The sequence below is a fragment of the Amycolatopsis sp. GA6-003 genome, from assembly GCF_046267895.1.
Taxonomy (GTDB): Bacteria; Actinomycetota; Actinomycetes; order Mycobacteriales; family Pseudonocardiaceae; genus Amycolatopsis.
This window is the reverse complement of the sequence record NZ_CP176499.1, coordinates 6,250,405-6,305,411: the sequence shown is the minus strand read 5'-3', so window position 1 is coordinate 6,305,411 and position 55,007 is coordinate 6,250,405. Positions and strand designations below refer to the sequence as shown.

Genomic DNA, 55,007 nt, shown 5'->3' with positions numbered 1-55,007 from the left:
CTTGATCAACGAAGCCCTCCGGCAGACCGTGGGTTGGAGGCGGCTCCCCGCACCCGTTACGGAAGATTACCTACTGTTGTTCACGGTTTCGAAACCAGACACGACCAGGTGACGTGACTGGTCCACCGGAGCGGCCGGGAACAGCCGTCGACCCAGTTGCTGGTCACCCACTTGAGTGACTTCTTCGGGTGGGCGCCGCCGAGTTGCGTAACCGATCCAGAAGGAGCGGATGTTCATCGGGCGCACCCCCTTCGGCTGGTTCGTCGCGGTCCGGAGGGCGGTTGCCGCCGCGCCGGGCGGACCGGCGCTGACGCTCTCCGTCTCGGATGGATCCGTCACCTCGGGCAGGACGCCGTCGGGCCGTGCCGGGAAAAGCGTTTGGCGTCAATCCGTCCCGCCCGCTATTCCTGGACTGGACAAGGAAAGGCCGATGACGGACGAACGCAAGACTTTCGAGATCAAGGTTGGCGTCTACGCGACCGAGGACCAGTCGCGGGAACTGATCGAGCAGATCAAACTGTTGCTGTGTCCCGAACCCGAGCACCGTTCGCCGTGCCCGGTTCCGTGGGCGATCGGGCTGCTGTCCGAGGACGAGTTCCCGGCCGACCTCAGCTATGCGGAACTCAAGGAGCAGTATCTGATCGAACGGGGCGGACAGTAGGCCTCGGCCTGCGCGGGACGGACTCGACGTCCAGCACCCGGGTCAGGCGTCAGTCTGGGCAATAGGCGGAAGCGGCTGGCTCGGCATCCGGAAAGCGCGTCTAAATAGACGATCTTCATCAGCGCCTCCGGACTGGCTCCGACGTAGAGATTGAGTGCCGGTTGTGCGTCTTCGGCGGTGAAGGTGCCCTGCCATGACGGAGAACAGCCGGAACTGAAGGCCCGCCGCACTCGGATCCGGCGTCGAGACGGTGAGGGTCAGTCCGTTTCGTGCGCCGACTCCGCCTGGATCGCGGGGGCAGCGGACCGAATTCGGTCGCCTGCCGTGCGCCGTTTCAAGGCGCGACCGGGCGCGGCGAACTGGAGATCGCCCATCGGCGGCTGGCGTACGGGATTCCGCCATCCCCGCCCGCCAGCGGGCCGTCACGGCCCCCTCGACCGTCCGGACCGCTGGCTGCGTCTTGTCGTTCATCCTCAGCTCCCGCGGGCTTCAAGTCAAGTGTATTATGTCAGTTGTATTGGAATCAGCGAAAGGGCTGGCGTGCCGAAGAAGGTCGACCACCGCGAGCGGCGGGAAGCGATCGCGCGCGCGTTGTGGCGGGTGGTGTCGGAGCAAGGCTGGAACCACGCGACCATGCGAGAGGTGGCCCGCGAGGCGGAGGCGTCTCTCGGTCAGGTGCAGCACTACTTCTCGACCCGGACCGCGATGCTGACCTTCGCGATGGAGTTCGCCGCGGAGCAGACCTCGAAAAGGGTTGCCGAGGGCCTGGCAGACGTCGCGCACCCGAAAGAGGTGCTGCGCGTGACGCTCACCGAGATGCTGCCGCTGCATCCCGATGCGCGCGCCACCAGCCGGATGAGCGCCGCGTACGTCCTCGAAGCACTGCACGACTCCGAGCTGCACGCGAAGCTGCGCGACGACCTACGCGAAAAACGAGCACTGGTAGAACACCTGATCCGGCAGGCCATCGCCGACGGACACATCGCCGCGGACCGCGACCCGGCCGTCGAGACGAATCTCGTCCTCGCGCTGACCGGGTTGACGCCGCTGCTCGAACTGGACGTGATCGAGTCCCGTGCCGCGCTCGTCGCTATTGACCAGCACCTGGATCGCCTTTTCGGTTAGCCCGCCGCCGTCAGGCAGTGCTGCACGAGCGGTCCGAAGCGGCCGACCAGCTCGTCGACCGGCGCGGACGCGATCGGCTCGATCCGCACGACATACCTCGCCACGGCGAGGCCCAAGAGCTGCACGTTGACCATGCCCGCCCGGAACGCGGCGTCCGGGGTGTCGAGCAGATTGGCCAATCGCCCGGTGATTTCGCGGTCGATGTACTCGCGGAGCAGAGCGTCGGCCTGGTCGTCGGCCCGGGTGAGCATTGCGAGCGGGGTTCGGCCTGAGGCGTCCAGGTTCTCCAGGAGCGTTCGGACGATGCGCTCGCCGAGGCCGTCGAGCCCGCCGGCGAAGACCTCGTCGAGGGCAGGCGGCACCTGCGCGGACATCTCGATCGCCGCGGCGAAGAGGCCCTGCTTGTTGCCGAAAAAGTAGAACACCATCGCGGAGTCGACGCCCGCCTCGCTCGCGACCGCGCGCACGGTGGTGCCGCCGTAGCCGCGCTCCCGGAACAGCGCGCGCGCCGCGTCCAGGATCCGCTGTTTGCTCTCCGCCCCGGTTCGCCAGCGTCCGGGACGGGCGGGGGAACTGTGCTCTGCCATGACGCCGGTGAGTCTAACCGAGCTTTCTTCATCGTTGGTGGAGTTTCCTGCCGACCCGCGCTAGCCTGAACTTCATCAGTGATGAAGAAATGGGGACGCGATGAAAGTCATCGTGATCGGCGCAGGTCTGGGCGGGTTGACCCTCGCGCAAGGACTGCGCCGAGTGGGGATCGAAGTCGCCGTGTACGAACGAGACGGCGCGCTGGGGCGGGCGCAAGGAGTCAGCCTGCATGTCGACGACCGAGGCGTTGCCGCGTTGCAAGGGTGCCTGCCTTCGGCGCACGTCGCGATGATCGACGCCACGATGGGCCGGCTCCGCGATAAGACGCTCAAACTGTCCGAAGTGGATGGTTCGCTCGCCGTCGTGGACGCTCAACCCACCGACGGTGCAGCAGGTCGAGCGAGACCTGGACGGCAGACACATCGCCCGTTGTTGCGGTCGATTTTGTTGACTGGCTTGGAGGATGCGGTCCGCTTCGAGGCGGAGTTCACGCGCTTCGAGCGGCTACCCGACGGCACAGTTCAGGCGTGGTTTGCCGATGGCAGCAACGATACGGCTGACGTCTTGGTCGGCGCGGATGGGATCGGTTCGGCGGTCCGTCGGCAATACCTGCCACAAGCGCAGGTGCTCGATTCGGGACGGCGCATGCTGATGGGCGCGACGCCGTCGCGGGCAGCGGCCGGATTGCCCGAGCTGATCGGCGACAATCCCGCCGTCGTGCGGATCCAGGACACGACGATGGTGCTGGGCGCACTGCGATTCACTTCACCGCCGACCCTTGCCCGGCAACGGTTTCTGCCCGCGCTCCCGCGTGCCGCGGTGGCGACGATCGAGGATTACCTGATGTGGGCTTTGTCTGGCCCCGTCGACGATCTTCCGCCCTCCTTGCAACGGATCGTCGACGAGGCGTGGCCCGAAATGACGTCCACTCTGCGCGTTGGGATGATCCCGCCGATACCGCCATGGCCAGCCACCGCGGTAACCGTCCTAGGCGATGCCATCCACCTCGCCCCCGGCTTCGGCGGCAACCTCGCTATGCAGGACGCCCACCGGCTCTGCTCGGCACTGATCGAGGCGAACCGCGGGCAGCTCTCTCTGCTCGACGCGATCGGCTCGTACGAAGACATCATGCGCGCCGCCGCACCCGTTCCGGCAAAGGCGGGCAGATGAGACTCGCGCTGCTGACCGAGAAGTCGTTGTCCCTGTTCGCCGCGGTGGGCGGATGGCGAACCGTCGCCGAAGGGGTCGCGTCGCGGGCGGTTCCTGATCGCCTACCTGGTGTCCGGCCAGGTGGTCACCGCCGAACTGATCGCGGTCGGTGCCGTCGTGGTGTTCGCCGGGATCCGCGCGTTCACCGACCGAAAGTACTGGCAGGCAGCGATCGGCCTGGTGATCACAGGACTGTCCGCGTTGCTGGCCGGGAGCACCGGTCATGCGGTCGACTACTACCTGCCTTCGGTGCTCATGCAGGTGATCGGAGGCGCGGTGTTCCTGCTGTCGATCCTGGTGCGGTTGCCGGTGATTGGAGTGGTGCTGGGAACGGCGAGAGGGGAACGATTCGGCTGGCGACGGGACCCCTTGCAGCGGCGGCGTTATCAGCTGTGCACGGGGATTTTCTTGGCGAAGTTCATTATGGTCACAGCGGTTTTGGTGCCGCTGTATTCACACGGGATGGTGACTCCGCTGGCGATCGCGACACTGCTGAGCGGAGCACCAGCGGCGGGGGTGTGCGGGTATCTGTGCTGGCGGTTTTTACGGGCACCGGGCGCGTTGGTTCGCTAAGCAGCTGGTGCGGCGATGCGGTTACAGCTTGCTCAGCTTGTGGTCAGCCGGCACCGTCTTGACTCCGTAGGGAGTGCCGAAATCAGCCGTTACAGCTGTTTTCGTAGTCGCGATCACTTTGCCCATGCCGAACGCGGTACTCACTACCCGGTCGCCGACCGAGTACGGATTCGGGGGCGGTGCGGGAGCCGCTGCGACCGGGCGTCGGATCGGAACGATCTGGTCGAGGAACCGGGAGGGGTTTCTGGGGTATCCCTTTTCATTGGCCAGGGCGTGCGAAAGTTCCAGCCGCTCTCTGGCCCGGGTAACGGCGACATAGAACAGGCGGCGTTCTTCGTCGATTTCCTCCGACGAAGTCGCATAAGCGATCGGGAGGTAGCCTTCAGCGAGGCCAGGGAGCAGGACGGCATCCCACTCCAAACCCTTCGCCTTGTGCATGGTTGCCAGTGTGACCCCGCCGCGGCGGGGTGCGTGCTCCGCGGCCGCCCGTCGTTCCAGTTCGCGAAGGAGGATGCCGACGGTTTCCCTCACGTCGTCCGGTACCCGTTCGACAAGCCGCAGCAGCGCCCCCAGCGACTCCCATCGATCACGCGCGGCGCCCTGTCCGGCGGGCGGAACTGCGGGGTCGAAGCCGAGATTCTCGAGAACCGCTCGCAGCCCGTCCAGACCGGTCACGGCAGGCGACCGGTCGGCGAGATCGCCCAGTGCTGTCATTGCCTGGCGGATTTCCTGCCGTTCGAAGAACTTCTCGTCGTCGAAAACCTCGGTAATGACGCCCGCGTCCTGCAATGCGGCTCGATAGAACAAGATCTGCGACCTTGTCCGGACCAGGATGGCGATCTCGGACGCGGCCACGCCTTCGGCGACAAGTTCGTTGACCCGTTCGGCCAACGCCGCGGCTTCGGTTGCTTCGGTGTCGAAGGTCCGGCGAATCGGTTCGGGACCGTCGGGTCGCTGTCCCTTGAGCACCACGCCCGCCGACGCTGGTCCCATGATCCGGTTGGCGTAGGCGACGATCTGAGGTGTCGACCGGTAGTCCCGGTCCAGCGAGATGCTGACCGCGCCGGGGAAACGATCGGTGAACCCGACGAGCAACGACGGGTCTGCCCCTTTGAACGAGAAAATGGTCTGATGGGGATCGCCCACGACGGTGACGTTGCGGCCGGGCCCCAACCAGGCGGACAGCAGACGCTCCTGAGCGGGGTCCGTGTCCTGGTATTCGTCGACTACGAAACACCGGTACCTCTCTCGGAACTGGGCGGCCACCTCGTCGTCACGTTCGAGCAGGAGCGCGCACTGTTCGATGAGGTCGCCGAAGTCCAACACGGCTTGAGACCGCTTCGCCTGCTCGTACCGCTTGAACGCGGCAGCCAGCACCGAAGCAGGCAGATTTCGCTTTCGCCCGCTCTCGTTTGCCGCCCGCGCATACTGGTCGGGCGTGAGCCGGCTCCGCCTCGCCCAGTCGATCTCCTCCCCGAAGTCACGGACATCCGTGGTCGCGACGGACCGCACCTCAGCTTCCAACGCCTTGCGGAGAAATGCTCCCTGGCCACCCCGGACCTCGCGAATCATCCGCAGCTCATCGCCGGGAAGGCCGGTCCTCGCCCAAAAATGCCGCAACTGGCCCATCGCCGCACTGTGGAACGTCCGAGCCTGTACGGACACTCCCAACGACCGGATGCGGTCCCGCAGTTCGCCCGCCGCCTGATTGGAATGGGTCACCGCAAGGATCTCGGAGGACTTGACCTGCCCGGTCCCGGCCAGATAAGCGATCCTGCGAGTAATGGTCCGGGTCTTGCCGGTGCCTGCCCCGGCCAGGATGCGCACCGGACCTGGCGGTGCCAGCACGGCCGCACGTTGCTCGGGATCGAGCCCGTCGAGCACCTGCTCCCGCCGCGCACGATCGCCAGCCATCTGAACCCTCCCCGGTTCCGGCCCGTGAACTTACTCGAATCAGGACCCTACGACCTGACCGGGCGGCTGCGGATCATGCCCACCGCCATCAGCGATGCGAGCAAAAACAGGGATCGCGCATGGGCTCGATGGCAGCTGAACTCTGGCCACTCCGGTGACCTGGGAAGATGTGCCCCCGGCAGGATTCGAACCTGCGACACCGGCTTTAGGAGAGCCGTGCTCTATCCCCTGAGCTACGAGGGCAGTCGCGTGCTGCAGGCTACATCCTAGCGGGGGCCGCGGATGGCGACGTCAGGTACGCCAGTGCCAGGGCTGTCGCTTCCTCCGACCAGCTCTTCCACGAGCGGTCGTCGGGCCAGAATCGGCAGGTCGCGGCGCGGTGGACGCAGGCGCCGATGATCGTTCTGGCGGCCATCTTCACGCTGTCGGCATCGGGCGGAGAAGGAGCCACCGCGGCCAGCAGGGCGTCTTGGATCGCGGACAGGGCGGCCAGTCCTCGGTCTCGGCCGTCGGAGCGTTGGGCGTCCAGGAGTTCCGGGAAGATTCGGTCGTGGTCGGCGAAGGTCTGCGCCAGGGCTTCCACGAACGCAGTAAAGGCGGAGCGGAGGTCTGGCGACGCGGCGCGGAGGGCGGCGAGGACGTTCGTTTCCAGCTGGGTCAGCAGCCGGTCCTTGACGGCGTGCAGCAGCTGTTCCTTGCCGTCGAAGCGGCGGTAGATCGTGCCGACTGACATTCCAGCTTGCGAAGCCACCGCGGCGACCGTGAAGGATTCCAGGCCCTGTTCGGCCAGGACGTGTTCGGCGGCGGTCAGGACTTTCTGCAGCGAAGCGCGGCTGCGCGCTTGTTGCGGCGGGCGGAAGCCCTCGCTGGTCTGGCTCACCTGCGGCACGTTACCCGTGGCGTTCAGCAGATGCGAATGATAATTTCTATTCGCATCTAGAGGAGGGGCCCATGGTCAGCATCGAGGTGCGCGACGCCTGCGTCGACTTTCCGATCTTCGACGCCAAGACCCGGTCGTTGAAGAAGCGCGTGCTCGGGAAGGTCGGCGGGCGGATCGCGAGTGGCGCGAGGGTGCCGGTGGTCGAGGCGTTGCGGGACGTGTCCTTCCGGCTCGAGGAGGGCGCTCGGGTTGGGTTGGTGGGGCATAACGGGGCCGGGAAGTCCACGTTGTTGCGGGTGCTGTCCGGGATTTACGAGCCGACGCGGGGTATCCGGCGGGTCGAGGGGCGGGTCGCGCCGGTGTTCGATCTTGGGGTTGGGCTGGACCCGGAGGTGTCGGGGCGGGAGAACATCCTGGTACAGGGGCTGTTTCTCGGGATGAGCCGGCGACAGATGGCCAAGCGGGTCGACGACATCGCGGAGTTCACCGAGCTTGGCGACTATCTGCAGCTGCCGTTGCGCACCTACTCGGCCGGGATGCGGGTGCGGCTCGCGCTCGGGGTGGTGACCACGATCGACCCCGAGATTCTGCTGCTCGACGAAGGGCTTGGCGCGGTCGACGCGGCGTTTCTCGCCAAGGCGCGCGAGCGGCTCAAAGATCTGGTGCGGCGGTCGGGGATTCTGGTGTTCGCCAATCATTCCGACGAACTGCTCGCGGAGTTTTGCGACACCGCGTTGTGGATGGACGAAGGGCGGGTTCGGCAGCACGGGGCGTTGTCCGAAATCCTTACTGCCTACAAGCCTGCGGCTTAGGGCGGGAGCAGAGACCCGGTGCTCGACCTCGTGTGGCGGCAACGTCTTTTCTCGATCAGCCGACGCCTGCCCGCTATTTCGCCGGGTCGGCGACCAGTACTGCGGTCCTCGCTGCCGCGGTGCTGGTCACTCGAAGCAATGCCGGTGCGCCGTCGCGAACTCGCGAAGGCTTCGCGGTCGCTGGCCGGTGATGTCCTCGACCGTGGACGTCACCGTTTCCGCGCCGCCGTCCAGGTATGCGTTGCACACCTCTACCAGCGCTTTGGCGTGGAACGAGGACATTCCGGCTTCGGCCAGCGCGGAAAGTGCTTGCTCGTTCGACATTCCGCGGTATGCGATCGGACGGCCGAGCACTTCGGACAGCACTGCCGCGGCTTCGTCGTACGTCAGCGCTTCAGGGCCGGTGAGTGCGTACGCCTTGCCTGCGTGCCCGTCTTCGGTCAACGCGCGAAACGCTACGCGGGCAATGTCTTCGGCGTCCACGAACGCGATCGGGCCGCGGATCAGCGGGCTGGCGAAGAAATTCCCGGACCGGATGGTTCCGGCCCAATTGCCCGAGAAGGCTTGGAGGTAGAAGTTCGCGCGAAGGAAAGTCCACGACAGCGGCGAAGTTTCCAGCATTCGCTCGACCGGACGGTGCAGTCGAGCGATCGGCGTCAATTCCTCGTCCGCCCGCCACAGCGATTGTTTCACCACGTGCGAGACCCCGGCCGACACGGCTGCTTCGACCACATTGGACTCGTTGCCGGTCTGCCCGGGGCTCATCGCACCCAGCAGGAACACCTTCGACACTCCGGCCAGCGCCGGTTGCACGGTCGCCGGATCGGACATTTCGACGGTGACCGCGTCGAGGCCGGCGGCGGCGGCTTTTCTTGCCTTCTCCGGGGAATGGTAGGCGGCACGAAAGGGTACGCCGGCCGCGCGCAACTGGTTGACCAGCGCCGATCCCACGTTGCCGCTCGCACCCGTCACCAGGATCATGCGCTCCGCCTTCGCGCGTCGATGCCACCAGACGAGCGAGTGTAGTGGATCAGCGGATTCTCGAAGCCGGTTACGCGCCCGCCGCTTGAGCCCGGCGCTGCGCGAGTTCCTGAACCGCCGACGGCAGGGTGGTTTCGAAGTCGATCAGCTTCGCCCAGGTCGGCGTGACGACGATGCGGACCATGCCGTCGACGTACAGCGAGCGGATTTCGGCCTCCCATTCGACGCGCTGCTCGGGCGTCATCTCGTAGGAACCGTTCATTTCGAGGTACTCGTCCGGGATTCCGTCGACGTAGTCGAGTTCGACGCGGCCGCGCAGGAGCAGGATCTTCGGCGGGTGCGATTCGGTGTCGATGGTCAGCGCGACCATCGGGTTCGCCCGCAGCGCCGGCAGTTTCGGCGCGTTCTTGGTGGTGCACAGAACGATCTCGGTGCCGTTCCAGGTGAACGCGATCGGGACGCTGCGCGGCGTGCCGTCCTTCGCGACGTAAGCGAGCCGGGCGATGTCGCGGGCGAGCAGCTCGCGGCTGTACGCGCGGTTCAGGACCTCGGCGACTTCCTGCGCTTCCATGACTGTCTCCTTCTCGGCTAGGTGCTGCGGGGACGGAGCCGGGACGGTGTTCTCGACATCACCCAGATAGTGGCGTGGGTCACACATAGCAGGAGCGCGAGGTTAACTCTGTGTGAGCCCCCTTCTCAGCGTGTACACAGCGAGTGTGCAGAACAGTGGGCAATCATGACGCCCCGGCACCGGAAGGCCCGATGACCGTCCCTCACGACAGACGTGCCGCGGCGGCCCGAGGCGTCGCGGCTCGGGCCGCGGCTCGGCGACGGCGGATCACCGGCCGAGTCGCGTTGGCTCTCGCGGCCGCGTTGACGCTCTCGCTGACCGGTTACGGCTGGGCCGCCTACACCGGCGTCGTGTCCGGACTGCAGGTGTCCGACGTGCTCGACGGGCAGTCGACGTCCAGCGGCGGCGACACCAACATCCTCATCATGGGCCTCGACTCGCGGCTCGACGAGAACGGCAATCCGCTGCCGAAGGACATCTACAACTCGCTGCACGCGGGCGACCAGCAGGACGGCGGGTACAACGCCAACGTGCTGATGCTGCTGCACGTCCCGGGCGACGGCAGCAAGGCGACGTCGATTTCGATTCCGCGCGACGATTACGTTCCGCTGGCGGGCTGTCCGGACAACGTGTGCAAGGGCAAGATCAAACAGGCCTACGGGCTGGCGTTCGACGAAAAAGCCAAACAGCTCGTCGCCCAGAATGTCACCGACAAATCGCAGCGGGAGCAGCAGGCGCGGGACGCGGGCCGCCGGGCGGAAATCGACACCGTGCGGAAATTCCTCGGCGACGTTCCGGTCGACCATTTCGTGGAGGTCACCCTGGTGGCGTTCTTCGAGATCGCCCAGGTCGTGCAGCCGATCACGGTGTGCCTCAACGAGGACACTCAGGACAGCTACTCGGGCGCGAACTTCCATGCCGGCCAGCAGGAGATCAGCGCCGAACAGGCCGTGGAATTCGTCCGGCAGCGCCGCGACAACGTGCATCCCGCGCTCAATTTCACCGATCTCGACCGCGAACGCAGGCAGCAGGCGTTCATTGCTTCGCTGGCCTATCAGCTCAAACAGGGCGGCACGTTCACGGATCCGGCGAAACTCCACGGGATCATGGACGTCGCGAAGCAGAACACCGCGGTCGACAAATCGCTGGACCTGCTCGCGCTCGCGCACCAGGCGTCCAGCCTGACCGGCGGGAACGTCAGTTTCGTGACCCTCCCGGTCGACCATTTCGGCAAGAGCCCGTCCGGCGAGGACGTCAACTTCGTCAATACCGGGCAAATCCAGTCCCTGGTCGCACAGCTGCTCAGCGGCGCCCCGGTGCCGACCCCGGCCGCCTATGTGACCCCGATGACCTCCGGCAGCGCTCCCGCTCCCCCGCCCGCGTTGAACGGAGGCGGAATCCCTTGTGTGAAATAACTTCGGCGAAGAAGACGCCGCGTGCCTCAATGTCCTATCAGGACGATTAGGGCATAATCGGCCCGGCGCGTTCTTTCCCCGCGCCGGAAATCGGCGGACGGCAGGTGCGCGAGTGGCTACGGCACGGAACAGACGAAACCGGGTCCCGGTCGCGATCGTCGGCTGGCTCTCCCGGCCGCTGGCGTCGTTCCATCTCGTGCTCGCGCTGTGCGGCCTGCTGACGCTGCTCGGCGTGATCATGGTGCTGTCGGCGTCTTCGGCGCAGCCGGGCGGCGTGTACAGCACGTTCCAGAAGCACGTCGTCTTCGTCCTCATCGGGCTGGTCGCGCTGTGGGCCGGGCTGCGGATTCCGTTGCGGCGGATCAGGTCTCTCTCGCCGATGCTGATGCTCGCCACGCTGGGGCTGCTCGCGCTGGTGCTCACCCCGCTCGGCGCGAAGGTGAACGGCGCGCAGCGGTGGTTCGCGCTCGGTCCGCTGACGTTGCAACCGGTCGAGGTCGCGAAGGTCGCGCTGACCTTGTGGGGCGCGCACATTCTCGTGGTCAAGGCCCGGCTGCTGCACCACTGGCGGCACCTGCTGGTACCGCTGGTGCCGGTCGCGCTGCTGATGTTCGCCCTGGTGATGGCACAGCCGAACCTCAGCGGGACGATTTCGCTCGGCATCGTGCTGCTGGCGCTGCTGTGGTTCTCCGGCGCGCCGGGACGGCTTTTCGGCGCGCTGCTGGCCGGCGGCGTGGCCGGATTCGTGGTGCTCGCGCTGGTCGCGGACTACCGGCTCGCGCGCGTGCTCTCGTTCCTCTCCCCCGACGCGGACACCTCCGGCGCCGGCTACCAAGCGGTGCAGGCGCAGTACGCGCTCGCCGAGGGCGGGTTGTTCGGGGTCGGGCTCGGGCAGGGCGCGTCGAAGTGGAAGTACCTGCCGAACGTGCAGAACGACTTCATCTTCGCGCTGATCGGCGAGGAACTCGGCTTCCTCGGCTGCGCGGTCGTGCTGCTGCTGTTCGCCGGGCTCGCGCTGGTCGGCCTCCGGATCGCGACGCGCAACCTCGATCCGTGGATTCGCATCGTCTCCGCGACGATCACCGTGCTGCTGGTGGCGCAGGCGGCGGTCAACATCGGGTACGTGGTGAACGCGCTGCCGGTCACCGGGGTGACGCTGCCGCTGGTGTCGTACGGCGGGACGTCGCTGATCGTGACGATGTTCCTGTTCGGCGTGCTCGCCAGCTGCGCCCGGCACGAACCCGCGGCGGTAGCGGACCTGAATCATCTCGGACCGGGCAAGATCGGGCGGATTCTGCGGTTGCCGGTGCCGGAGCCGTATCGGCCGGTGCGGACGCCGGGCAGGCCGGCTCGCCCGCGGCGGCCGGAGCCGGTGCCCAAGCGTCGGCGGGCACCGCAACTGGCAACCGGCCAACGGGCGAAGCGCTAGCGTTTCGGCCAATGCCACGGCGGTTGGTCCAGCCGACCCTGTCCAGCCACCACCGTCGCGCCGAAGTCCTTTTCCAGCTCCAGTACCGAGGCGTCCTCGAGAAACCGGACCAGCAGCTGTGAATGCGAAACCACCAGCAGTTGCGTCTTCTTCGCCGCGGCGGTGATCAACGCGGCCAGCGCCGGCAGCAGGTCCGGGTGCAGGCTGGTTTCCGGTTCGTTCAGCACCAGCAGCTCCGGCGGGCGCGGGCTGAGCAGCGCCGCGGCCCAGAGCAGGTACCGCAGGGTGCCGTCGGAAAGTTCGGCGGCGCTCAGCGGGCGCAGCAGTCCGTGCTGGTGGAAGCGGAGGTCGAAGCGGCCGTCGGTGGTGACTATTTCGACGGACGAGCCGGGGAAGGCGTCGTCGATCGCGGTGGCCAGTGCGTCGGCGTCGGTGGATTCCTGGATGGTGCGCAGGGCGGCGGCCAGGTCGCCGCCGTCGTGGTCCAAGGCCCAGGTGCGGGTGCCGATCCGGCTTTGCCGGGCGGGTGCGCCGGCGTCGGTGCGGAAGTGGTCGTAGAACCGCCACGCGCGGACTCGGTCGCGCACGATCAGCAGTTCCGGGCACAGGCGCGGGTCGGCGAATTCGCTCAGCATGCTGTCGGTCAGGGCGATCGAATGGCCGCTCTCGACCCAGGACCCGGACTCGTCGCGGATGCGCACCCGCGTGCCGGACCGGTCGGCCAGCAGCGCGGACGGGCGCAGCACCGGTCCGTGCCAGACGCATTCCCGTTTGTATTCCGGGTCCAGGTTGAACGCCGTCTCGGCCGGGACCGGGAGGCCGAAGTCCAGGGCGTAGCCGAATTCGTCGCCGGAGTAACCGAGTCGCAGGCCCACCGGTTTGGTTCGCTGCAGCGGCTGCACCGGCGTCCGGCCCTCGCGGACGGCTCGGCCGATCTTCTCCGGACCGGCCCACAGCGTCGACGGCAGGCCGCCTTCCCCGGCGAGGGCGGCGACCGCGCCGTTGCGTCCGGCGTCGGCGAGCAGCCGCAGCGCGCGGTACAGGCTGGACTTGCCGGTGCCGTTCGCTCCGACGATCACCGTGAGCTGCGACAGCGGCAGCACCAGGTCGCGCAGCGAGCGGTAGTTCTGGATGGCCAGGGTGGTCAGCACGCCGACACCTCCGCGGGCAGGCCGAAGCGGGGGAACAACTCGGGGTCGAGGAACCAGGTGACGGTGCGGATTCGGTCGCCCCACGGCGCCAGGACGAGGATTCCGGCGGGACGGGCCACGGTTCCGCCGGGATCGGTGAGATAGCAGGCGAAGGCCGGATGGGTGTTGGCGCGCGTCGGGAGCAGGCGGAACCGCCGGGTGCCGCGCCATTCGCTGAACCTGGCGAGGAACGCGGTGACGGCTTCGCGGCCGACGTACTCGTGCGGCGCGGGCGGCATGGCGAGCCAGCCGTCGTCGGTCAGAAGCGCGACTACGCCTTCGACGTCCCCCGCGCTGAACGCGTCCGCGAAGCGTTGGGCGATTTCCCGCTCGCGCGGTGCGGGCGGGGCCGGTTCGACGGTCTGCCGCAGCTGAGCCCGGGCGCGTTGCAGGGCGCCTTTGACCGCGGTGGAGCTGGTGTCCAGCAGATCCGCGACCTCGGCGGTGGAGTAGTCGAGCACGTCCCGGAGCAGGAGGACGGCGGTTTGGCGCGGCGGGAGTTTCTGCAGGGCCGCGACGAACGCCAGCTCGAAGGTTTCCTTGGTGCCGTAGTGCTCGGCGGGGTCGTCCGGCGCGGGCTGCAGCCAGGTCGCCTCGGTGCGGCGGGTGGGCTCGGTCGGGGTGAACGGCGGCGACGGCTCGGCCGGGACGCGTCGGCCGGCGTCGCGGAGTGCGTTGAGGCAGCGGTTGGTGGCGATGCGGTACAGCCAGGAGCGCACCGAGGCTCGGCCGGCGTAGCCGTCCAGCCCGCGCCAGGCGGCGAGGAGCGTCTCTTGCAGCAGGTCCTCGGCGTCGGTGAGCGAGCCGAGGAGGCGGTAACAGTGCACCTGCAGCTCGCGCCGATAGGGCTCGACCAGCTCGCGGAAGGCGTGCGCGTCTCCGGCGCGTGCGCGGTCGAGGAGGTCTTGGCCCACCCGTCGCATCCTGCCATCGTTCCGTTTCCGAGGCGGGCGGTGTCTGTACTGGTGACCTCGGAGAAAGGCGAACCGATGAATCCTGTCGACGATCTTGCCGCCGTCCTCGAGTCCACCGGCGCGCTGGTCGCCGGCGTGTCTCGCTGGGACGCGCCGACGCCGTGCCCGGAATGGACCGTCCGCGAACTGGTGAACCATCTGGTCCTCGGGCACCGGCTGTTCACCGCGGTGCTGCGCGGCGAACCGGGCGGCCCGCTGGACCCTCGTAGTTCCGACGTGCTCGGCACCGACCCGGTCGCCGCTTACCAGGACGCGGTCGCCGGTCTGCTCGCGGCGTTCCGGCAGCCTGGGGTGCTGGAACGGGTATATGAGGTCCCAGCCGGGACGGTTCCGGGGATCGCCGCGGTGCAGCTGCGGATCGTCGAGGAACTCGTGCACGGCTGGGACCTCGCTCGCGCCACCGGCCAGAAGCCGAACTTCGAGGACGCCGTAGTGGAGCGGGGAATCGCGTTCAGCGCGGCGAAACTCGCTGACCTTCCGGCGGAGCGGAGGCCGTTCGCGCCGCCGGTGCCGGTCGCGGACGACGCGCCGCCGTTGGATCGGCTGGCCGCGTTGCTCGGCCGGTCGCCGGGTTAAGCGACGCGGAATTCCAGCAGGCCTCGCTGGTCGGTCAACGGGGTCGCCGATTCCAGGACCAACCCCGCGGAATCGGCGAGGGTGCGGAATTCTTCCACGCGCCGTTCGCGCCCACCGAAATGGACCAGCATGACCAGGTCCATTTCGGTCCGGGCGTGAATTCCGCTGACGGCTTCGATGGCGAGAATCCGACCGGACCGGCCGGCCGCTTCCGCGCACCGCTCCAGAACTCGGCGGGCGTTCTCGTCATCCCAGTTGTGCAGGATGTCCACCAGCAGATAGGCATCCGCTCCTGGCGGGAGCGGGTCGAAGAAGCTGCCGCCGCGCACCTCGACCCGGTCGGCGAGGCCGCGGGCGGCGAACGCGGCACGGGCTTCGCTCGCAGTGGGTTCGAGGTCGACCAGGTGCGCGCGCAGGTTCGGATTGGCCTCGAGGACCGCGGCGAGCAAATCTCCTCGGCCACCGCCGACGTCGGCTACCGTCGTGAAAGAAGACCAGTCGATTCCGGCGACCACCTGCGGGATTTCGGTGCGGAATCGGGTGGTCATCTGCTGGTCGAAGGATTTCCGCAGCTGCGGCTGCTCGGAAAGATCGGTCCAGAAATCCTTGCCGTAGCGGCGGGAGTAAGCCGCCTCGCCGGTCCGGATGCTGTGCGCCAACTCGACGAAAGCGAGTTCGGCACGGCCGGCGGCGCGGTCCAGGTGCAGAAGGTTGGCCACGCCGTTTTCATTGTCTTGGCAGAGATTCGCGCCGTACGCGGTGGTGAGGTAGCCGTCTTCGGTGCGTTCGACCACGCCGAGCGTGACCAGGTGGCCGAGCAGGACGTCGAGCGCGATTGGTGAGAGGTCCAGTTCGGCGGCCACGTCGTCGGCCGTGCCGGGCGCGCGCAATCGGTCGGGCAGGCCTAGCGTTACCGCGACCCGCAACGCCATGGGGGTCGCCAGGCTGGCGGAACGGAGGAGGTGGTTCGCGTCATCACTCACGTGACTCCACTTTTCCAGTCTGGTCAACCGGTTTTCCGGGCCACACCGCGGTCTCGGCGAATTCGGCGAAGCTTCGGGGCGGGCGGCCGAGTGCTCGCTGGACGCCGTCGGAGACGTGCGCGTCGCGACCTTCGCGGAGTGGCTCGATAAAGTCGGCGAAGATTTCCGCCTCGGCGCGTGGCAGGCCTTGGCCGACCAATTCCGCAAGATAGTCCTCTATGGACAGTGGCACGTAGCGGATCTCACGACCGGTTACCGCGGAAATCGTTTCGACCGCTTCGGCCAGCGACACCGCGCGGGGACCGGAGAGTTCGTAGATCTGGCCCGCGTGTCCTTGGTGAACCAGGGCAGCGGCAACCACTTCGGCGATGTCCTCGGCGTCCACAAAGGTCGCCGCACCGTCGCCAGCGGGCAAGCGCAGTTCACCGGCAGCGATGGCATCGGCGAAGAATCCCTCGTTGAAATTTTGCGCGAACCAGCCCGGGCGGGTGATCGTCCACTCCAGACCGCTTTCCCGCACCGCCGCCTCGCTGTCCGCGATGCCGTCGCGCATGCCGATGCGGTCGCGGACGTAGCCGGGGTCGTCGATTCCGCGCCCGGACGCCAGCACGATGCGCTGCACGCCGTGTTTCCGGGCCCGCGCAACGAACGGGCGGACCAGGTTCGTGCCGTCGAGTTGCACGACGTACGCCGCGCGGACGCCCTCGAGCGCGGCGTCCCAGGTGCGGTCGTCGGTCCAGTCGAAGGGGTGTTCCCCGGAGCGCGCCGCCGCGCGGACGGGGTGCCCGGCGGCGCGCAGCCGGGAGACGACGCGACGGCCGGATTTGCCGGTCGCGCCGGTGACCAGGACGGGTTGTTCAGTCATGCCCTGAGTCAACCGGCGAGATCCGGGAGGGGCCATGGTTGAAAAGCTCGCCTCGATGTCCGCGCGGATACGCTGGCAAGGTGGATGCAGTAGCGGAATTGCTCGCCGACGTCCGGGCGCACGGCGCGGTCTTCCGGCAGACGATCACGCCGTCGCTGCGAGTCGCCCCAGGCACGCCGCTGACCTTGGCCCGGATGCTGCGCGGCGAGGCCTGGATCGTGCCCGACGGGCTCGCACCGGTCCGGATCGGCGAGAACGACATCGCCGTCGTCCGCGGTGACGTGCCGTACGTGGTGGCCGACGATCCGACCACCACGCCGGTACACACCGTCACCGCCGCCGATTACTGTCCGACGCCCACCGACGGCCGAACCTGCGGAACTCCGGCCGAGAACGCGGCCGTGCTGCTCAGCGGAGCGTTCGAGAGCCGTGGTCAGCTCAGCGGACGCGTGTTGCGGCTGTTGCCCGAGGTGCTGGTCGTTCCGGCGGAAAGTCCGCATCCGTCGGCCGAGGCGTTCGCCGACGAGGTCGGGAAAGACCAGCCCGGGCAGCAGCAGGTACTCGACCGGATGCTGGACTTGATGCTGGTTTCCGCGCTGCGCACGTGGTTCGACACCGCTCCGGTGCGGCTCGATCCGGTCGTGAGCACCGCGATGCGGCGCATCCGCGGGGACCCGGCCCGCCGTTGGACAGTCGCGGAATTGGCCGCGGAGGCGGGAGTGTCCAGGGCGGCGTTTGCCCGCAGGTTCACCGAGCAGGTCGGCGAACCGCCGATCGCCTACCTCGCGGGCTGGCGCATTTCACTCGCCGCGGATTTGCTTCGCCGCACTGAGTACACAGTGGACACTATCGCGCGGAAAGTCGGTTACGCCAACGCTTTCGCGCTCAGCGTCGCGTTCAAACGACGCCGCGGGATCCGGCCGAGCGAACACCGGCACAAAAGCTCGGTGTGACCGGCCATCGCCGTCCAGCTCGTCCTCCCCTTGCCTGGCGCGCCGCCGCTCGTCACCCTGGAAGCCGCGGCCGCCCGTAAGCACAGACAGGGTGAACCGTTAGAAGGTCTTTCGAACAATCGGCCGTGTTACCGTCGGGCGTCGTCAAGGAGGTGGGGATGCCCGCAGCAGGCACCCGCAAGCCGATGCGCGAACGGTTCCGCGAGCAGGTGCGCGAGGAGGTCAAATCCGCCGCACTCGACCAGCTCGCGGCCGGGGGCGCGCAGGCGATCTCCATCAACGCCATCGCCAAGCAGCTCGGCGTGTCCGGGCCGGCGCTGTACCGCTATTTCTCCAGCCGCGACGAACTGCTGAACGTCCTGGTCATCGACGCGTACCACGATCTCCGCGAGGCCATGGCGAAAGCACTCGGCGCCGACGCACCCGACGCGGAAGCGCGGATCCGGTTGCTTGCCGCGGCGTACCGGGCTTGGGCGCGGGCGGAACCGCACCGGTACGAATTGCTGTTCAAGGCGCCGTTCCCCGGTTACGACGCGCACGCCAAGCCGCTCGCCGAAGCGGCCCGGTCGCTGATGGGCGTGGTGCTCGGGGTGTTGCACGGCACCGCGGGAAAGCCGTATCGCACCGAGGAAGTGCTCGACGCCCGGCGCGCGAACACCGAGAACCACCAGCTGGCGGTCGCGTTGTGGTCGCGGCTGCACGGCTTTGTCAGCCTCGAAATCGGCGGCGGCTTCACCGCGATGGGCCTCGACGCCGACGCGTTGTTCGAGACCGAGGTACAGGTGCTGACCGACCGGGTCCGCCGCGCCGGCTGATCACCGGCGGGACGCGCGCGGCTTCGCCCCCAGCGCCACCGCCAGCAACGCTCCGGCCACCATGCACGCGCCGACCACCCACAAGCCGGTCCGCTGCGTGCCGGTCAGGTCGCGCAGCCAGCCGGTCACATACGGCGCGACGAACCCGCTCAGGTTGCCCAGTGCGTTGATCAGCGCGATCCCGCCGGCGGCGGCCGCGCCGGACAGGAAGTTCGACGGCAGCGCCCAGAACGTCGGCAGCGCCGCGCACACGCCCATCGCGCAAATCGTCACCGCGGTCATGGTGGCGTAAGGGTTTCCGAGGTACAGCGCGACCGGGATCGCCGCGCCGCCGACGAGCATCGGCAGCGCGACGTGCCACGTCCGTTCCCCGGTCCGGTCGCCGTGGCGCGCCCACGGGACCATCACCAGCGCACCCGCGACGTACGGGATCGCGTTCACCAGACCCGCCTGCAGCACGCTGAGTTTGGTGCCGAACTCCTCGCCGAACCCGGCGATGATGGTCGGCAGGAAGAAGCCCAGCGCGTACAGGCCGTAGACGACCGCGAAGTACACGAACGCCAGCCCGAGGATCCGCGGGTGCGTGAGCGCTTTCCGCAGCGGCCAGTGGTGTTCGGCCTCGGTGGCCCGGCGTTCGGCGTCGAGTTCGCTGGTGAGCCAGTCGCGTTCCTCGGCCGACAGCCACTTCGCGGTTTCCGGCCGGTCGCTCAGGCAGAACCACGTGACGACCGCCAGCAGGATCGCCGGAATGCCCTCCACGAGGAACATGAACCGCCAGCCGGACAGGCCGAACACGCCGTGCCCGCCGGTGATCAGCAGGCTGGAGACGGTCGAGCCGATCGCACTCGACACCGGCACCGCGCACATGAACAGCGCGACCGCCTTCGCCCGCTGCGCCGCCGGGAACCAGTACGTCAGGTACAAAATGATGCCGGGAAAGAACCCCGCCTCGGCGACGCCGAGCACGAACCGCAGCACCACCAGCGTCGTCGTGTTGGGCACGAACGCCATCGCGACGGCCACCGCGCCCCAGGTGATCATGATCCGCGCGATCCAGCGGCGCGCGCCGAACCGGTGCAGCGCGAGATTGCTCGGCACCTCGAGGATGAGGTAGCCGATGAAGAAGATCCCGGACGCGAGCCCGAAGGCCGTCGCGGTGAGGCCGAGTTCCTTGTTCATCCCGTTCGGGCCGGCGAACCCGATGTTGACCCGGTCCAGGTAGTTGACGAAGTACAGCAGCATCAGCAGCGGCATGGTCCGCACCGCCGCCTTGGCCATGACCCGGTTGCCCAGCGGGCGCGTCTTCGTCGACATGTCCGGATCTCACCTGCCCGGACCCCGCCGAGTCAAGGCTTCGCGTAATGCCCGGCGACCGCGGCGAACGCCTCCTTCGGTTCCCAGTTGAGCCCCGGATACGCCGTGCCCGAGCGGTCTTCCAGCACCTTCACCAGGCCGAAGCTGGCGAGGTCGAGATCGTCGCGGCCGGTCCGGTGCGGGTAGTTGTAGAGCGCGAACAGGAACACGAACGCGCTGTCCACTCCCTCCTCGTCGAAGATCTCCAGCAGTTCGCGCAGATACGCGGCCTGCCCGGTTTCGTCGCGCTCGTACTCGCCGTCGATGCGGACCGGGTCGCCGGTTTCCTTGTCGTACTCGACGATCTCCATGCTCCGCGGCGCGACGTCGCCGGACCCGCGCCAGGTCGCCGTGCCGAATCCGGTGATCGCGACCGGTTTCCCTTGCGCCACCAGGGTTCGGACACCGGCCCGGAAGAGGTCGGCGACGTCGGCGGAGCGGATCAGTTCGACCGTGACGAAGTCGAACCGGCTCCAGTCCACCTGCTCGAACTGGATGCACGCGTAGGTAACCGGGCCGTGGAACCGTTCCCGCACGATCTTGACGGCGGCCTCCAGGAACGGGTCGAGCTTCTTGCCCACCTCGGCCAGCCGCTCCGCGCGGCCCTCGGGTTCGGCCAGCAGCAGGCTGACCCGTTCCGCGGTGTCGTTGCCGGGCAGGAAGCCCTGGTTCATCACGCTCAGTTCGACCCCGGTTACGAACACCACGTTCGCCCCGGTGGCGCGCAGCCGCTCCGCCCGGGTCGCGCAGTCGGCGAAGAGGGCGAGCATCTCCTCCTGCGTCTGCTCCAGCGGATACGGCGAGAACCAGACCTCCAGCCCCAGGTCCGCCGCCCACCGCGCGGCCCGCTCCAGCCGGTCCGGATCGCCGCCGACGAGGTGCACCGCGGTGCAGTGCAGGTCGTCGCGGATGATCGCCAGTTCGCGCTTCACCACCTCCGGTTCGAAACTCTCCCGCGCCGACCGTCCATTGCGGACGAAGCCGGTCTCGTACGTCATTCCCTTGCCGCGCATGGCGGTTTCCTCTCGTTCGGGACGCCGCCCACCGTACGCGCGAAACTTGCGTGCACGCAAGTTTGCGTAGGCGCAGCGAGGCTGCGAGACTGGACACGTGACCGGATTGCGCGAACGGAAGAAGCAGGCCACCCGCGTCGCGCTGCGCGAAGCAGCCCTGCGGCTGGCGATCGAGCACGGGCCGGCGAACGTCCGCGTCGACGACATCGCCGAGGCGGCCGGGGTCTCCCCGCGGACCTACAACAACTACTTCTCCAGCCGCGAGGAGGCGATCGTCGCCGCGGTCACCGCGGACCGGGAAAACCGGATCGCCGCCGCCGTCGCCGAGCGCTCGGCGGACACCCGGCTGGCCGAGGCGGTCATCGACGCGGTCGCGGAGCAGTACAACGATCCCGGGGAGCAGAGCCGCGACGCATTGCTGCTGATCACCACGAATCCCGGTCTGCGCACGGCATTTCTCGACACCCCGGCCGCACTGGAAGCCCCGTTGCAGGAGGTGATCGCGACCCGGGTCGGCGACCCGCGGACCGCCCGCGTGCTGGCCGCCTCGGTCGCGGCGGCGGTGCGGGTCGCGCTGGAGCAGTGGACGCAACCAGCGGGCACCAGCGGCCTGGTCGTGGTGTCCGGCTCACTGCCGGATCTGTTGCGCCAAACCCTCGAACCGCTCGTCCCCGCCCTCGACGCCGCGGAAGTGAGCTAGGCCGCGATCTCCTCGACGACATACGGGCACGACGTCGTCTAGGCCGAGCCAGTGAATCTCCACCCTTTCCGTGTTCAGCTCCGACATTCACTTCACAAGTTTGTGAAATCTGTGTACCTTCTGAACTATTCAGAGGGGGAAGGAGCGACGATGACCCGTCAGGCAGGACTCCCGCTCGAAAGGGGCGCGTGCCCGTTCGATCCGGTGCCGGCCCAGCGCACGCAAGCGCCGGTCGAGCCGTTGACGTATCCCGACGGCACCCAGGGCTGGCTCGTCACCGGATACCGGGAGGTGCGGGCGGTCCTTTCGGACAAACGGATGTCCGCCCGAGCGGAACTGGCGAAGGTTCCGCTCGACTTCGGCCCGCTGCCGCCGCCGAAACCGGCCGATCCGGGGGTGTTCAACGGGATGGACGACCCGGACCACCACCGCTACCGCAAGCTGCTGACCGGGGCGTTCACCGTGCACCGGATGCGCACGCTGGAGGACCGCGTCGCCGAGATCGTCGAGCACTACCTCGACGCGATGGCCGCCGCGGGAGGCCCGGTCGACCTGGTGGAAGCGTTCGCGCGGCCGGTGCCGTCCCTGGTGATCTGCGAGCTGCTCGGCGCGCCCTACGAACGCCGCGCCGAGTTCGACGGCTACACCACCACCATGTTCTCCAAGGACGTCCCGATCGCCGAGCGGATCGACGCCACCCAGGGCGTCGTCGCGTTCATCGCCGGGCAGATCGAGGAGAAGCGGGCGAATCCGGGCGACGATCTGCTGTCCGACCTGGTCCGCGGCGGCGAGCTGACCGACGAGGAACTCGCCAACATCGGCATGATGCTGCTGGTCGCCGGATTCGAGACGACCCGCAACATGATCGCGCTCGGCACGCTGGCGCTGCTGGAGAATCCGGAGCAGCTGGCGAAGTTCAAGGCCGATCCGGAGCTCACCGCGGGCACGGTCGAGGAACTGATGCGCTACCTCAGCGTGATCCACATCGGCCCGATCCGCACCGCGCTGGAGGACGTCGAACTCGGCGGCGTGACGATCAAGGCGGGCGATCCGGTCGTCACGTCGCTGCCGGTCGCCAACCGGGATCCGGAGAAGTTCCCGAACCCGGACGAGCTGGACGTCACGCGCAAGGCGACCGGGCAGCTCGCCTTCGGGCACGGCGTGCACCAATGCCTCGGGCAGCAGCTGGCGCGGGTCGAGCTGCGGATCGCGCTGTTCCGGCTGTTCGCGCGGTTCCCGGACCTGCGGCTCGCGGTGCCGTTCGCCGAGGTGGACCTGCCGCCCGACGCGTCGATCTACGGCCCGGTGCGGCTGCCGGTGACCTGGTAGCCGGGGTAGCCTGGCAGCGGCGGATCGAACACCGGAATCGAGGTTTTCCGCACTGTGCATGCGATTGGCGCTTTCACCTTCGTCTGGTTCGGGATGGTGCTCGCCATCTCGTTCCTGGAAGCCCCGCTGAAATTCCGCGCACCGGGGGTCACCATCCCCATCGGCCTCGGCATCGGCCGGATCGTGTTCCGGGCCTTGAACGTCGCCGAGGTTCTGCTCGCGGCGGGGGTGGTGATCACGGTGGTGGCCGGGCAGCCGAACACCGCGGTGACGGTGCTGGCAGCGGTGGCTGTGGTGGTGCTGATCGCGCAGCTGGGGGCGGTCCGTCCGGCGTTGAACCGGCGGACGGACCGCGTCCTCGCTGCTCCGGAGGGCGTGGAGCTGCCGCGCTCCCGGGCGCATTTCGTTTACGTCGGCACGGAAATCGTGAAGGTGCTGGTGTTGCTGGCGCTCGGAATCCTGACCGTGGCGGGTTAGCGTCGAGTTGGACTAACGTCCAACCAGCGCTGGGCCGAGGCGGAAGAACCCTCAAGGGCGCCATTCAGCGGGCGCCGGCGGAAAATGATGGTTGACTGCGAGGCATGACGGCAGAAGCGACGAGCGATCGGCGAACCAGGCAGCGACACGAACGCCGGGACCGGCTGTTCCAGGCGGCCGTGGAGCTGTTCGTGGAACGCGGCTACGACAACACCACGATGGAGGACATCGCCGAACGCGCCGACACCGCCCGCGCCACCGTGTTCAACCACTTCCAGCGCAAGACGGCGTTCCTGGACGAGTGGAGCCTGCGCCGGCGGGAACGCGCGATGAGCGCGGTGCGCGCCGAGAACCTGGAGGACCGGCCGCTGCGCGAGGTGCTCAGCCGGTACCTGATGGAACTGGCGCGCATCAGCCTCGACTCCCGAGCGGAAACCGTCGCCTGCATGGGCGCGGCGATCCACTCCACGAATGTGTTCGGCAATCCGGAACTGGCACGTCAGTTCGGCGTATTCGTCGCCCGGGCACAGGAGTCCGGCGAGATCCGGGCCGACATCGACCCGGCACAGGCCGGGCTGCTGCTCGCCACGGCGTATTTCGGGACGCTGAGTTCGTGGATCGAACGCGAGGCCGCGCCGTTCGATCTGCAGGAGCATTTGCTGAATGTGGTGGAGATGGTTTTTCGCGGGATCGCAGTGCGCTGACCTCGCCGGAACGCTGTTTTACCGCTTCGGCGACGCGGTAGGCCCGCTCACTCAGGAGACGGTGCCCGAAAACCCGGCGATCCCGGACAACAACTCGCCCATCTCGACCACCACCCGCGGTTCGCCGCCGTTCAGCGGCACCGCGGTAATCCGGCCGCCGAGGTCGGACACGTAAGCCACCTCGTCGTCCACTGCCAGGCCGATCGCCTCAGTGAATCCGCTTGCCAGAATCTCCGGTTCCGCGCCCTTCTCCCCCGGGCCGGGAATCGGTGCGCGGTTCAGCGTGTTGCCCTTCGGGGCCGCACCGCGGTCGGTCCAGTACAGATACCCGTCGTGGATTTCCAGGTCGATGGGCTCCGGCAGGTGTTCCCACAGGGTCTCGACGTCGGACCGGTCGCGGGCGCTCTCTCCCGGAGGAATCTCCAACCCGGCACGGAAAATCCGGCCGACACCGCCCTTTGACGGACCTTTCTGCGTCCAATACAGATGCGTCGCGTCCACAGTAACCCCAACGCATTCCTGCGTTCCGCTGTCATCCGGGTCGTTCACGATCAGGTCCGTGAGCCCAGTGCCGTCCGGACGCACCCGGGTCACCCGGCAGCCCTCGCGGTCGCTCCAGTACAGGAAACCGTTATAGGCCAACTGTTTTCCGGTGGTCAGAGTTCCATTCGGGACCACATCGCGCGCGCCGGTGCCGTCGAAGGAAACCGCGTGCAGACCGCCATTGCGCGCCGAGTAGTCGAGGCCCGCCTCGCCGGGCACCGACGGGTCGCGCGAGGGCATTCCCATGGTGGTCCAATAAACGGTCCCATCGGCGATGACTACGCCGTCCGGCGAGACACCGGCGTCTTTGTACAGCGGAGTGACCTGCCCGTCGGGAAGGCCGACGCGGTAAATCGTCCCGGTGCGGATGCCCAGCACTACGAGTTCGCTGAACATGTCACCTCCACTCTGGACGGTGCGATCCCCGGGGGATCAACGGATTCGTGTAATAGCCCGGAGTTTCCGACATCCGGATCTGTTCGGTGACCCCGCGGTAGCGGCCGAGCGGAGTGTCCGCGGTGAACGTTTCCGGGTCGAAGTACTCGTGCCCGGGAGCGACGCCGGCGACCTCCGCGGCGTAGCCCTTGTCGAAGATTCCCAGGCTCAGCAACCACAAGGCGACCCGGGTCAGCGAAACCTGCACTCGGTACGAACCGCCCCATTCCGCGCGGAGCATGAGTGCGCGCAGGATTCCCAATTGCAGGAACCACGACGTGATGTAGTCGTTCACCACCGGCACCGCGGGCAGCGACGGAACTCCGCCTTCGCCTTCCAGCAGCATCACGCCGGACAGACAACCAGCCGTCTGGTCGAAGCCGACGCGGCCGGACCACGGGCCGGTGCCCCCGTTGAGCGTCACCTCGGCGTGGATGATTCCGGGCCGGATCTCGGCGGCCGTTTCCGCGTCGAGACCGTGCCGGGCGAGGTATCCGGGGCGGCGGTTGGCGTAGAAGATGTCGGCCCCGGAAAGCAGCCAGTGCATTCGCTCCTGGTCCGCAGCACGCCGGAAGTCGAGCCGGGTGGAGCGAACGCCCACATTGGACGTCGCGTACAGCACCGGCAGTTCGTATTCGCCCGGATCCCACACGTTCAGCACGTCCGCGCCGTGCAGCGCCAGCGCCCGGCCGCAGCCGGCACCCGCGATGATGTGTGCCCGGCCCAGGGCGCGGATTCCTTCGAGCGGCGTGGAAGGGTTGGGGGCCAACGGTTCAGGCGGACTGTCGCCGATCCGCTCGACAATCACCGGCGGCATCGTCGACAGCACCGACTGGTACTGTTCGGTCGCCATCAGTTCTTCGGTCGTCCGCACCACCGGCATGATGACGCCCGCAGCCTCGGCAGCGTCCTCCAGTTCGAACGAGTTCCACTGCGCGATCGCCTGCTGCACCACGGCATCCCGCTCGGGAACGCCCAGCAGCGCGGCGGCGTCGTTGCGCAGCTTCGGGTACGGGCTGATCGGATGCACCCACCGACCGTCCGCGGTGGAGTAAAAGCGATCCGTGCCGAAGGCGGGATCGACGCGCGCCGGATCGCCTTGCGGGTAACCGTCGAGCAGTTCCCATTTCTTGTCGTAGAACGGGCACAGCCGGTGCGGCGCGGTCCGCAGGTCCATCGAAATGTCCTGCCCGCGTCCGCCGCGCAGCTGCCAGATCTTCGCCACCGCAACGGATTTCGCCGCCAACGCGATGGACGTCGCGCCTGCCAGCCGCAGCGCGCCCGGCAATACCGGGTCGGCTCCGGTGAATTCGATCCGGCCGCCGGCATCGGATTCCTGCAGGCCGACTGAGCCCAACAAATCAGCCAATGGCTGGTGCAGGTCGTATTCGTCGGTGGTGGCTGGTTTGGCGAGCGCGGCCTCGAGTTTCTCGGTGAGGCTCATTCCTTCTCCAGCGCGTCCAGCAGCGCGCGAGTACGGCTGTCTCGCGCCTCGACTCGTGCGGAATAAGTGTCCGCGGTGCCATAGGCCTGTTCGACCTCGTCGAGCACCGAATCGAGGTGCTCGCGGTCCGGACGGCCGATCTCGAATTTCATCTGCGAACCGACGTGGCTCACCAGGTGGCGGATCCCGTCCGGACCGCCGCCGAGGTGCATGCTCTCGAACGGCCCGATGGTCGCCCACCGCGGCCCGAGCGACGCCTTGACCAGCTCGTCCAGGTCCGCCGCGGACACGACGCCCTGCTGCACGAGGTACATCGCCTGGTCGTTGAAGACCTTCTGCAGCCGGTTCCCCACGAAACCGGGCACTTCCTTCTTCAGCGTGATCGGCTTCTTGCCCAGCCCGCGGTAGACCTCGACGGCCTTCGCCACGGTCTCCGCGGAGGTCGAACCGCCGGGCACCACCTCGACCAGCGGCATCAGTTCGGGCGGGTTGAACGGGTGCCCGATCACGATCCGCGAGGCCGCCGCGTTGCCCTCGGCGATCACCGAGGGCAACAGCGACGACGAGGAGGACGCCAGTACTACGTCGTCGCGCGTGGCGGCGGCGAGCGTCGCGAACATTTCCCGCTTCAGCTCGATCCGCTCCGGGCCCGACTCCTGCACGAAGTCGGCCCCTTCAGCGGCTTCCGCGAGGTCCGCGACTGCCGTGGCGGGCAGCCCGGCGAGGTCCCGGGAGACAATTTCCCGCAGGTCCGGACGCGGATCGGTGACCCGCACCGTCCAGCCCGCCTCGGCGAACAGCCGAGCCCACGACACTCCGATGACCCCAGCGCCGACGATCGCGACGACCGGCATGGCGCACTCCTTTCTCAGGCGGTGACCGCGTCCGCGTTGTTGAGCAGCGCGCTCGGCGGCGTCAGCAACGCGTCCGACGCTAGCGCGCGGCGCCGGGCCGCGCTCACTCCGCTGTAACTCTCCGTAATGGCGATGAGGCGCGCCGCGTGGTGCGCGACCTCCGATTCGTAAGTCATTCCGATGCCGCCGTGCAGCTGGACGATCTCCTCGGCGGTCGCGGTCGCCGCGTCGCACACGAACACGAACGCGTCGTCGGCCGCCGCCTCCAGATCCACTGTGGACGCACCGTTGTCGTACGCCTCGACCGTCGCGGTGGCCCACAGCGCCAGCGAACGAGCCAGCTCGACCTTCGCGTACAGGTCGGCGGCGCGGTGCACGAGCGCCTGGAACGCCGCCAGCGGAACCCCGAACTGCTTGCGGGTCTTGAGGTATTCGACAGTCATGGCGAGCCCGGTCTCCATCAGGCCGATCGCCTCGCCGGTCACCGCGACGCGAGCCCGCGAGAACGCGCGACGCAACGCGGCCGGCGCGTCGGAGTCCGCGGTGCCGAGCAGAACCGCTGGCGTACCAGCGAATTCGACCTGCGACGTGTGCCCCCAGTCCGCGGCGCGGCCGTCCACCCGGGTGATGCCTTCAGCGGTGGCCTCGACCAGGTACACCCCGGTGCGGCCGTTCTCGTCGACCGCGGTGACCAGGAACTTGTCGGCCTGGTCCGCGTTGCGCACCGGCGACTTCACGCCGGAGAGCGCGGAACCGGCCGCCGCGACCGACGGCGCGAGGCCCCACGGACGTCCCGGCTCGGAGTGCGCGACCGCGATCGTGGTCCCGCCGCTGGCCAGCAGCGGCAGCAGTTCCTTGGCCTGGTCGTCGGTGCCCAGCTCGGCGATGATCCACGCCGGCAGGAACACGCCGTCGAGCAGCGGTTCGGCCGCCGCGTGCTTGCCCATCGCCTCCAGCGTCGCGTAGACCTCGACCGGGCCCGCGCCCGCGCCGTCGTGGTCCGCGGAGATCGGGAGACCGGCCAGCCCCAGCTCGCCGAGGGTGTTCCAGACCTGGTCGTTCCAGCCGAGTTCGCTGCTCGTCGCGGCCGCGCGGCCGCCCGCCGGATAGCCGCGGCCGACCGCCGTGTCGACGGTCTCGAACAGCAGCTTCTGGTCTTCGTTGAATTCGAGGTTCATGAGTCGCCGTCCCTTACAGACCGAGGATCGTCTTCGCGATGACGCCGCGCTGGATTTCGTTGGAGCCGCCGAAAATCGACAGCTTCCGCTGGTTCAGGTACTGCGCCGCGGCGACCACCGCGGCCTCGTCGGCCCGCACCGGGGATTCGGTGTCCAGCAGCATGCCGTCGGAACCGGCCGCGCGCATGCGCAGCTTCGTGAGCGCCTGCAGGGCCTGCGTGCCCTCCATCTTGAGCAGCGACGACACCGGGCTCGGCTGGCCGTTTTCCGAAGCGGCGGTGACCCGCATCTGGGTCGCCTCCAGCGCGAGCAGCGTGGTCTTCGCGGTGTGCATCGCGGCGCGGAATTCCGCGTCGTCGGCGAGCGGACCGTCCTCAGTGGGCAGTTCCGCGGCCGCGGCGGCGAGGTCGGCGAAAATCCGCTGCCCGGTGCCGACCTGGGCGATGCCGTTGCGCTCGTTGCCGAGCAGGAACTTCGCGTACGTCCAGCCCTTGTTCTCCTCGCCGACCAGGTTCTCCGCCGGGATCACCACGTTGTCGAAGAAGAACTCGTTGACCTCGGCGGACCCGTCGACCAGCTTGATCGGACGGCGCTCGATGCCCGGCGTGTTCAGGTCCAGCAGCAGGAACGACAGGCCCTGCTGCTTGCGCGGCGCGTCCGGGTTGGTCCGCGCGAGCACGAACATCCAGTCGCCGTACTGGCCGAGCGTGGTCCAGGTCTTCTGTCCATTGAGGACGTAGTGGTCGCCTTCGAGGCGCGCGGTGGTGCGCAGCCCGGCGAGGTCCGAACCGGCCTCCGGCTCGGAGAAGCCCTGCGACCACCAGATGTCGAGATTCGCGGTGGCCGGGAGGAACTTCTTCTTCTGTTCCTCGCTGCCGAACTCGGCGATGATCGGGCCGACCATGCTCGCGTTGAACGCGAGCGGCTGCGGAACCGCGTTGCGCTGCAGTTCGGAGGCGTAGATGTGGGACTGGGTCGGAGTCCAATCGCGACCGCCCCATTCGACCGGCCAGTGCGGCACCGCCAGGCCGTGCTCGTTCAGGATCCGCTGACTCGTGACGATGTCGTCGCGCGTGATCAGGCCGAGCGCGCTGCGCTTGCGGATTTCTTCCGGAATCGCGCCGAGGAACACCTCCCGCAATCCGTCCCGGAACGCGAGGTCCTCTTTAGACAGTTCGAGATCCATCGATCAAACCCCTTCAGTGGTGCGTACGGCTCCGACGACTTCGGCGGTGCTCGCTCCGGCGCGTTCGGCGTGCCTGCGGAACCCGGCCGGGGTCCGCGAGAAATGCAGCGGGCTTTCCACGACGCGGATCGTGCCCTCGGTCGGGTGTTCCCGCTCGGTGATCAGCCCTACTTCCTGAACGTACGGGTCGGTCGGCAGGTCGGCGATGTCGACGACGACGGCGTACGGAACGTCGTGGGCGGTCAGGTACTCCTCCCACTCCGCGGTGGTGCGGCTGGTGGAGTTGGCGAGCACCTTCTCCACCCCCGCGGTGAAAATCTCCCGGTCGATCACCGGGGAGTCCCAGGCCGGATCGGCCGCGGCGTCTTCGAGGCCGGCGCCGATCAGCAGCGTCCGCACGGCCTCGTTGGTGTAGGGCACCGCGGCGATCGCGCCGCCGTCGGCCGTGCGCATGGCCGCGTGCGTGTCGCTGAGCGAAAGCGGGTTGCCGACGTCGCCGGCGGCCGGGACGAAAACGTCGCCCGCCAGGTGCTCGACCAGGTTGACCGCGATCATCGCGTCCGCCATCGCCAGTTCGACCTGCTGGCCCTTGCCGGTGCGCTGCTGGTCGAAAAGCGCGGCCAGCACGCCGCTGAGCAGGTACAGCGCGGCGGTCTTGTCGGCGATGAAGGTCGGGACGAACTGCAGCGTGCCGCCCGCCCGGTCCTGCAGGCTGACCAGGCCGGACGTGGCCTGGATGACCTCGTCGTAGGCGGGCCGGTTGGCGCGCGACGAGCCGGGCGCGAAGCCCTGCGCGTGGGCGTAGACGAGGCGGGGGAAGCGGTCGCGCAACTGCTCGTAGCCGAGGCCGAGCCGGTCGAGGGCGGCGGCGCGCATGTTGGTGACGAGGACGTCGGCGTCGGCGAGCAGGGCGAAGAGGCCTTCGCGGCCGGCCGGGTCCTTGAGGTCGAGTTCGATACTGCGTTTGTTCTGGTTGACCTGCATGTACAGCGGGGCCATCCCGGGCGTGCGGCCGGTGTTGGCCGGCGAGTGCCGGGCGACGTCGCGCAGCGGTTCGACCCGGATCACGTCGGCGCCGAAGTCGCCGAGGATCTGCGTGGCGTACGGGCCCATCACCGCGGACGACAGGTCGAGCACCTTCACTCCGGAGAGCGGTCCGGTGGCTTCGTCAGGCATCTTCGCGGTCCTCCCGTTGACGATCTTTGGCTTCACCACTGACGCTAAGCGCTTGCTCACCAGAAGGGAATGACCGAGTGCATCAGATCGGTATGACCACGGTGATAACACCGTGGGTACGCTGCGCGGTGTGGAGATCCACCACCTGCGGTACTTCCTCGCGGTCGCGCGCGAGCTGAACTTCACCCGCGCCGCGCGGTCGCTGAACATGTCCGTGCCCCCGCTCAGCCAGCGCATTCGCGACCTCGAACGCGAGCTGGGCGAGCCGCTGTTCGACCGCTCCACCCACCACACGCGACTGTCCGAGGCGGGCGAGGCGCTGCTGCCGCTCGCCGAAGCGGTCGTTTCGGGCTTCGACGCCATTCCGGCCCGGATGCGCACCCGCGACCAGCGCGCCGACGTCCGGCTCGCCATCCCGGACGTGCTCAACCCCGCGCACCGCCGCCAGCTCAGCGAATCGATCCGCGCGCTCGACGGCTCCTACCGGTTCACCCTGCGGCAGATGCCGTCGCTCGAGATGGAATCGGCCCTGCTCAGCAGCTCGATCGACCTCGCCGTGTCGCATCTGGGCACTTCCGACGACCGGCTGTCCACCATCGTCCTGTACCGCGAACCGCTCGGCGCCGTGGTGGACGCGTCCCGCTTCCCCGGCCGCACCTCGCTTACCCTCGCCGACCTGCGCGGATTCCAGTACCTGCAGGGGCCACGGCACTGGGATCTCGGCTCCCGGCGCGCCGAGCAGCTCGCCGCCAAGGGCGTGCTGGTCGATCCGGAGGCACAGTTCTCCGACGTCAGCGGGCTGTTGATCTTCTTGCGCAGCACCAAGAGCTTCACCCTCGCGCCGGTCGAATCCGCGACCGCGCTGGCGCTGGACCCCAACGAATGCGCGGTCCTGCCAATCGACGACCTGGTCGCCACGCTGACCACGTTCCTGCTCCGGCGCACCGCCGACGCCCGGCTGGATCCGGTGGTCGAGGTGCTGCGGCACGCCCGCGTCCCCGACTGACCTCCGCTGATGCCCTGACCTGCGGGTTCACCCCATCGGGAGAACTTTACATTTACTCTGCTCTTGTCAATCATCGTGTACATGTCTTACCTTTGTGTAAAGCCAGCCAACGGAGGAGGGCGCGATGAGCGAGATGACCGGCACAGTGCCGCTGGGGTCGACCGAACGCTGGACCGACAAGAAGCGGTACCTGTGGCTGATCGGACTGGTCGTGCCGTCGCTCGCGTTCCTCGCGATCGGCCTGCACGCCGCGACCGGCTGGGGCGTCTGGTTCTGGATCGGGCCGATCGTGATCCTGGCGATCGTGCCCGCGATCGACCTGGTCGCCGGCCTCGACCGGAGCAATCCGCCGGACGACGTGATCGAACGGCTCGAACAGGACCGGTACTACCGGTGGATCACCTACCTGTTCCTGCCGATCCAGTACGTCGGGTTCGTCTTCGCGTTCTGGCTGATCGCGCGCGGCGGACTGTCCGTTGTGGACAAAATCGGACTGGCGATCTCGATCGGCTGCATCGGTGGGATCGGCATCAACACCGCGCACGAACTGGGCCACAAGAAGGAAAGCCACGAGCGCTGGCTGTCGAAAATCGCGCTGGCGCAAAGCTTCTACGGGCACTTCTACATCGAGCACAACCGCGGGCACCACGTACGCGTCGCGACTCCGGAGGACCCGGCGTCGAGCCGCGTCGGCGAAAGCTTCTACCGGTTCTGGCCGCGCACCGTGTTCGGTTCGCTGAAATCCGCGTGGGGGCTGGAGCGCAAGCGTTACGCCCGCCGGAACAAGCATCCGTTCCGGATCGGCAACGACGTGCTCAACGCGTGGCTGATGTCCGCCGTCCTGTGGGTCGCGATGGTGGCGTGGCTCGGCGTCGGAATCCTGCCGTACCTGGCGATCCAGGCGGTGATCGGGTTCTCGCTGCTGGAAGTCGTGAACTACATGGAGCATTACGGGATGCTGCGGCAGAAGGTCGGGCCGCCGGAGCGCCGCCGGTACGAGCGCGTGGATCCCAGCCACAGCTGGAATTCCAACAACATCGCGACCAACGTGCTGCTGTATCACCTGCAGCGGCACAGCGATCACCACGCCAACCCGACGCGCCGCTACCAGACCCTGCGCGACTTCGCCGAATCTCCGGTGCTGCCGACCGGGTACGCCGGGATGATCGTGCTCGCGCTGTTCCCGCCGCTGTGGCGGCGCGTGATGGACCAGCGGGTGCTCAACCACTTCGACGGCGACATCAGCCGGGCGAACATCCAGCCCTCGAAGCGGGACAAAGTCCTTGCCCGGTATGGCACTTCCGCCCCGGCACCGGTGGCCGTACTGGACGACGTGCGCGGTGACGCCAGCGAGGGCGGGATGTGCCCCGGGTGCGGATACGTCTACGACGAGCAGCGCGGCGACCCGCGCGAAGGCTTCCCGGCCGGTACGCCGTGGTCGTCCATTCCGGACAACTGGTGTTGTCCTGACTGCGGCGTAAGGGAAAAGGTCGACTTCGTTGCTCCCGGAAGGATGAGTGTGTGATGCGGATCGAAGCGGATTTGCACAAGTGCGACGGACTGGGCATGTGTGAAGCGATGGCACCGGACTTCTTCGAGGTGGGCGACGAGGGCACGGTCGTCGTGCTCGACGAGAGCCCCGGCGAGGAGCACCGGACCGACCTCGCCGCTGCGGTCGACGCCTGCCCGGTGCTCGCGTTGAAACTGGTCTCATGACGCTCGCGGTGGTCGGCGCGTCGCTGGCGGGACTGCGAGCGGTCGAATCGGCGCGGCGGACCGGATACGACGGCCGGATCGTGCTGATCGGCGCGGAGGAGCATCTGCCCTATGATCGGCCGCCGCTGTCGAAGGGATTCCTCGCGGCGGACGGACCGGCTGCGGTGGAACCGTGTCTCCACGCGGACGACCTGCGCGAACTCGGTGTCGAACTCCGGCTGGGCACTCCCGCGACCGGGCTCGACCCGATCGCGCGGGAGATCCACCTCGGCGACTCTGTGGTCCCATACGACGCCGCTGTCATCGCGACCGGAGCCGCCGCCCGAGTTCTTCCCGGAACCGCGGAGATCTCCGGCATTCACTCGCTGCGCACCGCGGACGACGCACTCGCGATCCGGTCCGCTTTGGACAGTGGTGCTAGGACAGTCGTCATCGGTGCCGGTTTCATCGGCTCGGAAGTCGCCTCCGCCGCCCGCAAACGCGGGTTGCCAGTATCCATTGTGGAAACCTTGGACACGCCCCTGGTGCGTGCGATCGGCCCCGAGGTCGGGGAGGTCTGCGCGGATCTGCACCGTGCGGCAGGCACCGAGCTCCGGCTGGGCACCAGGGTCACCGGCTTCGCGACGAAAGACGGCGCGGTGACCGGCGTCCAGCTGTCGACCGGTGAAACCCTCCCGGCTGACCTGGTCGTCGCGGGAATCGGCGCGGTCCCGGCCACCGATTGGCTGCGCGACAGCGGACTCCTGCTGCACGAACGCGACGGCGGCATCGTCTGCGACGGCACCCTCGCCGCCGCGCACGGCGTCTACGCGGCCGGCGATGTAGCGCACGTGGCGAACACGCTGTTCGACGGCGAGCTGATGCGGCTGGAACACTGGACGAACGCGGCCGAGCAGGGTGCGGCCGCGGCTCGGCACGCGCTGGACCCCGCGAGCGCACGGATGTTCAGCGCCGTGCCGTACTTCTGGTCCGATTGGTACTCGCACCGCATCCAGTTCGTCGGGACCCCGCGCGCGGACGAGGTAGTCGTCGCGGTCCCGGCCGAGCACGGCTTCACCGCGCTGTACCGGCGCGGCGATCGGCTCGTCGGCGCGTTCACCATCGACCGGCCGCGCGACATCATGAAGTACCGCAAGCGGATCGCCGCGCGGTCGCCGTGGTCCGAGGCGGTCGCCTTCGCGCTGGAAACGGCCGCCTAGAATGACGGTCATGAGCGTGCTTCCGGTGCCCGCGGGCGGCCAGTACCGGCAGCCCATCATCACCGCCGCCATCGAACTCACCGCGAAATCCGGCTGGTCGGCGGTCACCATGGCCCGGCTCGCCGAGCTGGTCGGGGTGAGCAGGCAGACCGTCTACAACGAGATCGGCTCGAAAACCGCGCTCGCCGAGGCGATGATCTCGCACGAACTGCGCCGGTTCCTCGCCGTCGTGAGCACCGCGTTCGACCGGAATCCGGACGACCTGGTCGAGGCGATCTACGACGCCGTCCGCTCGGTCCTCGAACTGGCCGACGACAACATCCTGCTGCGCGCCATCGCCTCCGCGACCCACGGCACCGACACCGAATTCCTCCCGCTGCTGACCACCCGCGCTGGCACCCTGCTCACCGAAGCGAAAGCCGTCCTGCGCGGCCGGGTCCACAGCTACGCGCCGCCGCTCGACGAAGGCCAGCTCACCGTGGTCATGGACCTGATCGTGCGCACCGTGCTCAGCCATGTGATGCAGCCGTCGGGCACGCCCGCCGAAACCGCCGACGGCCTGGCCTGGGTCGCCGCTCGCGTGCTCGGCACCGCCCCGAGGGCATCAATGCGCACGCGCTCGTAACCAAGCCGTGCGGTTCGCGACCCGAGGGTGAACCGGGAACGACTTTCCGCACTCGCCCACGCCCGGCATCCCACCGCGGCGGCGCGCCTGCAGGGAAGCCGAAATCTTCGGTGACCTGCCGACCCTGCCCGAACTCCTCGACCAGGAGTCATCCGACCCACGACCACCTGAGCACCCGCGCCGCGGCTACCGGCACTCATTCGGGTTCGCCCGCGTCGTGCCGCGCTTGACAAAACTTCTTGTCAATGCGACGTTCGGACCCGACCTCAACCTGCGAAAGGGCAGTCCGATGACCGACCTCGTCCCGTTCCTGATGTTCCAGAAGCGCGACGCCGCCGAGGCGATGGCGTTCTACACCTCGCTCTTTCCCGGCGACTCCGTGCTGTCCGAGGAGCGTTACGGCGCCGACGGCCCCGGTCCGGAGGGAACGATCGTGATGGCCGAGTTCACCGTCGCCGGGCAGCGGGTGCGGTGCAGCGACAGCTTCATCAAGCACGGCTTCGACTTCACGCCCTCGACCTCGCTGTTCGTCACCGTCGACTCGACCGACGAACTCAAGCGGGTCTACGAAGCGCTCGGCGAGGGCGGCGGGACGCTGATGCCGCTGGACGACTACGGCTTCGGCCCGTTCGCCTGGGTCAACGACCGGTGGGGCGTGTCGTGGCAGTTGAGCGCCAAGGGTTGAGAGCAATTACCGGCGCTATTGACCCCGCGCCAGATATTGCGGGCAAAACTGCGGACGGGTGAACCCCGGACGGGTTAAGCGGGGATATTCCGGCACCGCTATGGTGGGCATTGGGAGGTTGGCGATCAGCCTGAGGGGGGCCGATACCTCATCCCGGGGCCAGCCGCTTGACCTGCGGTAGTCACGCTGTGCGGGTCAACGGCTGGCTCTGTTCAGTACTGCGGAATCAACAGTCACGGCCACGGGAAACCACGATTTCCGGCACCGAAACCCCGGTGTCGGAAGAATCGTGGCGTGCTCTAGGAAGCTCGGTTCCGGTACAGCCACCACACGTCCCGTCCGAATGACCAGCTCAGTGTCGTCACCGCGATCCCGGCCAAGGCCACCGGCGCGACTCCGGCCGCGGCGGCGGTCAGGGCGATTCCCTGCAGAGCCGCCACTGCCTTCCGGGCCTTGCTCGGGCGCAGCGGGGCCCGGAGCCAGGGCCACAGTCGCGCCGCGGCGACGAACGCGTAGCGCATCAGGCCGATCGCCAGGACCCACGGGCCGGCCGTCGTGGCGACCAGGACGCTCAGCACGAGGATCAGGAAGGCGTCCGCTTCCATGTCGAACCGGGCGCCCAGCGCGGAGACGGTTCCGGTGCGGCGGGCGACGTAGCCGTCGAGTGCGTCCAGGGCCAGCGCGACCCCGGCGAGAGGGACGAGCAGGGTCAGCGGCGGGTGCCCGCCCAGGCGGTCGGCGACCAGGGCGGTCACGCTGCCGATCAGGGCCGCTCGGGCGAGGGTCACCTGGTCGGCCGGACCCAGCCGGTACCCCCGGATCCGCCAGGCGCCCTGGGTGAGCAGCACCAGCAGGCCGAGCAGGTAGGCCACGCCGGCCGCCCATCCGGCGGGGCCGAGGCCGGCCGTCGCCGTCAGCAGGGTGAGCAGCGCGAGTTGCGCCAGCAGCGCGGGGGCCTGCTGGACGACGGTTGAACCCAGCTCGGCCGGGGTTCGTGTACAGGTGGAGACAGTCATTTCTCCTCGATCCGGCAGCAACGGAGGACAACCTTGACACGGGCGGCGCAGGCCTTCTGGTTCACTTCGGCCGAGGGCGGGGAGCTCCGATCGGCCGAACTGGCTGCTCCACAAGCCGACGAAGTGCTGGTCCGGACGCGATTTTCGGCGCTGAGCCGCGGCACCGAAAGCCTGGTGCTGCGCGGCGGGGTGCCGGCGAGCCAACAGGAGGCCATGCGCGCGCCGTATCAGGAGGGCGACTTTCCGTGGCCAGTCAAGTACGGCTACCTGAACGTCGGCGAGGTCCTTTCCGGACCGCCGGAGCTGACCGGCCGCACGGTGTTCTGCCTCTATCCGCATCAGACCGAGTACGTCGTGCCCGCCTCGGCGGTCACCGTGGTTCCCGATGACGTTCCCGCCGCGCGGGCGGTGCTCGCCGGGACTGTCGAGACCGCGGTGAACGCGCTCTGGGACGCGGCGCCGCTGGTCGGCGACCGGATCGCGGTGGTCGGGGCGGGGATGGTCGGCTGCAGTGTCGCGCGGCTGCTGTCCCGGTTTCCCGGCGTGGACGTCCAGCTCGTCGACCCCGATCCGGACCGCGCGGAGGTCGCCGAGGCGTTCGGCATCCGTTACGCCACCCCGGAAACCGCTAGCGGCGACCTCGATCTCGTCGTGCACGCCAGCGCGACCGACGCCGGGCTCGCGCGCTCGCTGGAACTGCTCGGCCACGAGGGCACGGTGGTCGAGCTGAGCTGGTACGGCGATCGTCAGGTGTCGGTGCCGCTCGGCGAGAACTTCCACTCGAGGCGGCTCACCGTGCGCGGCAGCCAGGTCGGCACCGTCTCGCCGGCGCGCGCGGCTCGGCGCGGGTACGGCGACCGGATGGCGCTGGCGTTGCGGCTGCTCGCGGACCCGGCGTTCGACGCGCTGATCACCGGCGAATCCGCCTTCGCCGAATTGCCGGACGTCGCGGCTCGATTAGCGAACGGAACCCTGCGCGGACTGGCGCATCGGATCACCTACCGGTAAAGGAGAAACGCGTTGTTCAGTGTCACCGTGCGCGATCACATCATGGTCGCCCACAGTTTCCGCGGCGAGGTTTTCGGCCCGGCGCAGCGTTTGCACGGCGCGACGTTCGTGGTCGACGCGACGTTCCGGCGGTCCGAATTGGACTCGGACAACATCGTCGTCGACATCGGGCTCGCCACCCAGCAGCTCGGCGCGGTGCTCGCCGACCTGAACTACCGCAACCTGGACGACGAACCCGATTTCGCCGGGATCAACACGTCGACCGAATACCTCGCCAAGGTGATCGCCGACCGGCTCGCGGACCGGATCCACGCCGGGGAACTCGGCGAGAACGCGCGCGGGCTGGCGCAGATTTCGGTGACCCTGCACGAATCCCATGCCGCTTCGGCCGGATACGAGCGTTCCTTGTGACCACAGTGGACTCTTCCGGATACGCACCGGAATGGCTGCGGCTCCGGGAACCAGCCGACTCGGCGGCCCGGGCGGCCGATCTGGTCGCCCTGCTCCCGGCCAGTCCGGCGGTCATCCGGGATCTCGGCTGCGGCACCGGAGCGATGGGACGCTGGCTGAGCTGCCGTCTTCCGAAACCGCAGCGGTGGATTCTGCACGACCAGGACCCGCGGTTGCTGGAGATCGCCGCCCGCGGTCTGCCGGTGGAGATCGACGTCGAGACGGAACAAGCCGACGTGACCCGACTGAACCTGACCGGAACTTCTTTGGTGACAGCTTCCGCTTTGCTGGATCTCCTTACCCAGGAAGAAATCCAGCGCCTAGTGAAGTCCTGTGTGGACGCGCGAAGCCCAGCGTTGTTCACGTTGTCCGTGACCGGCTCGGCTCAGCTCGCCCCACCGGACCCGCAAGACGAAGCGCTCAACAATGCCTTCAACGCCCACCAACGCCGGGGCGGGAAGCTAGGCCCGGACGCCGCCGCCTTCACCGCGGCGGAGTTTGAAAAACACGGCTGGACTGTCCACTCCAGACCGTCCCCGTGGCGGCTCGGCCCGGAGCACCGCGACCTCATCGACACCTGGTACCGCGGATTCATCGCCGCGGCCCGAGAACAAGAGCCCGGCCTGGCAGTGCCCGAAGACCGGCAACTCACCGAAGTCACCGTGCACCACCAGGATCTACTCGCTCTCCCCTGATTCCCGGCGCGCCCGGGCCCGGCGTTTGCCCTCGTGCATCGCCGCGACCCGGGCGACCGGGATCGTCCGGCCCTCGGCCACGAGATCCGCCGGAAGTTCCTGCGGTTCCGGCAGTTCCTCCGCCCACGGATCCGCGCTGCCCAGCAGCTCCACCGCGGTCTTCACGGTGAAATCCGCCGGTTTGACGTGGTCCGCGTCCGCCCAGCGGACCGGGAACGACACCGGCGCGCCCGGCCGGATCCGCGGGCTGTACACCGCCGCCACCGTAGCCCCGCCCGCCCGGGTCGAATCGAGAAACACCTTGCCGTGCCGGTCTTCCCGGATGAACGCCGTGGTCGCCAGCTGCGGATCGATCCGTTCCGCCCGCGCGCCGACCGCCCGGGTCGCCGCCGCCACGTCCTCAAAGGACAGCCCGGGCACCAGCGGCACGAACACGTGCACGCCCTTCGACCCGCTGGTCTTCAACGCACCGGCGAGCCCCACGTCGGCCAACGCCTGGCGCACCAGCCGCGCCGCTTCCACCGCGACGCGGAAATCCGCGCCCTCGGGCGGGTCGAGGTCCATGATCAGGTCGGTCTGGCCGATCGGATCCACCCGGGTCAGCGCCGGATGCAGTTCGACCGCGCGCTGATTGCCGAACCACAGCAGCGTCCGGCGGTCGTTGCACAGGCCGTAAGTGACTGTCCGCTGTGAACTCTCCGCCCACAGTTTCGCCCGCGGCACCCATTCCGGCGTGTACTTCGGCAGGTTTTTCTGCATGAACGCGTCCTGCCCACGCAGCACCCGCATCACCGACAGCGGACGGTCGCGCAGCACCGGCAGCAATCGGTCCGAAACGGCGTCGAAGTAATCGACGAGGTCGCGCTTCGTCACCCCGGCGTCGACGAACAGCTCCTGGTCGAGGTTGGTCAGGGAAACCCCTTCGCGCACCTCATCCGGTTTGGCCATACGCCAACCCTTGCCGACCGCGGCAGTCCGGTCAACCACTTAGACGAGCGGTTTCCCCCTGCGCAACCGTCGCCGGAAGTCCGCGAGGCACGCGTCATAGGGGAAACGCCGCACGCGCACCGGAAGCGGTTCGACCATTCGGCCGATTCCGCGCATCAGCCGATCGAACCGGCGCTGGTCCGCCGCCGACCACGGCAGCCGCATCTGCTCGCGAAACACCTCCGGCAGGAATCCGGTCGTCACGAAGCGGTGGAACCGTCCGAAGAGGAACGAGAACGGCCTCGGCAGGAATTCCAGGTTCGCGATGGCGGTGAGGTATTCGCGGAGCCGGTCGTCGATGTCCACCCGGGCCAGTCCGTCCGCCCAGTACGCGGCGAAATCCTCCGGCCAGTCTTCCGGACGCACCTGCAGCGTCGTGCCCAGCACCGCGGCCTCGGCGTACCACGATTCCGGGGCGGGCCGGCCGAGAAACGCGCGATGCACGTCCTCGACGCCATGGGCCAGGCAGGCGGCGACCCACAGCTGCAGCTCCCGGTCGAAGGCGCGGTACCGCACCGGACTCGCCTCGGTCGAGAACACCTGCGCGTGTACCGAGTTCACCGCCCGCCGGTACGCCGCCCGGTCGGCGTCGGTGCCCAGCACGGCGACCGCGAGATAGGTGACGGTGGTGCGCGTGCGTTTCAGCGGATGCTTGAAGAGGTTCCCCGAATCGACGCGGCTTTCCAGCACGCCGTACCCGACCTCGGGCCGGCCCAGCTGCATGATCACGTTCGCGCCGCCCGCGAGCAGGCTGACGCCGAGCACGCCGTCTTGGAGCACCCGTCCAGGGGAACGCCTCAGTTGACACGTTGTCAAGAGCCCTCAGGCACGCACGACCCGCACGTCCGAAACCTCCAGCAGCCCGTCCAGGTGCACCCGCGCCCGCGTCTGCGCCGGATCGACGACCAGCCCGTCCCGCCGGACCAGGTCGAGAATGCGTTCCGCGAGCGGCAGCACCATATGCCGTCCCCAGCAGCGCTCGTTGCCGTGCCCGAACGGGAGGTAGCCGGGGTGGGTGTCCGGATCGAGCGAGGCCCAGCGGCTCGGCCGGAACTCGTCCGGCGCGTCCCACAGTTCCGGGTCGCGATGGCTGAGCAGCGGCAGCAGCAGGACGTCGTCGCCCGGGCCGATCCGGGCGTCCACCTCGGCGAACTCCGGTGAACGCACGCGCAGGATGTTCCACGACGGCGGCAGCAGGCGCAGAGCTTCGTTGAGCACGTACTCGGTGGGCACGTCGTCGTCCAGCGGCGAGCTGAGCCACAGGGCGTTCGTGACCAGTGCGGCGACGGTGAAGCAGACCGGTCCGGCCACGCGCCGGTAGAGGTACATCGCGAACCGGCGCTGCTCGTAGCTGTCCGCCTCCAGCACCATCCGCGCCAAAGTGGACAGAGCGACCTCGGGCGCGGGCCGTCCCCAGAGCGCGGCTCCGGCGGCGACCGCCGCCCAGGTGATCTTCGGGGTCAGCTCGAGCCGGCGGTCGACGAGGACCCGGAACCGCCGCTGTTCGCGGCCGAACACCAGGTCCCGCAGGTAGTTGTGCGGTACGGCGGGCCAGGTTCCGGTGAGGTCGGCGTCGCCGAGCGGCTTCTTGAGCGCGGCGCGCACGTCCGCGCCGACCGCCCGCATCAGCGCCGACGATTCCGGCCGCGTGACGACCCGGCCGCGCACCGGCTTGAACGTCGGCCGCTCCTCGGCGTTCGCCGGCCGGCTGCGCAGCAGCGCGTCCATCAGCTCGGCCCCGGCGACTCCGACGGTGTCCGGTTCCAGCCGAAAGAAGGAAGTCCCCCGATAACGGTCGAACAGTTCTTGAAGACGCGGCGCGAATACCACCTGCCGCACTTTGTTCCGTTCAGCGGGAATGGTCACGCACAACTCCTCTTCAGCGGGACAACCGGCCGGTTCCGGGGAATTCCGGAACCGGCCGGTACCGTTTATCGGGACGGTCAGATCCAGCCGTACCAGGCATAAGACTTCAGGCTCTTGCTCGGAAGGGCCTTGCGCACGAGACGAACAAGCTTCACGGAAATACCTCCGTCTTCTCGGGACTTCGACCGCACTCGCGGCCGCTGCCGACAGTACGACGAATTCCCGCGAATACGCGGCAAGATAACCTGAACGGCCCACTGCGGCGGATATGTTCGGGAGCGGCGGGTCGGCGTTTCGGGAATTCCATCCGGAATTACTTGGCGAATCCGGGACGGCGTCGGTATCCTTCGCCGCTCGCTAAAGCACCGACCGGGCGAACTCGATGAGCACGCGAGCCGCGGGTCCGGCCGGGCCGTCGGACCGCCACGCCAGCGCCAGCTGCCCGCGCAGCTCCGGCCGCAGCCGCAGGGTGTGCGACTCCTCGGCGTAGTAGCGAGCCAGCGATTCCGGGACCAGCGCCACGCCGAGACCGCGGATCGCGAGCTTGGCCAGCACGTTCGGGTCGCTCGCCTCGATCGTCACGCGCGAGTGCAGCCCGGCCGCGGCGAACCCGCGGTCCAGCACGCCGCGCATGCCGGTGCCCTTCGGCAGGCAGATCAGCGACCGTTCGGCCAGCTCAGCCAGGGTGAGCGAGGCCCGGTCGGCGAATTCGTCGCGCAGCGAGGTGACCGCGACCAGCTCCTCGTCGAGCACGATCTGCGCGGTCAGCCCGGCGGGCACGCCGTCAGCAAGGCCGATCACCGCGGCGTCTAGCCGTCCCTCGCGCAACGCCTCGACCATCTGGTCGGAATTCGCTTCGCTGAGCGTGATTTCCACGCCCGGATAGCGTTCCGCGAACTCGGCGAGGAACTCCGGCAGCTCCACCGGTCCGAGCGAGGTCACCATCCCCATCGCTACCTGGCCGCGCACCAGTCCCTCGTGCTCCGCGACCGTCTCGCGCACCGCCGCCACCGCCGCGAGCGCGGCCCGAGCGTGCGGCAGCGCGGCCTCGCCGACGCCGGTGAGCCGGACCGTGCGCCCGGACCGGTCGAACAACGGCTGCCCCAGCTCGCGTTCCAACCGCCGGATCTGCGCGCTGACCCCGGGCTGCGCGACGTGCATCCGGGCCGCCGCGCGCGTGAAGTTGGCTTCCTCCGCGACCGCGACGAAGTACTCGAGCTGATGCAGTTCCATAACCAGTAATTCTAGCCACAGGAACTACTATCTCTTGGACTTATCGACGTCGGCCTAGCACGCTTAAGGCATGCAGACGTTCACCCCTGACCACACCGGTTACCGCGAAGAGATCGCCGGGTTCCAGACCGGCATCACCTCCACCCCGCAGCTGGTCGTCGCCGCCACCAGCGCGGACGACGTCGCCGCCGCGGTCCGGCTCGCGGCCGAGCGCGACCTGCCGGTTTCCGTGCAGGCCACCGGGCACGGGCTGCGCGCACCGGCCGAAGGCGTGCTGATCTCGACCCGCCGGATGACCGGCGTGACCATCGACCCGGACCGGGCCGTGGCCCGCGTCGAAGCCGGCACCACCTGGGGCAGCGTCATCACCGCCGCCGCGGAACACGGGCTCGCGCCGCTGAGCGGTTCGTCCCCGGCGTCGGCGTGGTGGGCTACACCCTCGGCGGCGGATTCGGCCTCCTCGGCCGGCACTTCGGCCTGGCCGCCGACCGCGTTCGCTCCGCCGAGATCGTCCGGCCCGACGGCACGCGCACGACCGGTCCGATCGACGCCGGCATCGTGACCTCGCTGGAGTTCGAACTGGTGCCGGTGACCACGCTGTACGGCGGCGGACTGTACTTCGACACCGCCAAGATCCCGGACGTCCTGCGCACCTGGCGCGACTGGACCGCCGACCTGCCGGACACCGTCGGCACCTCGGTCGCGATGGTGCCCTACCCGGATCTGCCGATGGTGCCGGAACCGTTGCGGGGCAAGCACATCGCCCACATTCGCGTGGCCTACCTCGGCACCGGCGGCGACGAACTCGTCGCCCCGCTGCGCGCCCTCGGCCCGCTGCAGGACACGCTGACCACGATGCCGTTCACCGATTCCGGCCAGATCGCCGCGGAACCGCCGCACCCGCACTCGTACCTCGGCGACAACCGCGTGCTGCCGGTGCTCCGGGACGACGTGCTGAGCACCGTGCTCGACCACGCCGGCCCGGAGGCCCCCATTCCCACTGTGCTGATCATCGACCTGCTCGGCGGCGCCTACCAGCACTCCTCCGCGCCGGATTTCACCGCTGATTCGCGCTACACCGTGCGTGCGCTGTCGATGATCGAGCCGGACGCGGCGACCGTGCAGGCCGCGCACGCCAAGCTGTTCGCTCCGCTGGATCCGATGTCGACTGGACGGTTGCGGAGCTTCGTCTACGGACAGCCTCTGGGCTGACTGTGCCGATCATTGCTAATCCGACCGCAGTCACGGCCTAATGGCTTCGTGGCAACGGTTACGTGCCAAGTGGGGGGTCGGCCTACTTTTGGTCGGATTAGCAACTCAGCGTTCGAGAACGAAGACCGGGATCACGCGCTCGGTCTTCTTCTCGTACTCCGCGAAACCCTCCGCGTGCTCGACCATCTTGGCGTACAGCCGGTCGCGCTCGGCGCGGTCGGTCACGAGCTTCGCCGTCGCCGGGAACTTGTCGGTGCCGATCTCGACCGTGACCGACGGGTTCGCGACGAGGTTGTGGTACCAGTCCGGGTTCGTGTCCGCGCCGCCCTTGGACGCGGCGATCACGATCCGGTCGCCGTCGGTGGTGTACACCAGCGGGCTGACCCGCTGTTTGCCGCTTTTCGCGCCGGTGTGCGTGAGCAACACCATGTTCTTGCCCTCGAACATGCCGCCGACCTTGCCCGCGTTCGCGCGGAACTCGTCGATGATCTGCTGGTTCCAGTCCGACATCGGAAAACTCCCTGTTTGATGATGTAACAACGAACCTAGGATCGCGCGAATCGGGCTGTCAACACACGCGCAGGTACTGTCGCGGCATGGCCATCGAATCCGGCCCGACCGTCGAGGACGGGGTCCGCGAACTGCTGCTTCTGATGCCCCGCCTCGTCGGGCGCGCGAAGCGGACGCCGCCGCCTCCGGAACTCGGCGACGTGACGCTGGCGCCGCGGCATTTGTCCCTGCTGGCCTACCTGCTGTTCGACGGCCCCATGACGGTCAACGAACTCGCCGGACGGCTCGAAATCGCACCCACCACAGCGAGTCTGATGATCGGCGACCTGTCCCGGCAGGGCGTGCTGGAACGCACCGAGGACCCGGACGACCGGCGGCGCACCATCGTGAGCATCCACGCGGACAAGCGCCCAGCCGTCGACGCTTGGCTCGCGCGAGGGGCGAAGGCGTGGGAGGCGGCGTTGGCGCCGTTGAGCCCTGGCGAGCGGGCGTTGGTGATCAGGACGTTGAAGGCGTTTGAGGAGTACGGGTCGTGAGTGCCTATCGCGGTTAGAACCGGGATAGGCACTCACGACTCAACCTGGGAGGCTAGCCACCGTGCCTGCGGTCCCGCGCATTTCCGCGGCCACGCCGCGTCGTGCTGGTACCACCAGGCCTCGCAGGCCCGCCCGTCCGGCAGCGTGTACTGCGGCGGTCCCGGCACCCGGCGCAGTCCGGCCGCCTCCAGCGAACGGCCGCTCGCGACATTGCCGACCTCCGCGCCCGCGCGCACCCGCGAAAGCCCGAGATGCTCGTGCGCCAGCACCAGACCGGCGGCGAACAGGTCGCGGCCGAATCCCTGTCCGCGATATCCCGGCGCGAGATAGCCGCCGGTTTCCGGGCCGCCGTCCTCGCCCGCGTGCACGCTGACCAGACCGGCGCAGCGGCCGGCCACGAGATCGATCGCGACGACGTCCACCGAATGCGGATCCGGCGTGGTCCAGTCCGGTCCGGTCCCGGGGACGACGCGCAGCGCCTCGCCGCGCATCGGCTCGGCCACCACGGACTCCGGAAGCCAGCCGAGCCAGCGCTGCGCGGCCGGATCGCTGCCGCCCGCGACCGCCGCCGCGTACTCCCACGCGGTGGGGGTGCGGAAAAGGAACCGGCCGAACGCGAAGGCGTGTCCCCGGCGGTCGCAGGTGCGTTTCGCCATCAGCCGTCCGCGGCGGGTCAGCCGGCTCACCAACGGTGCAGTGCTCACAAACGCCATCGCGCCGGAAATGCTACCCCTCGCCTGGCGCCGATCCGCGGCCGATGTGCGCGGAGAAACCCGCCGCGGCTGCGGCCGGATTGGCGGCGAACGGCACGGTATGGTGACCGGGTGACGGCCGTACCGGAAGCAGCCGATGCCGACGGCGGGCGCGCGGCCCAGCCCCGGCACCTCATCGTGTCGGTCTACGGCGTGCATCACCAGGCGGGCGGCGAATGGCTTTCGGTCGCCTCGCTGATCGACCTGCTCGCCGCGGTCGGGGTCGACGAGCCCGCCGTGCGGTCGTCGATTTCCCGGCTCAAACGGCGCGGGGTACTCGAAGCGGTGCGCCGCGACGGAGCCGCCGGGTACGAATTGTCCGGTACCGCACTGGATTTGCTGCGCGAGGGCGACGAGCGGATCTTCCGCCGCGACCGTGCGAAGCTCGCCGACGGCTGGCTGCTCGCGGTGTTTTCGGTGCCGGAAGCCGAACGGCACAAACGGCATGTGCTGCGGACGCAGCTGTCGCGGCTCGGTTTCGGCACCGCGTCCTCGGGCGTCTGGATCGCGCCGGCGCACCTGTACGAGGTCACCGTCGGCACGCTGGAGCGACTCGGGCTCACCGAGTACGCCGACGTGTTCCGTGCCGAGCACCTGGCGTTCGGCGATCCGCGCGAGAAGGTGCGCGAGTGGTGGGACCTCGACCAGCTGGACGAGCTGTACACGGCGTTCCTCGAGGAGCACGAACCGGCGCTGCGCCGGTGGCAGCGCCGCCGCACGACGCCCACCGACGAAGCGTTCGCCGATTACCTGCGCGTGCTCACCGGCTGGCGGCGGATGCCGTACCTCGACCCCTGCCTGCCCGCGGAATTGCTACCCGCGGGCTGGTCCGGCATCCGCGCTGCCGAGGTGTTCTTCACGCTGCACGACCGGCTCGAGGAAGCCGCGCGCACGCACCTGCGGCAGGTGCTCAGCGGTTGACCACCGCGTAGCCCTGCACTTCCACCAGCGCCTCGACGTCCCACAGCCGGTTCACGCCGATGCCCGCCATCGCCGGGTAATCCGCGCCCACCAGCCGTTTCCACACGCGGCCGATCTCGCGCGCGTGCGCCTTGTAGTCGTCCATGTCGACGATGTAGACGGTCAGGCTGCACAGGTCCGCGGGCTCGCCGCCGGCCGCGCGCAACGCGGTGAGCAGGTTGCCGAGCGCGCGCTCGAACTGTTCCACGACGCCGTCGCCGACGATCCGGTTGTCCGCGTCCAGCGCGGTCTGCCCGGCGAGGAACACCAGCCGGCCCTGTGCCGCCACCGCGTGCGAGAACCCCGATGGCGTGCCCAGCTCGGGGGGATTGATCCGCTCCATGCCGGGAGCCTAACCCATCTATCGTCTTCTTGACGACCGTATGGCAAACGACATACCCTGGGTCGCGTGCGGATTTCAGTAGTCGGCGGCGGGCCTGCGGGCCTCTACTTCGCCGTGCTCGCGAAACAACTCGGCCCGGACCACGAGATCACGGTCTGGGAGCGCAACGCGCCGGACGACACGTTCGGCTTCGGCGTCGTTTTCTCCGACGAGACGCTCGGCGGCATCGAACACGCCGACCCGGCCGTGCACGAGGCGATGAGCCGGGAGTTCGCGCGCTGGGACGACATCGACGTGCACTACCGCGGCACCGTGTCGACCTCGGGCGGGCACGGTTTCGCCGCGATGAGCCGCAAACGGCTGCTCGCGATCCTGCAGCAGCGGTGCCGCGAAATGGGCATTGATGTCCGTTTTCGCAGCCTCGCGCCGGATCCCGCCGAGCTGGCCGCTTCTTCGGACCTCGTGGTCGCGGCGGACGGCGTGAATTCCGCGGTGCGCACGACGTTCGCCGAGTCCTTCCGGCCGTCTGTCGAGACCCGGCAGTGCCGCTATATCTGGCTCGGCACCGACCTCGTGTTCGACGCGTTCAAGTTCTACGTGCTCGAAACTCCGCACGGCGTCATGCAGGTCCACGGCTATCCGTACGGCCGGGACGGCAGCACCTTCATCCTGGAGATGCACGAAGACGTGTGGCAGCGGGCATTCGGCCCGATCGCCGCCACCGGACTCGGTCCGGGCGAAAGCGACGAGAAGTCGATCGAGCTGATCCGCGAGCTGTGCGGCGACATTTTCGACGGACATCAGCTGCTGGCCAACAACTCCAAATGGACCACCTTCGGCACCGTCCGCTGCGAGAACTGGGTCCACGACAACGTCGTGCTGCTCGGCGACGCGGCGCACACCGCGCATTTCTCGATCGGCTCCGGCACCAAGCTCGCCATGGAAGACGCGCTTGCGCTCGCCGCGTGCCTGCACGAACAGCCGGGCGTCCCGGAAGCCCTTGCCGCATATGAAGAAGAGCGACGTCCGGTGGTCGCTTCCACGCAGCGTGCGGCGCAGGCGAGCCTGGAGTGGTTCGAGAATCTGGCGCAGTACACGCATCAGGAACCAGAGCAGTTCGCGTTCAACCTCCTTACCCGCAGCCGTCGGGTCACCTACGACAACCTGAAACTGCGGGACAAGGAATTCGCCGCCTCGCTGGATCAGTGGTTCGCCGATTCGCTCGGCACTTCCGTCGCGCCGCCGATGTTCCAGCCGGTGCGGATCGGTTCACTGGAATTGCCGAACCGGATTGTCGTGTCGCCGATGGACATGTACTCCGCGGTCGACGGCGTGCCCGGCGAATTCCATTTGGTGCACCTGGGAAGCAAGGCACTCGGCGGGGCCGGGATGGTGATGACCGAGATGATCTGCGTGTCCGCCGAAGGCCGGATCACGCCGGGCTGTCCCGGGCTTTACACCTCCGAGCAGGAAGCCGCGTGGAAGCGGATCGTCGATTTCGTGCACCGCGAAACCCCGGCGAAGATCGGGTTGCAGCTGGGGCATTCCGGCCGCAAGGGCTCCACGAAACTGATGTGGGAAGGCATTGACGACCCGCTGCCGGAGGGCAACTGGGAGGTCTGCGCGCCCTCCGCGCTGCCGTACTCGCCGAACAACCAGACGCCGCGCGAGCTGACCGTCGCCGAACTGGGCGAGATCCGGGACCAGTTCGTGTCGGCCGCCGAAGCCGCCGCGCGCGCCGGGTTCGACCTGTTGGAACTGCACTGCGCGCACGGCTATCTGCTGTCGTCCTTCCTGTCTCCGCTGACCAACCACCGCACCGATTCCTATGGCGGCTCCCCGGAAAACCGGCTGCGCTTCCCGTTGGAAGTCTTCGACGCGGTCCGCGCGGTGTGGCCGGCCGACCGTCCGCTGACCGTCCGGATCTCCGCCACCGATTGGTTCGAGGGCGGCAACGACGCCGACGAAGCCGTGGCCATCGCGCAAGCCTTCGCCGAACACGGCGCGGCTGCCATCGACGTGTCGACCGGGCAGGTGGTCAGCGAGGAGAAACCGAAGTTCGGCCGCAGCTACCAAACGCCGTACGCGGACCGGATCCGCAACGAGGTCGGCCGTCGTTATGGCACCGCGGTGATCGCCGTCGGCGCGATTTCCTCTTACGACGACGTGAACTCGCTCATCCTGGCGGGCCGGGCCGACCTGTGCGCGCTCGGCCGCACCCATCTGTTCAATCCACAATGGACTTTGCACGCGGCCGCCGCTCAGGGATATCCGGTGCCGTGGCCGAAACAGTGGGCAGCGGGCAAACGTCCGCCGCAAACCGGCCGGACCGACGGCCCGGAGCCGCGACTCGACCTGGTCCGCACCGGCGGCCACCAGACCGCTCACGCCCGCTGGCGACCGGAGGACGCCCGATGAACGCTTTCGCTTTCACTCCGGAGCAGGCCGCGTACGCCGCGTCCGTCCGGAAAATCGCCGCGGAACAACTTGTCGAACTGGCCGCCGCCGGTGCCGAAGGGGCGGTCAACCGTCCGTTGCTCAAGGCCATGGGTTCGCACGGCTTGCTCGCCCGGCTGTTTCCCGGCGTCGAAAGTGGACAGCCGACCCGGCAGGCCGCCGCGACCGATCTGTGCCTGTTGCGGGAAGCGCTCGCCACTCAAAGCACCGAAGCCGAGACTGCCTTGGCGTTGCAGGGCTTGGGCAGTTACCCGGTGCTCCAGTCCGGTTTGGACGAACAGGTCCAGCGCTGGCTCCCCGCCGTCGCCGCCGGGGACGCCGTCGCCGCCTTCGCCCTCACCGAACCGGATGCCGGGTCCGACGCCGCCGCCCTGCAGCTCGCCGCCGAACCAGACGGAGACGGCTGGCGGCTCACCGGCACGAAAATGTGGATCTCGAACGCCCCGGAAGCCGATTTCTACACGGTTTTCGCCCGCACGACTCCTGACGCCGGTTCACGCGGTGTCAGCGCCTTCGTCGTCCCCGGCGACCGCGCCGGACTCAGCGGCGAGCACCTCGACCTGGTGAGCCCGCACCCCATCGGCACGGTGGTATTCGATGGCGTCCGGGTAAACCGCGATGAACTGCTCGGCGAGGAAAACCGCGGTTTCGCCGTAGCAATGCGGACTTTGGACCTCTTCCGGCCGAGCGTCGGCGCCTTCGCGGTCGGTATGGCACAAGCCGCCCTCGACGCGACCGTCGAGTACACAGCTTCGCGCGAGGCATTCGGCGGTCCCTTGGTGAAGCAACAGACTGTCGCACACACGTTGGCCGAAATGGCGACGCGGACGGAAGCTAGTCGGCTGCTGGTGTACGCCGCCGCGGCCGCGTACGACGCGGGCGAGCAGAACTTGGCCGGTCGCGCGGCAATGGCGAAGTTGTTCGCGACCGAAACCGCGCAATACGTGGTGGATCAAGCAGTCCAATTGCACGGCGCGCGAGCACTGCGGCGCGGGCATTTGCTGGAACACCTGTACCGCGAGGTCCGGGCACCACGCATTTACGAAGGCGCGTCCGAGATCCAGCGGACGATCATCGCGCGGTCCCTGCAACGGCGCGGATGAGCTGGCGCCGTCCGCCGGCGTTCTCCCCAGCGGACGGCAACCTGTTCAGCCAGGTTCACACACTCGCGCGGCGTTTCGGTTTCCGGTCCAGCCACAGCTGCGCCGCGATCAGCGCGACCGTCCAGCTCACCCACGCGCCGAGCGCCGCGACCGACTGCCCCAGCGCGATCTCGCTGCCGCCGAACGTGGTGGCGAGCTGCGGTGCCAGGAGGGGCATCGCGAGCGCGCCGATGAGCCGGTTGAGAATGATCGACATCGTCAGCGCGAAACTGCGGACCATCCAGCGCCGGTGATCGCCGAACCGGCGTTCGCGAGCGGCGCGGTAGCCCGCCCAGGTCGCACCGAGCCACAGCACCGCGAGCAGCACGTCACTGGCCCGCGTCACCGGCCCGAACGGCGTCGCCGCGCCGATCGTCAAAGCCAGCAGCCCGGACGGCAGCACTCCGGCGAACACGTACGCGCGGCCGGAATAGCGGTGCAGCACCGGGTGCTTCCGCCGGATCCACGGCCAGACCTGCAGCAGCGCGGTCACCATCGCGATCGACCCGAACACCACGTGCCCCACCAGGAACAGGTAGTGCGCGGGGAAGGTCGAGGGCACCCGCGACCGCGTCGGGTCGAAGGCCAGGTACGGCGGCAGCGAATAGGCCAGGAACGCGACCACCACCAGCCCCAACGGCGCTACCCAGGGGCGGTGCCACCAGCGCTTTCCCGGCTCGACCCGTACCGTTCGCTCCGCTGCGGGCCGCACCCGCGGTGGTCGAAGATCCGTCCCCGCCGTCATGATCGCCTCTCTCCGTCGTCCGTTCTCGGCTGGCACTTCCGAACGTAAGACGGGTACCCCCGGCGAACCATGGGGCCGGCTGGCGTCAGTGCGGTGGGGGCAGCCTTACCCTCGGCCAGGTGACCCGCGACAGTGCGTGACCATCGCGGACCATTGCCGCAGAGGTCCAGACCAGGCATACTTCTCCTACTTTGTTGCCCGCCACAACAAAGCACTCCCTCGTTCAAGGTTCCTCCCCGAAACCGAGGTGACCGCGCATGTCCAGTTTCCTCAGCCGGCTCCCCGCCGCACTCGCCGCCGCCGCGCTGCTGGCGCTCGGCCTCCAAGCCGCGCCAGCCGTTTTGGCCCCTCCCACCGCGGCGGCCGCGGACAGTTTCACCGACGATTTCAACGGCCCGGCCGGCACCGCCGCCGACGCGTCGAAATGGACCTACGAAACCGGCGACAACAACGGCAACAATCACGAACGCCAGTGGTACACCGCGGGTGCCGCCAACGGCGCGCTCGACGGCCAAGGCCATCTGGTGATCACCGCGAAACGCGAAAACTCCGGGCACACCTGCTGGTACGGCGCCTGCCAGTACACCTCCGCGCGGCTCAACACCGCCGGGAAGTTCAGCCAGGCCTACGGCCACGTCGAGACCCGGATGAAGATCCCGCGCGGCCAGGGAATGTGGCCCGCGTTCTGGATGCTCGGCGGCGGGAATTGGCCCGGCGACGGCGAAATCGACGTCATGGAGAACATCGGCCGCGAACCGAACACCGTGCACGGCACCATCCACGGTCCCGGCTACTCCGGCGCGGGCGGCATCGGCGCGGCGTACAACGGCCCGGTCTTCGCCGACGGTTTCCACACCTACGCGGTCGATTGGTCGCCGAACAAAATCGTCTGGTCGGTCGACGGAAACGCATACCAGACCCGCACTCCGGCCGATCTGAACGGCAACCGCTGGGTCTTCGACCATCCGTTTTTCCTGATTTTGAACCTCGCGGTCGGCGGCGACTGGCCCGGCGATCCGGACGGCAGCACGCAGTTCCCGCAGCAGCTGGTCGTCGACTACGTGCACGTCACCACGAGCAGCACCGGCGGGTCGAGCGGCCGGATCATCGGCATCGGCGGCAAATGCGTCGACGTGCCTTGGGCCAATCCGGCGAACTTCACGCAGCTGCAGATCACCGACTGCAACGGGAACGCCGCGCAGAACTGGACTGTCGGCAGCGACGGGACCCTTCGCGCGCTCGGCAAGTGCATGGACGTCAAGTACTCCGGCACCGCCGACGGCACGCCGGTCCAGATCTACGACTGCAACAACAGCGACGCACAGCAGTGGGTGGTGACCGCGGCGCACGACATCGTCAACCCGCACGCGAACAAATGCCTCGACGCGGCCGGGGTCAGTTCGGCCAACGGGACGAAACTGCAGCTGTGGACCTGCACCGGCAACGTCAACCAGAAATGGTCGGTGAACCAGTAGCGTCCACTGTAGACACGATGGAAAGCGGCGGGCCGTAACCTCCCCCCGGTGGCCACGGCCCGCCGCGAACGCCGCGCGGGCCGGGCGGGAACCAAGGTCTGCCGCCCGGCCGCCTGCCGCTCTCCGCGCGTCGGCTGGGGGTCCCGGCGCCCGGGGCGGCGCTCTCACACGGCCCACTGCCGAAGGTAGCCAGCCCGCGCGAGCAGTGGCGCCTTCCGGGGGCAGGAGGGGCCGAACGGCCATTCTCGCTGCCTTCCGGGGCAAACCGGCCAGTTCCGGCTGAACCTCTCAGTGCGTCTCGGACAACTCCGCGTAAGCCTCGACCAGCTGCGCCTCCGCGTCGTCGAGGTACTCGGCGAGCATCTCCGCAGTGGCGATCCCGTCGCCGGTCGCGAGCACGGCCAGGATTTCGTGGTTGCGCGGCAGATACCGCTCATGGAAACGCCGCGGGTCGGCCATCACGTGGAACACCAGCCGCAGCTCCGCGGTGAGCGCCTGCATCAGCTCGACGATGCGCTCGCTGCCGGTGAGCGCCACCAGCTCCGCGTGGAAACGGATGTTCGCGGTTCCCAGGTCCTGCCACTGCGCCTGCTTCGCCGCGCGATCGCCGTCCGCGACGGTGCTGGCGATCTTCTCGTACGACGCCGGCTTCTCGGTCACGTCGCGGACTGCGGCGCACTCGATGAGCTTGCGGACGCGGTAGATGTCCCGCACGTCCTCGACGCTCGGGACCCGCACGAAGACCCCGCGGTTCAGCTCGTGCACCAGCAGCCGTTCGTGTGTCAGCAACCGGAAGGCCTCACGGAGCGTATTGCGCGAAACCCCGAGCGCGCTGCCGATGTCCTGCTCCGAAAGCCGTACCCCAGGCCGGAAATAACCCTCGGAAACGCGCGTGCGCAGCACGCCCGCCACTCGTTCCGCGGTACTCGTCCGGCCGAGCAGGCCGCGATCCGCTTCCAGGCCCATCGGCTCTCCGTCGGTGACCACGTCGCCCAGCGTAGCCATCGGACGGTGAACAATAAAATGAGGGACTTGTGGAATTGTTGAACGATCCGTACGGTAGCGGCCATGTGACTCGTGCCACCATGAGTTCGTCCCCCTTGTGAGGTGCCCTATGAACGTCAACGTCGCCGACGGCACCGCGAACGCGGCCCGCCCGTTCGGCTGGTACCGCTCGCTCGGCCGCAAGGGCCGCCGCGCCTTCCTCGGCGCGTTCGGCGGCTACGGCCTCGATTCGTTCGACTACCAGACCCTCCCCTTCGGCCTGGCCGCGATCACCGTCTACTTCGGCATCACCTCCGGCGAAGCGGGCCTGCTCAGCACGGTCACGCTGGTCGTGTCCGCGATCGGCGGCGTCGGAGCCGGCGTGCTCGCCGACCGCATCGGCCGCGTCCGCACGCTGCAGCTGACCATCGCGATGTACACGATCTTCACCGTGCTCTGCGGGTTCGCGCCCAACTTCGAGACGCTGCTGATCTTCCGC

At 68.4% G+C, this 55,007-nt stretch carries 59 protein-coding genes and 1 tRNA gene (2 of these 60 only partly in view); 30 read left to right on the top strand and 30 right to left on the bottom strand.

Features of this window, described 5'->3' with window-relative positions; translation table 11 throughout:
• On the bottom strand, positions 1–9 hold the start of the coding sequence (locus tag F9C12_RS28705) for a response regulator (protein ID WP_009083595.1). It extends 645 nt beyond the left edge of the window; 9 of the gene's 654 nt are visible here — the first part of the coding sequence; its start codon is at positions 7–9; its stop codon lies off the left edge, out of view.
• Positions 10–229: 220 nt separating this feature from the next.
• On the opposite strand from F9C12_RS28705, the gene F9C12_RS28700 reads away from it, so the two are divergent.
• Both F9C12_RS28700 and F9C12_RS28695 read left to right on the top strand, forming a co-directional pair.
• Entirely contained in the window at positions 230–661 is a 432-nt protein-coding gene (locus F9C12_RS28700) for a hypothetical protein (RefSeq protein WP_409462425.1), read from the top strand.
• 540 nt (positions 662–1,201) lie between these two features.
• Positions 1,202–1,786 carry a TetR/AcrR family transcriptional regulator gene (locus F9C12_RS28695; protein ID WP_409184884.1) on the top strand — a complete coding sequence of 195 codons (585 nt, stop codon included), beginning with the start codon at positions 1,202–1,204 and terminating at the stop codon, positions 1,784–1,786.
• Here the strand turns inward: F9C12_RS28695 and F9C12_RS28690 are convergent.
• Positions 1,783–2,373, bottom strand: a complete 591-nt coding sequence (locus F9C12_RS28690) for a TetR family transcriptional regulator (protein ID WP_409184883.1) — start codon at positions 2,371–2,373, stop codon at positions 1,783–1,785. The two genes, F9C12_RS28695 and F9C12_RS28690, sit on opposite strands and share 4 nt — an antisense overlap.
• Positions 2,374–2,473: 100 nt before the next feature.
• Here F9C12_RS28690 and F9C12_RS28685 point away from each other — a divergent pair, with 100 nt between their 5' ends.
• Both F9C12_RS28685 and F9C12_RS28680 read left to right on the top strand, forming a co-directional pair.
• Positions 2,474–3,544, top strand: a complete 1,071-nt coding sequence (locus F9C12_RS28685) for an FAD-dependent oxidoreductase (RefSeq protein WP_409462424.1) — start codon at positions 2,474–2,476, stop codon at positions 3,542–3,544.
• A gap of 108 nt (positions 3,545–3,652) precedes the next feature.
• Positions 3,653–4,156 (top strand): DUF3159 domain-containing protein, encoded by a 504-nt coding sequence (locus F9C12_RS28680; RefSeq protein ID WP_409462423.1) that lies wholly within the window; start codon positions 3,653–3,655, stop codon positions 4,154–4,156.
• A gap of 21 nt (positions 4,157–4,177) precedes the next feature.
• Here F9C12_RS28680 and F9C12_RS28675 read toward each other — a convergent pair whose 3' ends face one another.
• From F9C12_RS28675 to F9C12_RS28665, 3 genes are all read right to left on the bottom strand, one after another.
• Positions 4,178–6,070: an ATP-dependent helicase gene (locus F9C12_RS28675; RefSeq protein WP_409462422.1), complete on the bottom strand. Its 1,893-nt coding sequence runs from the start codon at positions 6,068–6,070 to the stop codon at positions 4,178–4,180.
• 170 nt (positions 6,071–6,240) lie between these two features.
• Positions 6,241–6,313: transfer RNA gene (locus F9C12_RS28670), tRNA-Arg, on the bottom strand.
• Between the two features lie 16 nt (positions 6,314–6,329).
• A complete protein-coding gene (locus F9C12_RS28665; RefSeq protein WP_409462421.1) occupies positions 6,330–6,950 on the bottom strand; it encodes a TetR/AcrR family transcriptional regulator in 621 nt (206 codons plus the stop codon).
• A 71-nt stretch (positions 6,951–7,021) separates the two neighbouring features.
• Between F9C12_RS28665 and F9C12_RS28660 the strand changes: the two genes are divergently transcribed.
• Complete coding sequence (locus F9C12_RS28660) at positions 7,022–7,762, top strand: ABC transporter ATP-binding protein (RefSeq protein WP_409184878.1); 741 nt, start codon at positions 7,022–7,024, stop codon at positions 7,760–7,762.
• A gap of 126 nt (positions 7,763–7,888) precedes the next feature.
• Here F9C12_RS28660 and F9C12_RS28655 read toward each other — a convergent pair whose 3' ends face one another.
• Positions 7,889–8,743 (bottom strand): SDR family oxidoreductase, encoded by an 855-nt coding sequence (locus F9C12_RS28655; protein ID WP_409462420.1) that lies wholly within the window; start codon positions 8,741–8,743, stop codon positions 7,889–7,891.
• 70 nt (positions 8,744–8,813) lie between these two features.
• Complete coding sequence (locus F9C12_RS28650) at positions 8,814–9,314, bottom strand: pyridoxamine 5'-phosphate oxidase family protein (protein ID WP_409462419.1); 501 nt, start codon at positions 9,312–9,314, stop codon at positions 8,814–8,816.
• A gap of 191 nt (positions 9,315–9,505) precedes the next feature.
• On the opposite strand from F9C12_RS28650, the gene F9C12_RS28645 reads away from it, so the two are divergent.
• Together F9C12_RS28645 and ftsW are read left to right on the top strand one after the other, a co-directional pair.
• Positions 9,506–10,729, top strand: a complete 1,224-nt coding sequence (locus F9C12_RS28645) for an LCP family protein (RefSeq protein WP_409462418.1) — start codon at positions 9,506–9,508, stop codon at positions 10,727–10,729.
• A 112-nt stretch (positions 10,730–10,841) separates the two neighbouring features.
• The gene (gene ftsW / locus F9C12_RS28640) at positions 10,842–12,158 is read left to right on the top strand and encodes a putative lipid II flippase FtsW (protein WP_409462417.1); all 1,317 of its coding nucleotides are present in this window, start codon (positions 10,842–10,844) and stop codon (positions 12,156–12,158) included.
• On the opposite strand, the gene F9C12_RS28635 is transcribed toward ftsW, so the two are convergent.
• Together F9C12_RS28635 and F9C12_RS28630 are read right to left on the bottom strand one after the other, a co-directional pair.
• Positions 12,155–13,309, bottom strand: a complete 1,155-nt coding sequence (locus tag F9C12_RS28635) for an AAA family ATPase (protein ID WP_409462416.1) — start codon at positions 13,307–13,309, stop codon at positions 12,155–12,157. The two genes, ftsW and F9C12_RS28635, sit on opposite strands and share 4 nt — an antisense overlap.
• Positions 13,303–14,262: a sigma-70 family RNA polymerase sigma factor gene (locus tag F9C12_RS28630; protein WP_409462415.1), complete on the bottom strand. Its 960-nt coding sequence runs from the start codon at positions 14,260–14,262 to the stop codon at positions 13,303–13,305. Before F9C12_RS28630 ends, F9C12_RS28635 begins: the two co-directional genes overlap by 7 nt.
• A 75-nt stretch (positions 14,263–14,337) precedes the next feature.
• On the opposite strand from F9C12_RS28630, the gene F9C12_RS28625 reads away from it, so the two are divergent.
• On the top strand, positions 14,338–14,898 hold the full coding sequence (locus F9C12_RS28625; protein WP_409462414.1) for a TIGR03086 family metal-binding protein: 561 nt from the start codon (positions 14,338–14,340) through the stop codon (positions 14,896–14,898).
• Here the strand turns inward: F9C12_RS28625 and F9C12_RS28620 are convergent.
• Together F9C12_RS28620 and F9C12_RS28615 are read right to left on the bottom strand one after the other, a co-directional pair.
• Positions 14,895–15,830, bottom strand: a complete 936-nt coding sequence (locus F9C12_RS28620) for a methyltransferase (protein ID WP_409467090.1) — start codon at positions 15,828–15,830, stop codon at positions 14,895–14,897. The genes F9C12_RS28625 and F9C12_RS28620 overlap by 4 nt on opposite strands.
• 43 nt (positions 15,831–15,873) lie before the next feature.
• Complete coding sequence (locus F9C12_RS28615) at positions 15,874–16,746, bottom strand: NAD(P)H-binding protein (RefSeq protein WP_409462413.1); 873 nt, start codon at positions 16,744–16,746, stop codon at positions 15,874–15,876.
• 80 nt (positions 16,747–16,826) lie between these two features.
• Between F9C12_RS28615 and F9C12_RS28610 the strand changes: the two genes are divergently transcribed.
• Positions 16,827–17,699, top strand: a complete 873-nt coding sequence (locus F9C12_RS28610; RefSeq protein ID WP_409462412.1) for an AraC family transcriptional regulator — start codon at positions 16,827–16,829, stop codon at positions 17,697–17,699.
• Positions 17,700–17,857: 158 nt separating this feature from the next.
• Positions 17,858–18,514, top strand: a complete 657-nt coding sequence (locus F9C12_RS28605) for a TetR/AcrR family transcriptional regulator (RefSeq protein ID WP_409462411.1) — start codon at positions 17,858–17,860, stop codon at positions 18,512–18,514.
• Here the strand turns inward: F9C12_RS28605 and F9C12_RS28600 are convergent, their stop codons facing one another.
• Together F9C12_RS28600 and F9C12_RS28595 are read right to left on the bottom strand one after the other, a co-directional pair.
• The gene (locus F9C12_RS28600) at positions 18,515–19,828 is read right to left on the bottom strand and encodes an MFS transporter (RefSeq protein ID WP_409462410.1); all 1,314 of its coding nucleotides are present in this window, start codon (positions 19,826–19,828) and stop codon (positions 18,515–18,517) included. It abuts the gene before it with no gap.
• A 32-nt stretch (positions 19,829–19,860) separates the two neighbouring features.
• The gene (locus F9C12_RS28595; RefSeq protein ID WP_409462409.1) at positions 19,861–20,880 is read right to left on the bottom strand and encodes a hypothetical protein; all 1,020 of its coding nucleotides are present in this window, start codon (positions 20,878–20,880) and stop codon (positions 19,861–19,863) included.
• A gap of 97 nt (positions 20,881–20,977) precedes the next feature.
• On the opposite strand from F9C12_RS28595, the gene F9C12_RS28590 reads away from it, so the two are divergent.
• The 4 genes from F9C12_RS28590 to F9C12_RS28575 all read left to right on the top strand — a co-directional run bounded on the left by F9C12_RS28590 (position 20,978) and on the right by F9C12_RS28575 (position 24,090).
• Positions 20,978–21,580 carry a TetR/AcrR family transcriptional regulator gene (locus tag F9C12_RS28590; RefSeq protein WP_409462408.1) on the top strand — a complete coding sequence of 201 codons (603 nt, stop codon included), beginning with the start codon at positions 20,978–20,980 and terminating at the stop codon, positions 21,578–21,580.
• A gap of 150 nt (positions 21,581–21,730) precedes the next feature.
• Positions 21,731–22,909 (top strand): cytochrome P450, encoded by a 1,179-nt coding sequence (locus tag F9C12_RS28585; RefSeq protein WP_409462407.1) that lies wholly within the window; start codon positions 21,731–21,733, stop codon positions 22,907–22,909.
• Positions 22,910–23,002: 93 nt separating this feature from the next.
• Entirely contained in the window at positions 23,003–23,386 is a 384-nt protein-coding gene (locus F9C12_RS28580) for a hypothetical protein (RefSeq protein WP_409467089.1), read from the top strand.
• Positions 23,387–23,490: 104 nt separating this feature from the next.
• Positions 23,491–24,090 (top strand): TetR/AcrR family transcriptional regulator, encoded by a 600-nt coding sequence (locus tag F9C12_RS28575; RefSeq protein ID WP_409462406.1) that lies wholly within the window; start codon positions 23,491–23,493, stop codon positions 24,088–24,090.
• Between the two features lie 51 nt (positions 24,091–24,141).
• On the opposite strand, the gene F9C12_RS28570 is transcribed toward F9C12_RS28575, so the two are convergent.
• Genes F9C12_RS28570 through F9C12_RS28545 form a run of 6 tightly spaced genes read right to left on the bottom strand, consistent with a single transcriptional unit; the run spans position 24,142 to position 30,906 of the window.
• A complete protein-coding gene (locus F9C12_RS28570; RefSeq protein WP_409462405.1) occupies positions 24,142–25,029 on the bottom strand; it encodes a hypothetical protein in 888 nt (295 codons plus the stop codon).
• Between the two features lies 1 nt (position 25,030).
• Positions 25,031–26,512, bottom strand: a complete 1,482-nt coding sequence (locus tag F9C12_RS28565; protein WP_409462404.1) for a CoA transferase — start codon at positions 26,510–26,512, stop codon at positions 25,031–25,033.
• Positions 26,509–27,366 (bottom strand): 3-hydroxyacyl-CoA dehydrogenase NAD-binding domain-containing protein, encoded by an 858-nt coding sequence (locus F9C12_RS28560; RefSeq protein ID WP_409184860.1) that lies wholly within the window; start codon positions 27,364–27,366, stop codon positions 26,509–26,511. Before F9C12_RS28560 ends, F9C12_RS28565 begins: the two co-directional genes overlap by 4 nt.
• Before the next feature lie 14 nt (positions 27,367–27,380).
• Positions 27,381–28,544, bottom strand: a complete 1,164-nt coding sequence (locus F9C12_RS28555) for an acyl-CoA dehydrogenase family protein (protein WP_409462403.1) — start codon at positions 28,542–28,544, stop codon at positions 27,381–27,383.
• 13 nt (positions 28,545–28,557) lie between these two features.
• Positions 28,558–29,730, bottom strand: a complete 1,173-nt coding sequence (locus F9C12_RS28550) for an acyl-CoA dehydrogenase family protein (protein ID WP_409184858.1) — start codon at positions 29,728–29,730, stop codon at positions 28,558–28,560.
• Positions 29,731–29,733: 3 nt separating this feature from the next.
• The gene (locus F9C12_RS28545; RefSeq protein WP_409462402.1) at positions 29,734–30,906 is read right to left on the bottom strand and encodes a CaiB/BaiF CoA transferase family protein; all 1,173 of its coding nucleotides are present in this window, start codon (positions 30,904–30,906) and stop codon (positions 29,734–29,736) included.
• A 130-nt stretch (positions 30,907–31,036) separates the two neighbouring features.
• Between F9C12_RS28545 and F9C12_RS28540 the strand changes: the two genes are divergently transcribed.
• From F9C12_RS28540 to F9C12_RS28515, 6 genes are all read left to right on the top strand, one after another.
• A complete protein-coding gene (locus F9C12_RS28540; RefSeq protein ID WP_409462401.1) occupies positions 31,037–31,912 on the top strand; it encodes a LysR family transcriptional regulator in 876 nt (291 codons plus the stop codon).
• A 124-nt stretch (positions 31,913–32,036) separates the two neighbouring features.
• Positions 32,037–33,437: a fatty acid desaturase gene (locus F9C12_RS28535; protein WP_409462400.1), complete on the top strand. Its 1,401-nt coding sequence runs from the start codon at positions 32,037–32,039 to the stop codon at positions 33,435–33,437.
• On the top strand, positions 33,437–33,628 hold the full coding sequence (locus F9C12_RS28530; protein WP_409184854.1) for a ferredoxin: 192 nt from the start codon (positions 33,437–33,439) through the stop codon (positions 33,626–33,628). The genes F9C12_RS28535 and F9C12_RS28530 overlap by 1 nt, the downstream gene beginning before the upstream one ends.
• On the top strand, positions 33,625–34,827 hold the full coding sequence (locus tag F9C12_RS28525; RefSeq protein WP_409462399.1) for an NAD(P)/FAD-dependent oxidoreductase: 1,203 nt from the start codon (positions 33,625–33,627) through the stop codon (positions 34,825–34,827). Before F9C12_RS28530 ends, F9C12_RS28525 begins: the two co-directional genes overlap by 4 nt.
• A 1-nt stretch (position 34,828) precedes the next feature.
• The gene (locus F9C12_RS28520) at positions 34,829–35,452 is read left to right on the top strand and encodes a TetR family transcriptional regulator (RefSeq protein WP_409184852.1); all 624 of its coding nucleotides are present in this window, start codon (positions 34,829–34,831) and stop codon (positions 35,450–35,452) included.
• Between the two features lie 289 nt (positions 35,453–35,741).
• Positions 35,742–36,137, top strand: coding sequence for a VOC family protein (locus F9C12_RS28515; RefSeq protein ID WP_409462398.1), 396 nt, complete (start codon positions 35,742–35,744; stop codon positions 36,135–36,137).
• Positions 36,138–36,436: 299 nt separating this feature from the next.
• Here the strand turns inward: F9C12_RS28515 and F9C12_RS28510 are convergent, their stop codons facing one another.
• The gene (locus tag F9C12_RS28510; protein ID WP_409462397.1) at positions 36,437–37,153 is read right to left on the bottom strand and encodes a CDP-alcohol phosphatidyltransferase family protein; all 717 of its coding nucleotides are present in this window, start codon (positions 37,151–37,153) and stop codon (positions 36,437–36,439) included.
• Between the two features lie 33 nt (positions 37,154–37,186).
• Between F9C12_RS28510 and F9C12_RS28505 the strand changes: the two genes are divergently transcribed.
• From F9C12_RS28505 to F9C12_RS28495, 3 genes are read left to right on the top strand one after another with little or no spacing between them, the layout of a single operon-like run.
• Positions 37,187–38,161, top strand: a complete 975-nt coding sequence (locus F9C12_RS28505; RefSeq protein ID WP_409462396.1) for a zinc-dependent alcohol dehydrogenase — start codon at positions 37,187–37,189, stop codon at positions 38,159–38,161.
• A gap of 12 nt (positions 38,162–38,173) precedes the next feature.
• Positions 38,174–38,572 (top strand): 6-pyruvoyl trahydropterin synthase family protein, encoded by a 399-nt coding sequence (locus F9C12_RS28500; RefSeq protein WP_037811036.1) that lies wholly within the window; start codon positions 38,174–38,176, stop codon positions 38,570–38,572.
• Positions 38,569–39,306, top strand: coding sequence for a class I SAM-dependent methyltransferase (locus tag F9C12_RS28495; RefSeq protein ID WP_409462395.1), 738 nt, complete (start codon positions 38,569–38,571; stop codon positions 39,304–39,306). Before F9C12_RS28500 ends, F9C12_RS28495 begins: the two co-directional genes overlap by 4 nt.
• Here the strand turns inward: F9C12_RS28495 and F9C12_RS28490 are convergent.
• From F9C12_RS28490 to F9C12_RS28470, 5 genes are all read right to left on the bottom strand, one after another.
• Positions 39,289–40,254, bottom strand: coding sequence for a DNA polymerase domain-containing protein (locus F9C12_RS28490; RefSeq protein ID WP_409462394.1), 966 nt, complete (start codon positions 40,252–40,254; stop codon positions 39,289–39,291). The genes F9C12_RS28495 and F9C12_RS28490 overlap by 18 nt on opposite strands.
• A gap of 39 nt (positions 40,255–40,293) precedes the next feature.
• Entirely contained in the window at positions 40,294–41,073 is a 780-nt protein-coding gene (locus F9C12_RS28485; protein WP_409184846.1) for an oxygenase MpaB family protein, read from the bottom strand.
• A 42-nt stretch (positions 41,074–41,115) separates the two neighbouring features.
• Positions 41,116–42,159, bottom strand: a complete 1,044-nt coding sequence (locus tag F9C12_RS28480) for a cytochrome P450 (RefSeq protein WP_409462393.1) — start codon at positions 42,157–42,159, stop codon at positions 41,116–41,118.
• Between the two features lie 77 nt (positions 42,160–42,236).
• Positions 42,237–42,314, bottom strand: coding sequence for a tryptorubin family RiPP precursor (locus F9C12_RS28475; protein ID WP_350539724.1), 78 nt, complete (start codon positions 42,312–42,314; stop codon positions 42,237–42,239).
• A 202-nt stretch (positions 42,315–42,516) separates the two neighbouring features.
• Positions 42,517–43,392 (bottom strand): LysR family transcriptional regulator, encoded by an 876-nt coding sequence (locus tag F9C12_RS28470; RefSeq protein WP_409184844.1) that lies wholly within the window; start codon positions 43,390–43,392, stop codon positions 42,517–42,519.
• Between the two features lie 70 nt (positions 43,393–43,462).
• Between F9C12_RS28470 and F9C12_RS28465 the strand changes: the two genes are divergently transcribed.
• Positions 43,463–43,954 (top strand): FAD-binding oxidoreductase, encoded by a 492-nt coding sequence (locus F9C12_RS28465; protein ID WP_409462392.1) that lies wholly within the window; start codon positions 43,463–43,465, stop codon positions 43,952–43,954.
• A gap of 755 nt (positions 43,955–44,709) precedes the next feature.
• Here the strand turns inward: F9C12_RS28465 and F9C12_RS28460 are convergent.
• Positions 44,710–45,114, bottom strand: coding sequence for a nitroreductase family deazaflavin-dependent oxidoreductase (locus F9C12_RS28460; protein WP_409184842.1), 405 nt, complete (start codon positions 45,112–45,114; stop codon positions 44,710–44,712).
• 86 nt (positions 45,115–45,200) lie between these two features.
• On the opposite strand from F9C12_RS28460, the gene F9C12_RS28455 reads away from it, so the two are divergent.
• Positions 45,201–45,650 carry a MarR family winged helix-turn-helix transcriptional regulator gene (locus F9C12_RS28455; protein WP_409184841.1) on the top strand — a complete coding sequence of 150 codons (450 nt, stop codon included), beginning with the start codon at positions 45,201–45,203 and terminating at the stop codon, positions 45,648–45,650.
• Positions 45,651–45,682: 32 nt separating this feature from the next.
• Here the strand turns inward: F9C12_RS28455 and F9C12_RS28450 are convergent, their stop codons facing one another.
• Positions 45,683–46,363 (bottom strand): GNAT family N-acetyltransferase, encoded by a 681-nt coding sequence (locus F9C12_RS28450; RefSeq protein ID WP_409462391.1) that lies wholly within the window; start codon positions 46,361–46,363, stop codon positions 45,683–45,685.
• A gap of 111 nt (positions 46,364–46,474) precedes the next feature.
• Between F9C12_RS28450 and F9C12_RS28445 the strand changes: the two genes are divergently transcribed.
• On the top strand, positions 46,475–47,323 hold the full coding sequence (locus F9C12_RS28445) for a PaaX family transcriptional regulator C-terminal domain-containing protein (RefSeq protein WP_409462390.1): 849 nt from the start codon (positions 46,475–46,477) through the stop codon (positions 47,321–47,323).
• Here F9C12_RS28445 and F9C12_RS28440 read toward each other — a convergent pair.
• A complete protein-coding gene (locus F9C12_RS28440) occupies positions 47,313–47,705 on the bottom strand; it encodes a RidA family protein (RefSeq protein WP_409184838.1) in 393 nt (130 codons plus the stop codon). The two genes, F9C12_RS28445 and F9C12_RS28440, sit on opposite strands and share 11 nt — an antisense overlap.
• Positions 47,706–47,771: 66 nt before the next feature.
• On the opposite strand from F9C12_RS28440, the gene F9C12_RS28435 reads away from it, so the two are divergent.
• Entirely contained in the window at positions 47,772–50,123 is a 2,352-nt protein-coding gene (locus F9C12_RS28435) for a bifunctional salicylyl-CoA 5-hydroxylase/oxidoreductase (RefSeq protein ID WP_409462389.1), read from the top strand.
• A complete protein-coding gene (locus tag F9C12_RS28430) occupies positions 50,120–51,265 on the top strand; it encodes an acyl-CoA dehydrogenase family protein (RefSeq protein ID WP_409462388.1) in 1,146 nt (381 codons plus the stop codon). The genes F9C12_RS28435 and F9C12_RS28430 overlap by 4 nt, the downstream gene beginning before the upstream one ends.
• Before the next feature lie 55 nt (positions 51,266–51,320).
• Here the strand turns inward: F9C12_RS28430 and F9C12_RS28425 are convergent, their stop codons facing one another.
• Entirely contained in the window at positions 51,321–51,932 is a 612-nt protein-coding gene (locus F9C12_RS28425; protein WP_409467088.1) for a DUF2306 domain-containing protein, read from the bottom strand.
• Positions 51,933–52,306: 374 nt separating this feature from the next.
• Here F9C12_RS28425 and F9C12_RS28420 point away from each other — a divergent pair, with 374 nt between their 5' ends.
• Positions 52,307–53,524, top strand: coding sequence for an RICIN domain-containing protein (locus F9C12_RS28420; RefSeq protein ID WP_409462387.1), 1,218 nt, complete (start codon positions 52,307–52,309; stop codon positions 53,522–53,524).
• A 288-nt stretch (positions 53,525–53,812) separates the two neighbouring features.
• On the opposite strand, the gene F9C12_RS28415 is transcribed toward F9C12_RS28420, so the two are convergent.
• Positions 53,813–54,529: a GntR family transcriptional regulator gene (locus F9C12_RS28415; protein ID WP_409184834.1), complete on the bottom strand. Its 717-nt coding sequence runs from the start codon at positions 54,527–54,529 to the stop codon at positions 53,813–53,815.
• 109 nt (positions 54,530–54,638) lie between these two features.
• Here F9C12_RS28415 and F9C12_RS28410 point away from each other — a divergent pair, with 109 nt between their 5' ends.
• Positions 54,639–55,007 carry the start of an MFS transporter gene (locus F9C12_RS28410; RefSeq protein ID WP_409184833.1) on the top strand. Its footprint extends 891 nt past the window's final position, so only the first 369 of its 1,260 coding nucleotides appear in the window; the start codon lies at positions 54,639–54,641; the stop codon falls past the right edge of the window.

Bases quoted from the DNA above. Each gene is read 5' to 3' on its own strand.
- F9C12_RS28660 (WP_409184878.1), top strand. From the start codon at position 7,022: ATGGTCAGCATCGAGGTGCGCGACGCCTGCGTCGACTTTCCGATCTTC.
- F9C12_RS28685 (WP_409462424.1), top strand. From the start codon at position 2,474: ATGAAAGTCATCGTGATCGGCGCAGGTCTGGGCGGGTTGACCCTCGCG.
- F9C12_RS28465 (WP_409462392.1), top strand. From the start codon at position 43,463: ATGCAGACGTTCACCCCTGACCACACCGGTTACCGCGAAGAGATCGCC.
- F9C12_RS28595 (WP_409462409.1), bottom strand. From the start codon at position 20,880: ATGCGCGGCAAGGGAATGACGTACGAGACCGGCTTCGTCCGCAATGGA.
- F9C12_RS28530 (WP_409184854.1), top strand. From the start codon at position 33,437: ATGCGGATCGAAGCGGATTTGCACAAGTGCGACGGACTGGGCATGTGT.
- F9C12_RS28700 (WP_409462425.1), top strand. From the start codon at position 230: ATGTTCATCGGGCGCACCCCCTTCGGCTGGTTCGTCGCGGTCCGGAGG.
- F9C12_RS28625 (WP_409462414.1), top strand. From the start codon at position 14,338: ATGAATCCTGTCGACGATCTTGCCGCCGTCCTCGAGTCCACCGGCGCG.
- F9C12_RS28490 (WP_409462394.1), bottom strand. From the start codon at position 40,254: ATGGCCAAACCGGATGAGGTGCGCGAAGGGGTTTCCCTGACCAACCTC.
- F9C12_RS28415 (WP_409184834.1), bottom strand. From the start codon at position 54,529: ATGGCTACGCTGGGCGACGTGGTCACCGACGGAGAGCCGATGGGCCTG.
- F9C12_RS28535 (WP_409462400.1), top strand. From the start codon at position 32,037: ATGAGCGAGATGACCGGCACAGTGCCGCTGGGGTCGACCGAACGCTGG.
- F9C12_RS28450 (WP_409462391.1), bottom strand. From the start codon at position 46,363: ATGGCGTTTGTGAGCACTGCACCGTTGGTGAGCCGGCTGACCCGCCGC.
- F9C12_RS28550 (WP_409184858.1), bottom strand. From the start codon at position 29,730: ATGGATCTCGAACTGTCTAAAGAGGACCTCGCGTTCCGGGACGGATTG.
- F9C12_RS28605 (WP_409462411.1), top strand. From the start codon at position 17,858: ATGCCCGCAGCAGGCACCCGCAAGCCGATGCGCGAACGGTTCCGCGAG.
- F9C12_RS28575 (WP_409462406.1), top strand. From the start codon at position 23,491: ATGACGGCAGAAGCGACGAGCGATCGGCGAACCAGGCAGCGACACGAA.
- F9C12_RS28600 (WP_409462410.1), bottom strand. From the start codon at position 19,828: ATGTCGACGAAGACGCGCCCGCTGGGCAACCGGGTCATGGCCAAGGCG.
- F9C12_RS28565 (WP_409462404.1), bottom strand. From the start codon at position 26,512: ATGAGCCTCACCGAGAAACTCGAGGCCGCGCTCGCCAAACCAGCCACC.
- F9C12_RS28645 (WP_409462418.1), top strand. From the start codon at position 9,506: ATGACCGTCCCTCACGACAGACGTGCCGCGGCGGCCCGAGGCGTCGCG.
- F9C12_RS28675 (WP_409462422.1), bottom strand. From the start codon at position 6,070: ATGGCTGGCGATCGTGCGCGGCGGGAGCAGGTGCTCGACGGGCTCGAT.
- F9C12_RS28615 (WP_409462413.1), bottom strand. From the start codon at position 16,746: ATGACTGAACAACCCGTCCTGGTCACCGGCGCGACCGGCAAATCCGGC.
- F9C12_RS28570 (WP_409462405.1), bottom strand. From the start codon at position 25,029: ATGTTCAGCGAACTCGTAGTGCTGGGCATCCGCACCGGGACGATTTAC.
- F9C12_RS28525 (WP_409462399.1), top strand. From the start codon at position 33,625: ATGACGCTCGCGGTGGTCGGCGCGTCGCTGGCGGGACTGCGAGCGGTC.
- F9C12_RS28655 (WP_409462420.1), bottom strand. From the start codon at position 8,743: ATGATCCTGGTGACGGGTGCGAGCGGCAACGTGGGATCGGCGCTGGTC.
- F9C12_RS28470 (WP_409184844.1), bottom strand. From the start codon at position 43,392: ATGGAACTGCATCAGCTCGAGTACTTCGTCGCGGTCGCGGAGGAAGCC.
- F9C12_RS28650 (WP_409462419.1), bottom strand. From the start codon at position 9,314: ATGGAAGCGCAGGAAGTCGCCGAGGTCCTGAACCGCGCGTACAGCCGC.
- F9C12_RS28440 (WP_409184838.1), bottom strand. From the start codon at position 47,705: ATGGAGCGGATCAATCCCCCCGAGCTGGGCACGCCATCGGGGTTCTCG.
- F9C12_RS28430 (WP_409462388.1), top strand. From the start codon at position 50,120: ATGAACGCTTTCGCTTTCACTCCGGAGCAGGCCGCGTACGCCGCGTCC.
- F9C12_RS28555 (WP_409462403.1), bottom strand. From the start codon at position 28,544: ATGAACCTCGAATTCAACGAAGACCAGAAGCTGCTGTTCGAGACCGTC.
- F9C12_RS28580 (WP_409467089.1), top strand. From the start codon at position 23,003: ATGGTGCTCGCCATCTCGTTCCTGGAAGCCCCGCTGAAATTCCGCGCA.
- F9C12_RS28515 (WP_409462398.1), top strand. From the start codon at position 35,742: ATGACCGACCTCGTCCCGTTCCTGATGTTCCAGAAGCGCGACGCCGCC.
- F9C12_RS28560 (WP_409184860.1), bottom strand. From the start codon at position 27,366: ATGCCGGTCGTCGCGATCGTCGGCGCTGGGGTCATCGGAGTGTCGTGG.
- F9C12_RS28420 (WP_409462387.1), top strand. From the start codon at position 52,307: ATGTCCAGTTTCCTCAGCCGGCTCCCCGCCGCACTCGCCGCCGCCGCG.
- F9C12_RS28460 (WP_409184842.1), bottom strand. From the start codon at position 45,114: ATGTCGGACTGGAACCAGCAGATCATCGACGAGTTCCGCGCGAACGCG.
- F9C12_RS28520 (WP_409184852.1), top strand. From the start codon at position 34,829: ATGACGGTCATGAGCGTGCTTCCGGTGCCCGCGGGCGGCCAGTACCGG.
- F9C12_RS28620 (WP_409467090.1), bottom strand. From the start codon at position 15,830: ATGGCGTTGCGGGTCGCGGTAACGCTAGGCCTGCCCGACCGATTGCGC.
- F9C12_RS28585 (WP_409462407.1), top strand. From the start codon at position 21,731: ATGACCCGTCAGGCAGGACTCCCGCTCGAAAGGGGCGCGTGCCCGTTC.
- F9C12_RS28510 (WP_409462397.1), bottom strand. From the start codon at position 37,153: ATGACTGTCTCCACCTGTACACGAACCCCGGCCGAGCTGGGTTCAACC.
- F9C12_RS28545 (WP_409462402.1), bottom strand. From the start codon at position 30,906: ATGCCTGACGAAGCCACCGGACCGCTCTCCGGAGTGAAGGTGCTCGAC.
- F9C12_RS28690 (WP_409184883.1), bottom strand. From the start codon at position 2,373: ATGGCAGAGCACAGTTCCCCCGCCCGTCCCGGACGCTGGCGAACCGGG.
- F9C12_RS28455 (WP_409184841.1), top strand. From the start codon at position 45,201: ATGGCCATCGAATCCGGCCCGACCGTCGAGGACGGGGTCCGCGAACTG.